Annotated in this window: 57 protein-coding genes and 1 rRNA gene (1 of these 58 cut by a window edge); 30 read left to right on the top strand and 28 right to left on the bottom strand. The window is 61.1% G+C overall.

The genetic code is table 11. The features are described from left to right. The 3 genes from CKW29_RS23320 to CKW29_RS23310 form a co-directional block, all read left to right on the top strand. Positions 1–596 carry the 3' portion of a succinylglutamate desuccinylase/aspartoacylase family protein gene (locus CKW29_RS23320; RefSeq protein ID WP_095146879.1) on the top strand. Its footprint begins 517 nt before the window's first position, so the window shows 596 of its 1113 coding nt (coding positions 518–1113); its start codon lies beyond the left edge, outside the window; the stop codon is at positions 594–596. Between the two features lie 18 nt (positions 597–614). After that, complete coding sequence (locus CKW29_RS23315) at positions 615–1379, top strand: ABC transporter ATP-binding protein (protein ID WP_095146878.1); 765 nt, start codon at positions 615–617, stop codon at positions 1377–1379. 122 nt (positions 1380–1501) lie between these two features. Next, the gene (locus CKW29_RS23310; RefSeq protein ID WP_095149196.1) at positions 1502–2410 is read left to right on the top strand and encodes a MurR/RpiR family transcriptional regulator; all 909 of its coding nucleotides are present in this window, start codon (positions 1502–1504) and stop codon (positions 2408–2410) included. A 9-nt stretch (positions 2411–2419) separates the two neighbouring features. Here CKW29_RS23310 and CKW29_RS23305 read toward each other — a convergent pair whose 3' ends face one another. From CKW29_RS23305 to CKW29_RS23295, 3 genes are all read right to left on the bottom strand, one after another. After that, positions 2420–2731, bottom strand: coding sequence for an AzlD domain-containing protein (locus CKW29_RS23305; RefSeq protein WP_172736630.1), 312 nt, complete (start codon positions 2729–2731; stop codon positions 2420–2422). Further along, positions 2731–3429, bottom strand: coding sequence for an AzlC family ABC transporter permease (locus tag CKW29_RS23300; RefSeq protein WP_095149195.1), 699 nt, complete (start codon positions 3427–3429; stop codon positions 2731–2733). Before CKW29_RS23300 ends, CKW29_RS23305 begins: the two co-directional genes overlap by 1 nt. A gap of 84 nt (positions 3430–3513) precedes the next feature. Further along, complete coding sequence (locus CKW29_RS23295) at positions 3514–5085, bottom strand: murein L,D-transpeptidase (protein WP_095149194.1); 1572 nt, start codon at positions 5083–5085, stop codon at positions 3514–3516. 146 nt (positions 5086–5231) lie between these two features. Here CKW29_RS23295 and CKW29_RS23290 point away from each other — a divergent pair, with 146 nt between their 5' ends. Then, the gene (locus tag CKW29_RS23290) at positions 5232–5945 is read left to right on the top strand and encodes a murein L,D-transpeptidase catalytic domain family protein (protein WP_095149193.1); all 714 of its coding nucleotides are present in this window, start codon (positions 5232–5234) and stop codon (positions 5943–5945) included. A 47-nt stretch (positions 5946–5992) separates the two neighbouring features. Next, positions 5993–6394 (top strand): hypothetical protein, encoded by a 402-nt coding sequence (locus tag CKW29_RS23285; RefSeq protein WP_095149192.1) that lies wholly within the window; start codon positions 5993–5995, stop codon positions 6392–6394. A 45-nt stretch (positions 6395–6439) separates the two neighbouring features. Here CKW29_RS23285 and CKW29_RS23280 read toward each other — a convergent pair whose 3' ends face one another. The 3 genes from CKW29_RS23280 to CKW29_RS23270 all read right to left on the bottom strand — a co-directional run bounded on the left by CKW29_RS23280 (position 6440) and on the right by CKW29_RS23270 (position 9039). Continuing rightward, positions 6440–7540: a polyamine ABC transporter substrate-binding protein gene (locus CKW29_RS23280; protein WP_095149191.1), complete on the bottom strand. Its 1101-nt coding sequence runs from the start codon at positions 7538–7540 to the stop codon at positions 6440–6442. Positions 7541–7645: 105 nt separating this feature from the next. Next, positions 7646–8461, bottom strand: coding sequence for a carbon-nitrogen hydrolase family protein (locus CKW29_RS23275; RefSeq protein WP_095146871.1), 816 nt, complete (start codon positions 8459–8461; stop codon positions 7646–7648). A 128-nt stretch (positions 8462–8589) separates the two neighbouring features. After that, positions 8590–9039, bottom strand: a complete 450-nt coding sequence (locus tag CKW29_RS23270; RefSeq protein WP_095146870.1) for a thioesterase family protein — start codon at positions 9037–9039, stop codon at positions 8590–8592. On the opposite strand from CKW29_RS23270, the gene CKW29_RS25745 reads away from it, so the two are divergent. Continuing rightward, the gene (locus CKW29_RS25745; protein WP_159950338.1) at positions 9038–9184 is read left to right on the top strand and encodes a hypothetical protein; all 147 of its coding nucleotides are present in this window, start codon (positions 9038–9040) and stop codon (positions 9182–9184) included. The two genes, CKW29_RS23270 and CKW29_RS25745, sit on opposite strands and share 2 nt — an antisense overlap. Before the next feature lie 102 nt (positions 9185–9286). After that, a complete protein-coding gene (gene ppnN, locus CKW29_RS23265) occupies positions 9287–10660 on the top strand; it encodes a nucleotide 5'-monophosphate nucleosidase PpnN (RefSeq protein WP_095146869.1) in 1374 nt (457 codons plus the stop codon). 64 nt (positions 10661–10724) lie between these two features. Here ppnN and CKW29_RS23260 read toward each other — a convergent pair whose 3' ends face one another. Further along, positions 10725–11636 (bottom strand): pyridoxal-phosphate dependent enzyme, encoded by a 912-nt coding sequence (locus tag CKW29_RS23260; protein ID WP_095149190.1) that lies wholly within the window; start codon positions 11634–11636, stop codon positions 10725–10727. A gap of 195 nt (positions 11637–11831) precedes the next feature. Here CKW29_RS23260 and CKW29_RS23255 point away from each other — a divergent pair, with 195 nt between their 5' ends. After that, positions 11832–12278 carry a cupin domain-containing protein gene (locus CKW29_RS23255; protein ID WP_095146867.1) on the top strand — a complete coding sequence of 149 codons (447 nt, stop codon included), beginning with the start codon at positions 11832–11834 and terminating at the stop codon, positions 12276–12278. A gap of 33 nt (positions 12279–12311) precedes the next feature. Here CKW29_RS23255 and CKW29_RS23250 read toward each other — a convergent pair whose 3' ends face one another. Further along, entirely contained in the window at positions 12312–13100 is a 789-nt protein-coding gene (locus CKW29_RS23250) for an ABC transporter substrate-binding protein (RefSeq protein WP_095146866.1), read from the bottom strand. A gap of 78 nt (positions 13101–13178) precedes the next feature. Further along, complete coding sequence (locus tag CKW29_RS23245; RefSeq protein WP_095146919.1) at positions 13179–14300, bottom strand: M20 aminoacylase family protein; 1122 nt, start codon at positions 14298–14300, stop codon at positions 13179–13181. A 187-nt stretch (positions 14301–14487) separates the two neighbouring features. Here CKW29_RS23245 and CKW29_RS23240 point away from each other — a divergent pair, with 187 nt between their 5' ends. Beyond that, positions 14488–15441, top strand: a complete 954-nt coding sequence (locus CKW29_RS23240; protein ID WP_095149200.1) for a LysR substrate-binding domain-containing protein — start codon at positions 14488–14490, stop codon at positions 15439–15441. A gap of 22 nt (positions 15442–15463) precedes the next feature. On the opposite strand, the gene thpR is transcribed toward CKW29_RS23240, so the two are convergent. The 3 genes from thpR to CKW29_RS23225 are packed head-to-tail and all read right to left on the bottom strand — an operon-like array spanning position 15464 to position 17181. Continuing rightward, positions 15464–16009 carry an RNA 2',3'-cyclic phosphodiesterase gene (gene thpR, locus CKW29_RS23235; RefSeq protein ID WP_095149189.1) on the bottom strand — a complete coding sequence of 182 codons (546 nt, stop codon included), beginning with the start codon at positions 16007–16009 and terminating at the stop codon, positions 15464–15466. A 28-nt stretch (positions 16010–16037) separates the two neighbouring features. Continuing rightward, positions 16038–16610 (bottom strand): YceI family protein, encoded by a 573-nt coding sequence (locus tag CKW29_RS23230; protein ID WP_095149188.1) that lies wholly within the window; start codon positions 16608–16610, stop codon positions 16038–16040. Positions 16611–16635: 25 nt separating this feature from the next. After that, positions 16636–17181, bottom strand: coding sequence for a cytochrome b (locus tag CKW29_RS23225; protein ID WP_095149187.1), 546 nt, complete (start codon positions 17179–17181; stop codon positions 16636–16638). Positions 17182–17521: 340 nt separating this feature from the next. On the opposite strand from CKW29_RS23225, the gene CKW29_RS23220 reads away from it, so the two are divergent. Continuing rightward, the gene (locus tag CKW29_RS23220; protein ID WP_095149186.1) at positions 17522–18463 is read left to right on the top strand and encodes a class I SAM-dependent methyltransferase; all 942 of its coding nucleotides are present in this window, start codon (positions 17522–17524) and stop codon (positions 18461–18463) included. 262 nt (positions 18464–18725) lie between these two features. After that, complete coding sequence (locus CKW29_RS23215) at positions 18726–19472, top strand: SDR family oxidoreductase (RefSeq protein ID WP_095149185.1); 747 nt, start codon at positions 18726–18728, stop codon at positions 19470–19472. 4 nt (positions 19473–19476) lie between these two features. On the opposite strand, the gene CKW29_RS23210 is transcribed toward CKW29_RS23215, so the two are convergent. The 3 genes from CKW29_RS23210 to CKW29_RS23200 all read right to left on the bottom strand — a co-directional run bounded on the left by CKW29_RS23210 (position 19477) and on the right by CKW29_RS23200 (position 23986). Further along, positions 19477–22101, bottom strand: coding sequence for an EAL domain-containing protein (locus CKW29_RS23210; RefSeq protein ID WP_095149184.1), 2625 nt, complete (start codon positions 22099–22101; stop codon positions 19477–19479). A 589-nt stretch (positions 22102–22690) separates the two neighbouring features. Beyond that, positions 22691–23389 carry a GNAT family N-acetyltransferase gene (locus CKW29_RS23205; protein WP_095146860.1) on the bottom strand — a complete coding sequence of 233 codons (699 nt, stop codon included), beginning with the start codon at positions 23387–23389 and terminating at the stop codon, positions 22691–22693. Between the two features lie 72 nt (positions 23390–23461). After that, a complete protein-coding gene (locus tag CKW29_RS23200) occupies positions 23462–23986 on the bottom strand; it encodes a DUF3087 domain-containing protein (RefSeq protein WP_095146859.1) in 525 nt (174 codons plus the stop codon). Between the two features lie 355 nt (positions 23987–24341). On the opposite strand from CKW29_RS23200, the gene CKW29_RS23195 reads away from it, so the two are divergent. Beyond that, entirely contained in the window at positions 24342–24590 is a 249-nt protein-coding gene (locus CKW29_RS23195; protein WP_095146858.1) for a hypothetical protein, read from the top strand. Positions 24591–24733: 143 nt separating this feature from the next. On the opposite strand, the gene CKW29_RS23190 is transcribed toward CKW29_RS23195, so the two are convergent. Beyond that, positions 24734–25534 (bottom strand): hypothetical protein, encoded by an 801-nt coding sequence (locus tag CKW29_RS23190; RefSeq protein WP_095146857.1) that lies wholly within the window; start codon positions 25532–25534, stop codon positions 24734–24736. A 609-nt stretch (positions 25535–26143) separates the two neighbouring features. On the opposite strand from CKW29_RS23190, the gene CKW29_RS23185 reads away from it, so the two are divergent. Beyond that, positions 26144–27316, top strand: a complete 1173-nt coding sequence (locus tag CKW29_RS23185; protein ID WP_371850805.1) for a DUF2252 domain-containing protein — start codon at positions 26144–26146, stop codon at positions 27314–27316. Positions 27317–27512: 196 nt separating this feature from the next. Here the strand turns inward: CKW29_RS23185 and CKW29_RS23180 are convergent, their stop codons facing one another. Together CKW29_RS23180 and CKW29_RS23175 are read right to left on the bottom strand one after the other, a co-directional pair. Beyond that, positions 27513–27779 (bottom strand): hypothetical protein, encoded by a 267-nt coding sequence (locus CKW29_RS23180; protein ID WP_095146855.1) that lies wholly within the window; start codon positions 27777–27779, stop codon positions 27513–27515. 346 nt (positions 27780–28125) lie between these two features. After that, complete coding sequence (locus CKW29_RS23175; protein ID WP_095146854.1) at positions 28126–28578, bottom strand: Lrp/AsnC family transcriptional regulator; 453 nt, start codon at positions 28576–28578, stop codon at positions 28126–28128. A 263-nt stretch (positions 28579–28841) separates the two neighbouring features. Between CKW29_RS23175 and CKW29_RS23170 the strand changes: the two genes are divergently transcribed. The 3 genes from CKW29_RS23170 (at position 28842) to CKW29_RS23160 (ending at position 30642) form a co-directional block, all read left to right on the top strand. Further along, positions 28842–29459 (top strand): LysE family translocator, encoded by a 618-nt coding sequence (locus CKW29_RS23170; protein ID WP_095146853.1) that lies wholly within the window; start codon positions 28842–28844, stop codon positions 29457–29459. Positions 29460–29602: 143 nt separating this feature from the next. Next, complete coding sequence (locus CKW29_RS23165; protein ID WP_095146852.1) at positions 29603–30085, top strand: MaoC family dehydratase; 483 nt, start codon at positions 29603–29605, stop codon at positions 30083–30085. Between the two features lie 266 nt (positions 30086–30351). Beyond that, positions 30352–30642, top strand: a complete 291-nt coding sequence (locus CKW29_RS23160; RefSeq protein WP_095146851.1) for a hypothetical protein — start codon at positions 30352–30354, stop codon at positions 30640–30642. A 192-nt stretch (positions 30643–30834) separates the two neighbouring features. Here CKW29_RS23160 and CKW29_RS23155 read toward each other — a convergent pair whose 3' ends face one another. Beyond that, positions 30835–31029 carry a DUF1059 domain-containing protein gene (locus CKW29_RS23155; RefSeq protein WP_095146850.1) on the bottom strand — a complete coding sequence of 65 codons (195 nt, stop codon included), beginning with the start codon at positions 31027–31029 and terminating at the stop codon, positions 30835–30837. A gap of 247 nt (positions 31030–31276) precedes the next feature. Here CKW29_RS23155 and CKW29_RS23150 point away from each other — a divergent pair, with 247 nt between their 5' ends. Then, positions 31277–32047 carry a phytanoyl-CoA dioxygenase family protein gene (locus CKW29_RS23150; RefSeq protein ID WP_095146849.1) on the top strand — a complete coding sequence of 257 codons (771 nt, stop codon included), beginning with the start codon at positions 31277–31279 and terminating at the stop codon, positions 32045–32047. A gap of 128 nt (positions 32048–32175) precedes the next feature. On the opposite strand, the gene CKW29_RS23145 is transcribed toward CKW29_RS23150, so the two are convergent. From CKW29_RS23145 to CKW29_RS23130, 4 genes are all read right to left on the bottom strand, one after another. Beyond that, the gene (locus CKW29_RS23145; RefSeq protein ID WP_095146848.1) at positions 32176–32724 is read right to left on the bottom strand and encodes a cupin domain-containing protein; all 549 of its coding nucleotides are present in this window, start codon (positions 32722–32724) and stop codon (positions 32176–32178) included. A 202-nt stretch (positions 32725–32926) separates the two neighbouring features. Beyond that, positions 32927–34210 (bottom strand): FAD-binding oxidoreductase, encoded by a 1284-nt coding sequence (locus tag CKW29_RS23140; RefSeq protein ID WP_095146917.1) that lies wholly within the window; start codon positions 34208–34210, stop codon positions 32927–32929. Positions 34211–34263: 53 nt separating this feature from the next. Further along, the gene (locus CKW29_RS23135; RefSeq protein ID WP_095146847.1) at positions 34264–35754 is read right to left on the bottom strand and encodes an aldehyde dehydrogenase; all 1491 of its coding nucleotides are present in this window, start codon (positions 35752–35754) and stop codon (positions 34264–34266) included. A 112-nt stretch (positions 35755–35866) separates the two neighbouring features. Beyond that, positions 35867–37243 carry a glutamine synthetase family protein gene (locus CKW29_RS23130; RefSeq protein WP_095146846.1) on the bottom strand — a complete coding sequence of 459 codons (1377 nt, stop codon included), beginning with the start codon at positions 37241–37243 and terminating at the stop codon, positions 35867–35869. A 279-nt stretch (positions 37244–37522) separates the two neighbouring features. On the opposite strand from CKW29_RS23130, the gene CKW29_RS23125 reads away from it, so the two are divergent. The 5 genes from CKW29_RS23125 (at position 37523) to CKW29_RS23105 (ending at position 42677) form a co-directional block, all read left to right on the top strand. Continuing rightward, entirely contained in the window at positions 37523–38284 is a 762-nt protein-coding gene (locus CKW29_RS23125) for a gamma-glutamyl-gamma-aminobutyrate hydrolase family protein (protein WP_095149182.1), read from the top strand. Between the two features lie 230 nt (positions 38285–38514). Beyond that, positions 38515–39657, top strand: a complete 1143-nt coding sequence (potA, locus tag CKW29_RS23120; protein WP_095146844.1) for a polyamine ABC transporter ATP-binding protein — start codon at positions 38515–38517, stop codon at positions 39655–39657. 29 nt (positions 39658–39686) lie between these two features. Further along, a complete protein-coding gene (locus tag CKW29_RS23115) occupies positions 39687–40568 on the top strand; it encodes an ABC transporter permease subunit (RefSeq protein ID WP_176465357.1) in 882 nt (293 codons plus the stop codon). Then, positions 40565–41449: an ABC transporter permease subunit gene (locus CKW29_RS23110; protein ID WP_095149181.1), complete on the top strand. Its 885-nt coding sequence runs from the start codon at positions 40565–40567 to the stop codon at positions 41447–41449. The genes CKW29_RS23115 and CKW29_RS23110 overlap by 4 nt, the downstream gene beginning before the upstream one ends. A gap of 130 nt (positions 41450–41579) precedes the next feature. Further along, positions 41580–42677, top strand: coding sequence for a polyamine ABC transporter substrate-binding protein (locus CKW29_RS23105; protein ID WP_095149180.1), 1098 nt, complete (start codon positions 41580–41582; stop codon positions 42675–42677). A gap of 165 nt (positions 42678–42842) precedes the next feature. Here CKW29_RS23105 and CKW29_RS25810 read toward each other — a convergent pair whose 3' ends face one another. Continuing rightward, the gene (locus CKW29_RS25810) at positions 42843–43673 is read right to left on the bottom strand and encodes a hypothetical protein (RefSeq protein ID WP_177452470.1); all 831 of its coding nucleotides are present in this window, start codon (positions 43671–43673) and stop codon (positions 42843–42845) included. A 12-nt stretch (positions 43674–43685) separates the two neighbouring features. Beyond that, a complete protein-coding gene (locus CKW29_RS23095; RefSeq protein WP_095149179.1) occupies positions 43686–44444 on the bottom strand; it encodes a DUF2092 domain-containing protein in 759 nt (252 codons plus the stop codon). 184 nt (positions 44445–44628) lie between these two features. Between CKW29_RS23095 and CKW29_RS23090 the strand changes: the two genes are divergently transcribed. Further along, positions 44629–45450 carry an aldo/keto reductase gene (locus CKW29_RS23090; RefSeq protein WP_095146839.1) on the top strand — a complete coding sequence of 274 codons (822 nt, stop codon included), beginning with the start codon at positions 44629–44631 and terminating at the stop codon, positions 45448–45450. A gap of 3 nt (positions 45451–45453) precedes the next feature. On the opposite strand, the gene CKW29_RS23085 is transcribed toward CKW29_RS23090, so the two are convergent. After that, positions 45454–47817: a DNA polymerase II gene (locus CKW29_RS23085; protein ID WP_177452472.1), complete on the bottom strand. Its 2364-nt coding sequence runs from the start codon at positions 47815–47817 to the stop codon at positions 45454–45456. 602 nt (positions 47818–48419) lie between these two features. Between CKW29_RS23085 and CKW29_RS23080 the strand changes: the two genes are divergently transcribed. From CKW29_RS23080 to CKW29_RS23055, 6 genes are all read left to right on the top strand, one after another. Further along, positions 48420–48749 (top strand): hypothetical protein, encoded by a 330-nt coding sequence (locus CKW29_RS23080; RefSeq protein ID WP_095149178.1) that lies wholly within the window; start codon positions 48420–48422, stop codon positions 48747–48749. A gap of 200 nt (positions 48750–48949) precedes the next feature. Next, on the top strand, positions 48950–49390 hold the full coding sequence (locus tag CKW29_RS23075) for a CBS domain-containing protein (RefSeq protein ID WP_095146837.1): 441 nt from the start codon (positions 48950–48952) through the stop codon (positions 49388–49390). A 195-nt stretch (positions 49391–49585) separates the two neighbouring features. Further along, on the top strand, positions 49586–50182 hold the full coding sequence (locus CKW29_RS23070) for a paraquat-inducible protein A (protein WP_095149177.1): 597 nt from the start codon (positions 49586–49588) through the stop codon (positions 50180–50182). After that, positions 50179–50823: a paraquat-inducible protein A gene (locus CKW29_RS23065; protein WP_095149176.1), complete on the top strand. Its 645-nt coding sequence runs from the start codon at positions 50179–50181 to the stop codon at positions 50821–50823. The genes CKW29_RS23070 and CKW29_RS23065 overlap by 4 nt, the downstream gene beginning before the upstream one ends. After that, a complete protein-coding gene (locus CKW29_RS23060) occupies positions 50804–52459 on the top strand; it encodes an intermembrane transport protein PqiB (RefSeq protein WP_095149175.1) in 1656 nt (551 codons plus the stop codon). The genes CKW29_RS23065 and CKW29_RS23060 overlap by 20 nt, the downstream gene beginning before the upstream one ends. A 16-nt stretch (positions 52460–52475) precedes the next feature. Further along, entirely contained in the window at positions 52476–53030 is a 555-nt protein-coding gene (locus tag CKW29_RS23055) for a membrane integrity-associated transporter subunit PqiC (RefSeq protein ID WP_095146833.1), read from the top strand. A gap of 9 nt (positions 53031–53039) precedes the next feature. On the opposite strand, the gene CKW29_RS23050 is transcribed toward CKW29_RS23055, so the two are convergent. Next, positions 53040–54161: a hypothetical protein gene (locus tag CKW29_RS23050; RefSeq protein ID WP_176465353.1), complete on the bottom strand. Its 1122-nt coding sequence runs from the start codon at positions 54159–54161 to the stop codon at positions 53040–53042. A gap of 163 nt (positions 54162–54324) precedes the next feature. On the opposite strand from CKW29_RS23050, the gene CKW29_RS23045 reads away from it, so the two are divergent. Then, positions 54325–54690: a DUF2784 domain-containing protein gene (locus tag CKW29_RS23045; RefSeq protein WP_095146832.1), complete on the top strand. Its 366-nt coding sequence runs from the start codon at positions 54325–54327 to the stop codon at positions 54688–54690. 84 nt (positions 54691–54774) lie between these two features. Here the strand turns inward: CKW29_RS23045 and rrf are convergent. Next, positions 54775–54877 (bottom strand): 5S ribosomal RNA (gene rrf, locus CKW29_RS23040); the annotation flags it as partial.

Below are 54877 nucleotides of genomic sequence, written 5' to 3'. Positions count from 1 at the left end.
CGATCATGCTGCTGTACGCCCTGCCGCAAAACTGGCCGCGCCTGCGTTCGTTGGCGGCACGCCTGGGAGCCGGTGCCGCGCTGTTGGCCGAAGGCGCCGGGGGCAATGCCTTCGACGAAGCCTGTGCGATGCCCTGGTTACAGCTGGCCGAACGGTTCCCCCAGGCCAACATTCCCCTGGCCTGTGTGGCAACCACCGTCGAACTGCGGGGCATGGCCGACACCGGACGCGAACAGTGCACCGCCAGTGCCGAGCAGATTCTCGGCTATCTGGCCGAACAGGGCCTGATCGACGGTGAATGGCCAGACGCACCGTCGACCGACTGCCAGGCAACCCCCTTTGCCGGTGCGCAATATGCCTGTGCCCCCCATCCCGGGGTGGTCAGCTTCCTGCAACCGCTGGGCGCCCGGGTCAAGGTCGGCGACCCGCTGTTCGAAGTCATCGACCCACTGACCGACCGTCACAGCGTGGTCACCGCCACCACCGACGGCATCCTCTACGCCCGCGAACGCCTGCGCTTTGCCCAACCCGGCTTGTGGCTGGCCAAGGTCGCAGGCGCCACCCCCATTCGCCAAGGTCGCCTGCTCAGCGACTGACTCCAGAGAATCGAGACCATGAACACACTTGAAATCCAGGACCTGCACAAACGCTACGGCACCCACGAAGTGCTCAAGGGCGTATCGCTCCAGGCCAGGGCCGGCGACGTGATCAGCATCATCGGCTCCAGCGGCTCAGGCAAAAGCACTTTCCTGCGCTGCATCAACCTGCTGGAGCAACCCAACGCCGGCAGTATCCTGCTCAATGGCGAACCGCTGAAACTGGTCGCCAACAAACTGGGCGGGCTCAAGGCCGCCGACCCCAGGCAACTGCAACGCATGCGCTCCCGGCTGGCGATGGTGTTCCAGCACTTCAACCTCTGGGCGCACATGAGTGCCCTGGAGAACGTCATGGAAGCGCCCGTCCATGTCTTGGGGATGGACAGGAAGCTGGCCCGGGAAAAGGCCGCGCACTACCTGGACAAGGTCGGTGTGGCGCACCGCGCAGGGGCGTACCCCGCGCACATGTCCGGTGGCGAACAGCAGCGCGTGGCGATTGCCCGTGCACTGGCGATGGAGCCTGAAGTGATGCTATTCGATGAGCCCACTTCGGCACTGGACCCGGAACTGGTCGGCGAAGTGCTGAAGGTCATGCAGGACCTGGCGCAGGAAGGCCGGACCATGGTGGTGGTGACCCATGAAATGGGCTTTGCCCGCGAAGTGTCGAACCAGCTGGTGTTCCTGCACAAAGGCGTTGTCGAAGAACGCGGCAACCCGCGTGACGTGCTGGTCAATCCACAGTCCGAACGCCTCCAGCAGTTTCTGGCCGGCAGCCTGAAGTAAGCCGCTCGCCGACCGTGGGCAGGCGCTGCGCGCCGACGGTCGGCTTCGGATACACTGGCGTCCACTCCAGTCGGGGGATCGGAACAGGTCCCTTGCAACCTCCAGCAGATGTCGAGCCGGTCATGCCTGATTCTTCGAAAAACACCACGGTCTACGCCGCCCCGGTGCTGCGCAAACTGGCGCAGATCCTCGCTGACTTGCCGCCGTCGCTGCGCAAGGTGGCGGACTTTATCCTGCGCCACCCGCTCAAGGCCGCCACCCTGACCATCGACGAGATGGCCCACGCAACGTCCACTTCACCGGCAGCCGTCAACCGCCTGGCCAAGGTGCTGGACGTGGGGGGCTACAGTGGCATGAAGGCCGAGCTGGTGACGACCTTGCAGCAGATGGTGTCCCCGGTGGACAAGTTGCGCAACGAACTGGCGCACCGCCCCGGTGGTGCATTCGGCCTGCACGAGCAAATCCAGAGCGCCACCAGCAACCTGGAAACCGCTGGCACCAACAATCACCCCGACACCTTTGAAGCCGTGGTCACCTGCCTGACCCAGGCCCGCAAGATCTATATCCTGGGTTTCGGCAACAGTGTCTACCTGGCCGGCCTTGCGGCCTCAACCCTGATGCCCTTCTGCGCGGACGCCACCGCCATCAGCATGGAGGGCGGCAACGAAAACGCCGCCTACCGCCTGGCGGCCATCACCGACCAGGATGTACTGCTGGCGATCTCGCTGCCCCGCTACTCCCTCGACACCCTGAAACTGTCGCGCTTTGCCCACGAGCGCGGCGCCACCGTGCTGGCGATCACCGACTCCCCGGCCTCGCCCTTGACCCACATTGCCCGGCACGTGTTGTTTGCACCCGCCGACCACCCGGTGCTGACCAGCTCCAGCATCGCCGTTCTGGCACTGATCGAAGGCTTGGTCGCCGGGGTGATGGCGCGCAACAAGGAAGCGGTGAAGCTGGCCACCGAGCTCACCGAAAGCGTGATGAGTTACCTGCATATGCCCGGCAGCGACAAGACCTCGAAGAGTTGAGGGCCCAGGTCACAACCACCAGCGCAGAAGAAAAAAGAACGCCATGCTCAGCAGCATGCTGATCAAGGTACTGCGGGTGTAGAGCACCAAGCCAATGGCCACCAGCGAACTGAGCAGGTACGGATTGTCCCATTGCAGGTTCAGTTGGTGGTCCGGCATGAACACGATCGGCCCGCAGATCGCCGTGAGCATCCCCGGTACCGCGAACCCGAGGAACTGCCGCGCATTGCTGCTCAGGCGCACCGGCAAGCGTGGCTCCAGGAACACGTAGCGATTGAGAAACACCAGCAGCCCCATGCCGAAAATAACCGCCCAGACCATCATGTGCGTACTCCATAAAACTTGTTGCAGACAAACCCGGCACTCATCCCCAGCAATCCGGCCAGCACCAGCGCCGACCCCACTTGCCAGTAGTTGAACAACACCGAACAAAACAACGAAACCGCTACGCACACCACCGTCGGGATACTGCGCACCACCGGGGTGATCAAGGCGATAAAGGTGGCGGCGATGGAGAAGTCCAACCCCAGGTGTTCCAACCCCGGAATGCTGCTGCCCAGCACAATGCCGGCCAGGGTGAACAGGTTCCAGGCCACGTAAAACGTCAGCCCGACCCCCAGCGCGTACCAGCGGTTGAACTGCTGCTGGTCGAATTGACTGGTCAGGGCGAAGAGTTCGTCGGTGAGCAAGAAGCCCAGCCCGACCCGCCAGCGGCCCGGCAGTGGCGACACCACGGGGCGCATGCTCATGCCGTACAGCAGGTGCTGGGAAGTCAGCAGCAAGGTGGTCAGCAGAATCGAGAAAATCCCGGCCCCGCCCTTGAGCATGCCAATCGCCACCAACTGCGCGGCACCGGCAAAGACGATGCTCGACAAGCCCTGGCCTTGCAATGGCGTGAGATTGGCCTCGATGGCCATGGAACCCGCCAGCAAGCCCCAGGGCGCGGTCGCCAGGGACAAGGGCATGACGGCAACGGCTCCGCGCAGAAAGGCACTGCGCGGCAATAAAGTGTCAGACATAGCGCTCTACAACAAAGAAAGGGTTTGCAAATGTGTCAGCCAAACGGCCGCGCGTCTTGAACAATCTTGCACGGTTGCGCCTGCTTAAAGCGTACTGCTCATCGCGGTCACCAACACGGGGTCGCGACTGTAGATATCCGGGGCATACAGCAATCGGCCATGGTCGTCGGCTTGTACGGTCCAGTAGCTGAGCAGGATCGGCACGGGCACCGACAGCCTGAATTCGTGCGTGCGCCCGGTGGCCAGCAACTCGGTGGTGCGCAGGCGTTCCGCCGGGCTCAACAACAGGTCGCGCAACTGCATGGCATGCTCGACCCGCACACAACCCGAGCTGAAGGCCCGTGGACCTTTCTGGAACAGCGCCTGGCTGGGGGTGTCGTGCAGGTACACGGAAAACGGATTGGGGAAGCGCACGGCCATCTGCCCCAGCGGATTTCTCGGCCCGGCGTCCTGGCGCAGGAGGATGTTACCCGGGTTGTCCCAGTCGATGTCCTCCGCCGCTAGCGGGTTTCCATCACGGTCGAGCACCCGCAGGTCCTGCCGGCTGAGGAATGCCTGGTCCCGTCGGATTTCCGGCAGCTTGTCTTCACGCATGATGGTCGGCGGCACCGTCCAGGTCGGGTTCAGCGTCAGGCGTGTGACGTGGGACTTCAACAATGGGGTCTGGCGCTCGGCACGCCCGACCTGGGTGCGGGTCTGCCAGACCGGGACACCGTCCTGGAACACGGTCAACTGGGCGGCGGCCACGTTCACCAGCAGGCTGTCGGGCTCCATGTCCTGAGCCAGCCAGCGAAAACGCTCGAGGTTGATGCGCAGCTGTTCACGTCGTACCTGCGAGCTGATGTTCAGTTCGGTCAAGGTGCCCGGCCCGATAACGCCATCGGCTTGCAGCGAATGGCTGAGCTGGAAATTTTTTACCGCGCTGGCCAGCTCAGCAGTGTAATCCGTGCCGGCCAGCACCGGCATGTAGGGCAAGTAACCCTCGCTGAACAGCCGCTGGGCCAGTCCGGGAATGCGTACATCCTGCATGCCGGGGCGCAATAAAGGCCCGCTGGCCACTACCGGCCAATGGGGCAGCAATTGCTGACGTTGCAGGGAGTAGACCTCGCGAAGGCTGCGGTATTGCTCAAGGCCCGGGCGGGCGGCGTCAAAGGCCGCCGCCATGTCCTGCAAGCCGGATCCGGCAATGGCCAGCAGTTCGGCATTGCGATCCGTTTGCGATGGCTGGGCATGCCACACCGGTTCGAAACGGCTTTGCTGCAAGCGCCCGTAACGCAGCTCCCGCAACGCTTGCAGGTAACGCAGGCTGATGCCGATATCGGTACACAGCGGGCCGCCCACCGCCTCTTCCTTGGGCAGGCTGTAGCGGTGAGGGTCCAGGCCGTCATCGGCCAACTGCGCCAACTGCGCCTGCAAGGCCGGCAAGCGTGCGTCACCCGACCACACCGGGGCCTGGTTTTGCTGCTGGTAAAAAGCCTGCACCAACGCCAGCGCCGAAGCATCCGGACGCATTTTCAGGCCCGGGCAATCCACCGGTAACTGGGTCAGTGCCAATGGCAGCGGCGCGTCGTGATCAGCGAGCTCATTCTGGGCAGTCGCGACCAATGGCACAGCGAGCAAATAAAGGCTCAAGTAACATGCATGCTTTTTGAACAACTGCTTTACTCCAATCCATGGCCGTCAGGTTTTGACGGTCGACCTCTGCAGCAGGTGCGGCGAGCGTCAGGCGAGCCCGTAAACGGACCTGCCCGGGGAGCGACAGGAAGTCGGGAGCCAACAGAAACAATGAGGACTCTCTACCCATGCTGACTTTTTTGCGCCGGATCTGTCTGGCAGTCACCACCCTTGGCGCCCTCTGCAGTCCGGCGCTCGCCGCCAGCACCACTCATCAGGCGTTGTATAACAGCCTCGCGCACGCCGCGCCGGAACTCAATCCCCAAGCGCTAAAAAGTGCCCTGAGCGCCATGCGATGCGCCGTCAACAATGGCGCCCGGCGGGCCGAGCACCTGGCCGTGATCGATTACTCGCAGCCGTCCACAGAGCGACGTCTGTGGATCTTCGATCTGCGCAAGAAAGCACTGGTGTTGCGCGACCTGGTGGCCCACGGGCAAATGTCCGGCGAAAACTTTGCCACCCGATTCTCCAACCGCGTGGGCAGCTACCAGTCCAGCCTGGGGCTGTTTCGCACCCAGGAAAGTTATCAGGGCGCCCACGGCTACTCCCTGCGCATGGACGGCCTGGAGCCCGGTTTCAATGACCTGGCCCGTGATCGGGCGATCGTGATTCACGCCGCGGACTACGTGAGCCCGCTGTGGAGTGAGCGCCAGGGCCGTATCGGCCGCAGTCAGGGCTGCCCGGCGGTACGGCCACAGGTGGCGCGCCAGGTGATCGACAAACTCAAGGACGGCCAGTTCATGTTTTCCTGGTATCCGGACCAGCGCTGGTTGAAGTCATCGCCCTATCTCAACTGCCAACCGCGCCAGGTGGCCAACATCCTTGCCAACAACAAAGGCTAACCGGTCACCTGAAAGGCTCCGCACAGGCGATTTTCCAAAGGGAGACCATGACAGCCTCTTTGCCGATACGCTCACCCTGCCCACCCGGCGCCTGCGATTGCGGGCGTGACCAGTTGCTGGAATCAGTCGGCACTGATGCGCGCATCCTGCAACTGACCCGGCATGAGGAAAAGCGCCTGCTCGAACGTCTGGAAAACCTGCAGAGCCTGAGCGATCTGCAGCGCCTGCAGCAGCGAATGTACGAGCAACTGGGCATTCGCGTGGAAATCACCCCCAGCTTCCATGAAGTGCGCAGCATGCGCGGTATCGGCATTCGGCTGCTGGAGCTGCCCGGGTTGTGTCGCAAGACCCGCCAGAGCATCCCCGCCGCCATACGGCGCGGCCTGGAGAACCACCCGGAAATAGCCTACGAACTGCTCAACGCACACGACCTGTTGCGCGACGCCTGAGCCGGTGCAACAAGCACCCCACTCTTTCGGGTGGTGCCCTTGGATTCAGCTGCCGGTTTTCACCTTGCTCCACACCCGGGTTCTCACCCGCTCCATCTTCAGCGGCAAAGGCTCCAGCGGGAACAGCGTCGCCATGGTGGTTGCCGAGGGATACACACCCGGGTTGTCGCGCACCTTCTGCTCGACCAGTGCGGTGGCGTCCTTGTTGGCGTTCGGGTAGCCCAGGTAGTTGGACGTCGCGGCAATGACCTCGGGGCGCAGCATGTAGTTGATGAAGCTCAGACCCTGTTGCGGATGCGGTGCGTCATTGAGCAGGACCAGGTTCTCGACCCAGACGGGCGCGCCCTCATGAGGAATGCTGTACACCAGGTTGCGCACATTGCCGGCCTTGGCGGAGGCCAGTTGCGCGTCATACACACCGCCCGACCAACCGAGCACCACGCAGACGTTGCCGTTAGCCAGGTCGGAGATGAACCGCGAAGAATCGAAGTAGCGGATATACGGCCGGACCTTGAGCAGCAAGGCTTCGGCCTTGCGGTAATCCTCGGGGTTCTGGCTGTTGTAGGGCAATCCGAGGTAGTGCAAGGCGATCGGAACGATTTCGCCGGGCGAATCCAGCATGGCCACGCCGCACTGGCTGAGCTTGGCAATGCTCTCTTCCTTGAAGATCAGGTCCCAGGAGTTGACCGGCGCCTGCGCGCCCAGCAATGCCGTGACCTTGTCGGCGTCGTAGCCCATGCCGGTGGTGCCCCACAGGTAGGGCGCGGCGAAACGATTACCCGGGTCGTTGCGCTGCACCTTGGCCAGGATCTCGGGGTCCAGGTGCGGCAGGTTCGGCAGCTGGCTGCGATCCAGCTCCTTGAGCACCCCGGCCTTGATCAGGTTGGGCAGCAGTTCGCTGCTGGCGACCACCACGTCATAACCGCTGCGCCCGGCCATGAGCTTGCTCTGCATCACATCGCCATTATCGAACACGTCATAGACCGTGGCGACGCCGGTTTCCTGCTGGAAGTTTTTCGTGGCATCCGGTGCGATGTAGTCGTACCAGTTGTAAATCGAGACGCTGGGTTCGGCGGCGCTGGCGCAGGCCATTCCCAGGCTGAGCAAAGCGGCCGCGGCCAGTTGCACGCTACACAGAGGTTTCATCGCAAGACTCCAGAACGACGGCACGATCATCGGCCCGTTCGCGGGCGATGTCTGCTGAAAGTGAAGGATAAGGCCAGTGCCACAATCGGCGCTGGCAGGCGCTGCTCAGGGGATCAGCAATTCGCGGCGCCCATCGGCGTGGTTGATCTGCTGGCAGGCCAGCGGCAATCGCCGGTCCTTGAGGTAGTCATAGTCCTGGCGCGAGGTGTGCAACGCCGTAAAATCCAGCTCGACGACGTGCCGGCATTCCTCGCGCCCGGCTTCGAACAACAGCCGCCCCGACGGATCGACCACTGAGCTGGCGCCGGCAAAGATCAGATCGCCATCACCTTTCCCACATCGATTGACCAGCACGGCAAACGCCTGGTTTTCCTGGGCTCTTGCCAGGATCGCGGTACGGTGCACCGGACCGAACGGGTCCATGTTGGCGTTGATCACCAGCATCAGGTCCACTCCCAGTTGTGCCAGCGCACGGGCCGGTTCCGGGAATTCGATGTCGTAGCAGATCAACAGCCCCACCCGCACGCCTTTGTACAGGGTGGTGGCAAATCGATCCCCGGGCTGGACCACCCCGCACTCCGAAGGCCACAGATGGGTCTTGCGATAACTCAAGGCAATACCTTGGGGGGTCAACAGCAACGAGGTGTTGAAGAAGTCCTCGCCCTCACGTTCGGCGAACCCCACCACCACCGCCACATCCCGTTCACGCACCGCCTGCAGCACCGCCTGCACGGTCGGCCCGTCCACGGTTTCGGCTACCTCTCCGAGTCGTTCGGCGCAGGCAAACCCCATCAGGTGGGTTTCCGGAAACACCAGCACATCGGTGTCCGCAGCGCACGTGGCGATAGCGTCCAGGGTTCGTTGCAGGTTATAGGCCGTGTCGCCATCGCGACCGGCCAGCTGTACCAGTTCAATCTTCATGGGTTGTCCTTCGACCTCGTCACAGCGGATTCGATAGCCCTGAACCAGGGCTGCAACCGAGTATGGAGCGCCGGCCAACGGCGGCGTAATTACGTCGAAGGGGTAACCCTACTGGGGTAGAGCCGGCTTCAGTGCGGCGTTTGCATGGCGGCAAACAACACGTTGACCTCGGGGAAGCGGGAAATGAAATCGGCCGGCATGGCGATGACCTTGCGGCTCGGGTAGTCGAAAAACACAAAGCCCGATTTCGCCAGGGCAATCAGTGTCCCGTCGGCCGGGCGGGTGATGCGCAAGATGATGTCGCCGCCATATTTGTTCAGGTCCATCAGCCCCACCTCGAACCGCAACTGATCCCGGGCGCGGGCTTCGGCGCGATAGACCGTCGCCAGGTCAGTCACGATGATGTCGTCGATGCTCACCCCATACTCAAACAACATTCGCGCACGCGCCTCGGAAATCATCGAGATCATCGAGTCGTTGGCCAGGTGATGGGCGGCGTTGACGTCCGTCACCCGGACAGTCAACGAAGTGGCATAAAAAAACGGGTTCTGCGGGAAATCCAGGTGCAGGCGGGCCATGCTGATTCTCGTCACGGGAAAAGAGTTGGCCACTGTTGTTCAGCCGTGGGCAAACAGCCTCAGCGCTATCAGACAATTTGCGATCATGGGGCAGCCGCAAGCGCTGATGGCCCACGCTCCAGGTCAGCGACATTTGCATTCATGACCGCACGCCTAGAAGATGGCGACAGCACGATCGCTTCGGCGCTGACTATCCTGATGTTATCGAGCCTGTCGGCCCGCTCTCATCGTTCTCAGGGAATTTAGAATGACAGCAAGACAAGTAATCAATGCTTCGGTGAGCCCCAAAGGCAGCCTGGAAACACTGTCCCAACGCGAAGTTCAACAATTGAGCGCCGCAGGGTCAGGCAGCATCTACTCTCTCTTTCGCCAATGCGCCCTGGCCATCCTCAATACCGGCGCCCATGTCGACAACGCCAAGACCATTCTGGAAGCCTATCGGGACTTCGAGATTCGCATTCATCAACAAGACCGTGGTGTACGCCTGGAGTTGCTCAACGCACCGGCGGACGCCTTCGTCGACGGCGAAATGATCGCCAGCACCCGTGAAATGCTGTTCAGCGCCCTGCGTGACATCGTGTACACCGAGAACGAACTGGACAGCCAGCGCATCGACCTCGACTCCTCGCAAGGCATCAGCGACTACGTATTCCACCTGCTGCGCAACGCCCGCACCCTGCGCCCCGGCGTGGAGCCCAAGATTGTCGTGTGCTGGGGCGGTCACTCGATCAGCAGCGAGGAATACCAGTACACCAAAAAGGTCGGTCACGAACTCGGCCTGCGCAGCCTGGACGTCTGCACCGGTTGCGGGCCGGGGGTCATGAAGGGCCCGATGAAGGGCGCCACCATTTCCCACGCCAAGCAACGGATCATCAACGGCCGCTACCTGGGCCTGACGGAGCCCGGCATCATTGCCGCCGAGGCGCCGAACCCGATCGTCAACGAACTGGTGATCCTGCCCGACATCGAGAAACGCCTGGAAGCCTTCGTGCGTGTCGGCCACGGCATCATCATTTTCCCGGGCGGCGCCGGCACGGCTGAGGAGTTCCTCTACCTGCTCGGGATCCTGATGCACCCGGACAACCGCGACCTGCCCTTCCCGGTCGTCCTGACCGGCCCGCGCAGCGCAGAACCCTACCTGCAGCAGCTGCACGCGTTCGTTGGTTCCACCCTGGGTGAAGAGGCCCAGAGTCACTACGAGATCATCATCGACGACCCGGCCGAGGTCGCCCGGCAAATGGTCCAGGGGCTCAAGGCGGTCAAGCAGTTCCGCCGCGAGCGTAACGATGCGTTCCATTTCAACTGGCTGCTGAAGATCGACGAAGGCTTCCAGCGCCCGTTCGACCCCACCCACGAAAACATGGCCGGCCTGCAACTGCGCCACGACCTGCCCGCCCATGAACTGGCGGCCAACCTGCGCCGCGCGTTTTCCGGGATCGTCGCCGGCAACGTCAAGGACAAGGGCATTCGCCTGATCGAAGAACATGGCCCCTACGAGATCAACGGCGACGCGGCCGTCATGCAGCCGCTGGACAAACTGCTGCAAGCCTTTGTGGCCCAACACCGCATGAAGCTGCCAGGTGGCGCCGCGTATGTCCCGTGCTACCGGGTCATCCGTTAAGCGCACCCTCGACTGACCGGCCCGGAACCCAGGTTCCGGGTCTGCCCAGGCCCCAGCCCCTGCCTTACGATTGCTCCCACTGCGCCACCTGCCGGGCACTGATACTCACCCCGCCACAGACCACGATCACCACATCGTGGGCATCGGCAATGGCCGGGTGGTCCAGATAGGCCACGGCCAGCGAAACACCACACGCCGGTTCCACCAATTGGCGCAAATCATCGGCATAACGCACGACCCCCATGATGGCGTCGGCATCCGGCAACACCACACTGGTGTGGGGGAACCGGCCGATGTGCTGCACCGGCCACTGCGCCACCTGCAGTGCACCCAATGAGCTGGCAACACTGTTGATCCCGGCGAGCTTGACCGGGTGCCCGGCCTTGAGCGCCGCCGCGAATGAGGCCGTGCCCTCGGTTTCGCAGGCAATGATCCGACAATCCAGCCGGGCGTGGCGGATCAGTCCGGTGAGCACGCCGGCCAGCAAGCCACCGCCCCCAACTGACAGTACTACCGTGTCGACCTGAGGACAGTCTTCAAGAATCTCATCGACCATCGTGCTGTGCCCTTCCCACAGTGTCGGGTGGTCGAACGCCGGCACGTATTCGGTATCCGCGTCCCTGGCCAGTTCCAGCGCCAACTGATTGGCCTCGTCCCAGACCTTGCCGTGTACCCTCACCTGGGCCCCGGTCCTGGCAATGCGCGCCCGGGTCGATTCAGCGGTGGTGTCCGGAACAATGATGATCGCCGCCAGGCCCAATGCCGCAGCCGCGACAGCGGTGGCATAGCCGGCATTGCCACCGGAGGGGCAGACCACTTTCTGCTTGCCCTGCAAGGCCGCCTCGGTACACAGCAGGCCCATGCCGCGCATTTTGAAAGAGCCGCCCGGTTGCAGGTTTTCCAGCTTGAGCCAGATGCGCCGGCTCGCGGTGCTCAGCCCCGGGTGCAGCACCAGGGGTGTTCTGATATGCAGCATTAAGGCCTCCCGACACGACCGGATGGACGGCAACCCGCTAGCGGTGCCGACTGAAAATGCGCTGTACACCTCAGTCTAGCTTCCTGCGCCCTCACCCACGCGAGCCTGCCGATTACCGCACGGCGGGAACTGCCAGGGCCGCGGTCCCCGGGTGCCTATACTCACATGCGTTGATCCTCGCGCCGGAGAGCTGTCATGCGCACCGTTCACATCATCGAAGCCGACCAGACCCCGGCGCCCGTCAAGGTTGTGGGCGAAAACATCACCATCCTTGCCGAAGGCGACCTGAGCAAACCCTTCGAAATGCATATCCAGGAAGGCGTACAGGGCGGCGGCCCACCCCCGCATTTCCACCCCTGGGACGAAGCCTTCTACGTCATCGACGGCCAGGTCGAGATCACCGTGGATGGCTGTTCCACCACCATGACCCGCGGCGGTTATGTGCATATCCCGGCCGGCACGATTCACGCTTACAAAAACCTCAGCGCCCGCGCCAAGATCATCGGGGTGGTCTCCGACCCCAGGGGCGGCAAGCTGTTCACCGCCCTGGATCAACTCAAGGTGCCCGAGGACCTGCCGCAGATCCTGGCGATTGCCGAGCAGTTCGGCGTTACCTTTCTACCGTGGGCTGCACACGAGTAAACATGCAGCGACCGGCCAGTGCGGGAGCAACCGTCATTTAGCGCCGTAGACGTCGAAATCGAAGTACTTGTCGTTGATCCGCGCGTACGTGCCGTTGGCCAGAATCGTCGCCAGCGCCTTGTTCAGGTCTTCGCGCAGTTCGAGGTCGTCCTTGCGCACGCCGATTCCATCACCGACGCCAAAGAACTCGGGGTTATCCAGGGTGCCACCGGCAAAGGTGTAATCCTTGCCCACCGGCTTGTTGAGAAACCCGTAGCTGGCCTGGATCGAGCCCTGCAACGAGGCATCGAGCCGGCCTACCACCAGGTCGGCATAGACCTGGTCCTGGTTCTGATAGGACAGTACCTCCACGCCCTGGGTGCCCCAGACGGCTTTGGCAAAGGCCTCCTGGGTCGAGCCCTGCTCCACGCCGACACGCTTGCCCTTGAGCGACTCGACGGTGGGCTGCAGGTCCGCCCCACGCTTGATGACCAGGCGGGCCGGTGCGTTGGACACCTTGTCGGTAAAGGCAATCCGGGTCTGGCGCTTGGGCGTGACGGTCATCGACGACGCAATGGCGTCGAACTTGTGGGCCAGCAGGCCCGGAATCATCCCGTCCCAGCTGCTTTCAACCCAGACGCATTTTGCCTTCAGCTCTGCACACAGGGCCTGGGCGATATCGACGCCAAAACCGGTCAGCGTGCCATCCTGGTTTTTGTACTCCAGCGGTGGGTACGTCGGGTCAACCGCCAGCCTCAACACTTTGCCGGACCAGTCGGCCGCACCGGCCAGGCCGGATGCCGAGATCAACACCAGTGAAACCGCCGCAATCATCTTGTTCATGGTTATTTTCCTCCAGGGAGCTCGCTGAGCCGGGTTGCCAGCACGTGGGTACAGACGGGTTGCTTGAACCACTGCGCCTCAGCGCAGAAAACCTTCCACCAGCTTCACCCAATAACTCGCGCCTATCGGCAGGCAGGCATCGTTGAAGTCGTAACCGGGGTTATGCAGCAAACAGCCGCTGTCGCCCTGGCCATTGCCGATCACCAAATAACTGCCGGGGCATTGTTGCAGAATGAACGCAAAGTCCTCACTGGCGGTAAAGGGCCGCAGGTCATCGATCAGGTGCCCCGCTCCCAGCCAGTCTTGTGCGACCTGGCGGGCAAACGCGGTCTGCTCGGGATCGTTGATCAACACCGGATGACAATGCTGGTAGTCGATGTCGGCCCGCGCCCCGAAACTGGCAGCCTGCCCCTGCACCAGATCGGTGATCCGCCGCTCAAGCAAGCCGCGCACCTCGGGGGTCAGCGCGCGCACGCTCAGGCTCATCTCGGCGGATTCGGGAATCACGTTCGACGCACTCCCGGCATGGATTGAACCCACGGTGATAATCGCCATCTCCTGCGGACTGACATTGCGCGAGACGATACTTTGCAAGGCGATCACGATCGAGGCGCAGACCACCACCGGATCGACCGCCTTGTGCGGTACCGCACCATGGCCGCCCGTGCCAATGACCTTGATCGTCACCGTATCGGCGCTGGCCATGAACGGGCCACTGTAGAAACCCAGTTGCCCCGCCGGATAGCCCGGCACGTTGTGCATGGCAAACACCGCATCGCAGGGGAAGCGCTCGAGCAGCCCGTCTTCGAGCATTGTTCTTGCGCCACCCAGGCCCTCTTCGGCCGGTTGGAAAATCAGCTGCACGGTGCCATTGAAGTCCCGGGTGCGGGCCAGGTGCCTGGCCGCTGCCAGCAGGGTTGCGGTATGGCCATCGTGGCCGCAGGCATGCATCACACCGTCGACCCGGCTGGCATAGGGCAAGCCGGTGGCTTCCTGAATCGGCAGTGCATCCATGTCGGCTCGCAGCCCGATGGAACGCCCCGCGCCATTACGCAGCGTTGCCACCACGCCGGTCCTGCCCACACCGGTGCTGACGTCATAGCCCCACTGGCGCAGACACTGCGCCACCAGCGCACTGGTGGCGAACTCCTCGAACCCAAGCTCGGGATGGGCGTGTATGCGTTGACGCAGGCTGATCATTTCCTCTTGCTGTGCAGCGATTCCCGGCAAAACATGACCCGCGTCCACGGCGCTACTCCTCGATAGATTCAGTCGGCGGCCAGAGCCTGATCGACATTGCTGGCGTCGATCTTAGGCACTGGAATGCCGGCTGGGGAGCCTCAGTTTGGTTATGATGACAACCAATGGTTGTCATCAGGGTGAGCGCATGAAGCTGCATCAATTACAAGCGCTGGTCGCCAGTGCCGAAACCGGCAGCATCCGCGCCGCCGCCCGCTCGCTGGAGGTGTCCCAGGCAGCCGTCACCAAGGCTTTGCGCGAACTGGAAAGCACACAGCAGCTGCCTCTGTTCGTCAGAACCCCCAGCGGCCTGAGTTTCACGGATTACGGCAAGGTGCTGCTGACCCATGCCCGGCTGGTGCTCAAGCAACTGGAGCATGCGCAAACCGAGCTCGATCACCTGCGCGGCAAGGCCCGGGGCCGGCTCTGCGTCGGGGTCACGCCCTGGGTCGCGCTGACCTTCCTACCGGAAGTGGTATTGGCCTTTCGCGCACGCATGCCGGACATTCAGCTGGAACTGTTCGAAAGCCTGATGGCGGTGGCCCAGCCGTTGCTGCGTGACGGCAGCATGGACTTCGCCATCGGCCAATTGCACCCGACCCAGGCGACCACGGAATTTGCCTGCGAAACGCTGCTGGACTACCAGACCTCGGTGCTGCTGCGCCAGGGCCACCCGCGACAAGGGGCACGGTCGCTGCACGAACTGCTGGATATGGACTGGACCCTGAACTATGCACCCGACGGCCACGACGCCTTGATGCAGGAATTGTTCTGGAAGCACGGCGCGCAGATCGACGAGAAACGCATCGTCCGCGCCCATTCACTGGCGATTTTGCAAATGATGGTGGAGCGGGCGGACATGTGCACCTGGGGGCCGTCGCTGCTGAGCACCGCCCCGCCCTTTCTCGGACGCCTGGTGTCGCTGGAGCTGCAGGAGCAGTTCGAGCCGCGTCAACTGAGCATCGTCACCCGTCGCAATGGCGCTCTCAGCCATCCGGCGCTGTGCTTCACCGATTGCCTGTTGCAGGTCATTCGCCGCCACGCCCGCTCCGCGAAACAGGCAGACCGGGCGCTTTTCCAGACGATGCGCGTGTTGGTCTGAAGCGCGGGCGCCCAGCCGCCGGTCACCCTTCCAGCGGCCATTGGGCCAATGCCCGATAGCGGCCTTTATGGGATTCGAACAGCACGAAGTGCCTGGCGCTGAGCTGAAAATCCGGGGCCGTCGCCGACTCAGGAACCGACGCCCGGTAATCACGCATCAAGGTCAGGTGCGGGCGAAACTCCCGTGGCGCGTCCTCCAGCCCGAGCGGCAGCATCGCTTGCTGCAAGGCATACACCAGCTCAAGCAATGGCCGCGACGCCTGTTCCGGAGCGAGGAGCAGGATACCGGCCCGGCGCCAGACATCCAGGCGGTCGAGGGCCACCCTCAGCGGCTCGCCTGGTGGTCGAACCGCCGCGGCCGCGCTGCAGATCGCCGGAATCTGCCGGACCGGCACAGCTCCCAGAAACATCAGGGTCAGGTGAAAGTTCTCGGCCGGTACCGGCCGCCCAAGAGATTGCCCCAGGGCACTGCGCCATTGGGCAATCGCCCGGCGCTGCGCTAGCGCACAAGGCAAGGCGAAAAACAAACGCTTGAAGGGTTCGCGTTGTTCATCAGGTCCGCTGTTCATGTCCACGACCTCGAGGCTTCCACGCCGGTTACTGTTCGGGTGCAACCACGCGAAAGCGGATGTTGATCTCGTTGGAGACCACCCCGAAATCCGCCCACTCACCCTCGCCGATGTCGAAGTCGGCGCGCTTGAGGATGAAGTTGCCATCAAAAATGCCAATGGCACTGTCCGGCTTCAAGGTGATCTGTGCGCCCACCTTTCGGGTCAGGCCCTTGAGTGTCAGTAACCCTTCGACCTGATAACGGTTATTACCCAGCGCCGTCACCCGGCTCGAGACAAACCGGGCCTGCGGGTAGACGGCCGTGTTGAACCAGCCCGTTTTTTTCAGTTCGCTGTTGGCGTCACGGTTGCCGACATCGATGCTGTCCAGATCAATGGTCAGCGCTGCACGGGCCGCCGCCGGGTTGGCCGAGTCGAAGTCGATGGTCGCCTCGAACCTGCTGAAGGTGCCATACACCCGCGACCCCATCTGGTGGTAGGTGAAGGTGATCTGGCTGGCAGTCGCATTCACCTGCTGGTACCGAGCCGCGTCGACACCGATCGGCACCGCGAAGGCCAGCATGACCAACCAGGCACTTGCGCGCGCAACTCGATCGCTCATGGGAGGCTCCAAAGGGTGAGCGGGCTCATGGGTGAGGTTTTTGCCGTCCGGGCAGCATGCGCTCAAGCACCTCATCACGGTCAACGAAATGATGCTTGAGCGCGGCACCGGTGTGGATGACCACCAGCGCCAGCAGCAGGTAATTCAGCGCCTGGTGCAACACTATGAGGCGCTCCCCCAGCCCGACGTCCCTGGCCAGCAAGTCGGGTAACGGCAGGACGCCGAACCAGGAGGTCTGGAAGCCCAGGGCTGAACTCATCAACCAGCCGCTCAGTGGAATGGCGAGCATCAACCCGTACATCAATCCATGGTTGATGTGGGACGCCAGCCGCAACACCGGGGCCACCGTGGCGGGCAACGGTGGCGCGGGGTGGCTCAGGCGCCAGCCCAACCTGATCAGCACCAGCAGGAACAGGGTCACCCCGGCCCATTTGTGCCACGCGTACAGCTTCAGCTTGGTGGGTGACAGGGCAAGATCGGGCATGTAGAGACCCAGCGCAAAGGTACCGATCAGCCCCAGCGCCACCAGCCAATGCAGATAAATCGCCGTGCGGGTATAACGATCATTCATGAGCGCTCCGTGACGACCGACGCGGTGCCCGATGCAACGACACTGCCTGACGAGGTTCGCTACATTGTTGATCCGTACCGGTGCCTGTGCAAATCCAATAAGCAGGCCTTGCCCTAATACCGATCAGTTAAGGAGATGAGGTCGAATGTGTAGGAGCGAGCGTGCTCGCGATGAACTCAAGAGCAACGCGCTTAATCAGAAAACACGCGCTATCGTTAACGTCCATCGCGAGCACGCTCGCTCCTACAAAGTTCGGCGCTCGCTTAACTGACTGGCATTAGGCCTTGCCCCCGGTATTGTGGTTAAAATGCCGCCCCCTCACATTGCTGGCCCCTGCTCGATGAACCCTGACGCCCTCGCCACCCTGCACCACCACTTGTTGACGGCCCTGGCAGCGATACCCGATGAAACCCGTCGCCTGTTTCACGGCCGGGGTCGCTGCTGGCCAGGGCTGGAGCAACTGACCGTCGACTGGATGCAAGGCATCGTGCTGGTCGCGTTGTTCAAGGAGCCCGAGCCGCAACAGCTGGAGGCGCTCAAAGCGCTGCTGATGCAGATCAGCCAGTCGCCCGAATGGCAGCAGTCCGGCGCCCACTCCTTGCTGCTGCAACACCGCTACCTGCCGCAAAGCACCACCGAATGGCTACTGGGGCAGGAAGTCGAGGAATGGACGCTCACCGAGGGTGGCCTGCGCTACCGGATTGACCTGGGCAAAAAGCAGAACAACGGACTGTTCCTGGACATGCGTTACGGGCGCAATTGGGTCAAGGCCAATGCTCAGGGCAAACGGGTCCTGAACCTGTTCGCCTACACCTGCGGCTTTTCCGTAGCGGCCATCGAAGGCGGCGCCGAGCATGTGGTCAACCTGGACATGTCCCGCGCCGCCCTGAGCCGGGGCCGTGACAACCATCGGCTCAACGGGCATGACCTGGGCAAAGTGAGCTTTCTCGGTCACGACCTGTTCAAGTCCTGGGGCAAGGTCATCAACAACGGGCCTTACGACCTGGTGATCATCGACCCGCCATCCTTTCAGAAAGGCAGCTTCCTGCTGACCAAGGACTACCAACGCGTACTGCGCCGCCTGCCGGAACTGCTCAGCCCCCGGGGCACGGTGCTGGCCTGCATGAACGACCCGGCCTTCGGTCCGGACTTCCTGATTGACGGCGTCACTCGCGAGGCCCCCGCCCTGCACTTTGCACAACGCCTGGAAAACCCGCCGGAGTTTCCCGACACCGACGTGCAAAGCGGCTTGAAGGCCCTGGTGTTTACCCTGGCTGAGTAAGTGCGCAAACCGCCTGCGTCGAAGTGCTAAACAACCCGCTCAGGATAACGATGCGCAGATCATCATGCTGACCGGGATGTCTGATTGAAGGGCACCGCCTGTCGGTCCATGGGAATGGCTGCTGGATAGTGCTTACATTGAGTAGATGCTGTTCACTCGACTGCAGCCCCCGCACCTGCAGGCAGAGCCCTTGCACTTGTCCAGCGGCACGGCGTCGGTGCGGGGCATGAATACCCGGCCGGGCACTGGTTGGAGACAGGACATGAAAATCGTCGTTATCGGCGGTACGGGCCTGATCGGCAAAGCGCTCTGCAACAAACTGCACGAGATGGGCCATGAAGCCCTGGCCGCATCGCCAAGTCGGGGCGTCAACACCCTCACCGGCGAAGGGTTGCAAAGCGCCTTGCACGACGCCGAGGTGGTGGTCGACGTATCGAACTCACCGTCATTCGAGGACGTCGCCGTCCTTGCCTTCTTTGAAACCTCCGGACGCAACCTGCTCAAGGCCGAGGCCGCCGCCGGCATCAAGCACCATGTGGCGCTATCGGTGGTGGGCACCGAGCGGATGCTGGACAGTGGTTATTTCCGGGCCAAGATGGCTCAGGAACAACTGGTCAAGGACTCGGGTATCCCCTACACCCTGCTGCGGGCCACGCAGTTTTTCGAGTTCATCGAGAGCATTGCGCAATCCGGGTGCGAAGGCAGTTGTATCCGGCTGACCACCGCCGACCTGCAACCGGTCGCCTCGAGTGACGTCGCGACGGCACTGGCGAAAATCGCCGTGCAGGCACCCGCCAACCAGACCCTGGAGGTAGCCGGTCCCGATCGCTGGCCGCTGGTGGAATTTGCCCGGGTATGGCTGCACCACAATCACGATCCGCGCCAGGTCGTCGCCGACGATAAGGCCCATTACTTCGGTGCGCAGATCGATGACTTGTCCCTGACACCCGGAAACCAACCGATCATCGGACCGACCCGCTTCGAAACCTGGCTGAAAAGCCAGGCCTGACGGCTCAGCCCCCCGTTGAGGGAGGCCCGATGCCGGTGCTGGCGGTGGCGACGAAAGCGGGTTGATTCAGCGCCTCGCCCGCCAGCACCCATTGCAGGAACGCCTCGCACGATAGCGGCGCAGAGAACAGATTGCCCTGCCCGACCTCATACCCCTGGGCCTGGAGAATGTCACGCTGGACGGCATGCTCGATACCCTCGGCCACCACCAGCAGGCACAGCCCCTTGCCAATGCCGATGACCGATTCGCTCAAGGCACGACAGGAACCATCGCGCTCCAGATCGTCGACAAAACTCTTGTCCAGTTTCAGCTCACTGATCGGCAGATGGCGCAGGTACCCCAGGCTGGAGTAACCCGTGCCAAAGTCATCGATGGCCAGGCGCACACCCAGTGCATGCAGGTCCCGCAGGGTTTGTTCCGGACCCGGGCTGCTGGACAGCAGTACGCCCTCTGTCACTTCCACGCACAAGTCGGCAGGCTGCAACGCCCATCGCTGCAACTGCTGGGCGATCTGCCCCGCCAGGTTCAGATTTTGGAAATTGAGCGGAGACAGGTTGATCGACAGGGAAGGCACCGTCACCCCTTGTCGACGCCACTGCGCCAGGTGCTCGCAAGCCTCCTGCAGGACCCATTGGCTCAGGTCGTTGATCAACCCGCACTCCTCCGCCAAGGGTATGAACCGATCGGGCGAGATACTGCCCAGGGTCGGATGGTTCCAGCGCGCCAGTGCCTCGACACCCACCAGGCGTCCACTCTTCAATGCCACTTGTGGCTGATACACCAGCACCAGCCCATCGTTGGCCAGGGCGTCACGCAGCGCGGTCTCCAGCATCAAGCGCTCCAGGGCAATCTGGTTCATTTCCTCGAGAAAGAAACGGAAGCTGCCAGGTTCCGTGCGCTTGGCCTGGTACATCGCGATATCGGCACACTGCAGCAGGCTCTCCATATCCTGCCCGTCACCGGGGAACATGCTGATGCCGATACTGGCCGACAGCACCACGGGGGTGCCGGCAATGCTGGCCGGTAAACCCAGGACCATTTTCAGCCGCTCAAGAAAGCCGGTGACCCGCATGGCATTGATCCTGGGCAGCACCAGCACGAACTCATCGCCGGACAAGCGCCCGGCGATGTCCGACTCCCGAAGCACACTGCGCAAACGCTGCGCCATGACTTGCAGCAACTCGTCGCCGGCGGCGTGCCCCAGGGCATCGTTGACCTGCTTGAAGCGGTCCAGATCGATAAACAGCACCGCAAGCTCAGCCTGCTCCTGCTCCACCTCGACCAGGCAGCGTTGGGCTTGAGCCAGCAGGAAGTCGCGATTGGGCAGGCCGGTCAAGGCATCGTAGAAGGCCATCCGGCGAATGGATTGCCGGGCCTCTTCACGTTCCAGCGCCAGCATGCACAGGTGCGTCCCGGCCGTGACCAGGTGTGCATGCAGCGGATCCGGTGCGCGGCACTCCCTGAAGTACAGCGCAAAGGTGGCCACCACCCGTCCGGCGCCATTGCGCACGGGAATCGACCAGCACGCGCGCAACCCTGCCTGTTCGGCCAGCGACCGGTATTGCGCCCACAACGGGTCGTGATCGATGTCGGTGACCAGCACCGACTCGCCGCGATAGGCCGCCGTACCGCACGACCCGGCCACGGGCCCTATGGACAGGCCTTCGATTGCCCTGGAGTAGTCCGTCGGCAAACCAGGACCGGCCAGCGGGTGCAGGACCCCATCCGGGTCCACGCTCAGGATCGAGACGATGACTTCAGGCGCAATGCGCTCAATCTCCTGGCACAGCAGGGTCAACACGTCTTCCAGCGGTTCCTCTTTCAACAACGCCCCGATGACCTTTTCCTGTAGCACCTCGTGCAGCTTTGAGCGGGTAATGTCGGTCAGCACGATCACGATGTTGTCGACCTTACCTTGGGCATCGAACACCGGGGTGGACGAAACATGCACCCACAACCGCTGGCCATTGCGCTTGCTGATCAGCGCAATGGCTTCGCTCGACTGCCCCAGCAGCACTCCTTCCAGCGCCGTTTGAGCAGAGGTGTCAGCCAGACCGTCGGCAACAAAGAACATCATGGGCGAATGCCCGATCACCTCCTCGCGCCCATACCCCAGCAATTGCACGAGCCCGTCATTGACATAGATCAGGCGCGTATCGGCGTCGACGATGCAGGTGGCCGAACTGGTGACATTGACCGACATCGACAGCAAGCGGTGCTCGATATCGTTCAACCGTGCCTGGGTAATGTCCTTGAGGAAGGCGGCATACAGGATCCGGCCCGGCAAGGTGATCTTCGAGATGGACATGGCGCCCCAGCGCTCTTCACCATCCTGGCGCGCGATGCGCACATCGCGGCTGACCCCGACGATCTTGTTGACCCCGGTCTCGCGGTTCGCGCTGACATAACCATCGTGGTGGGCGCGTATGGCCTCGGGCACCAGCGAACTGACATTGCTACCCAGCACGTCCAGGCGAGGACAGCCCCAAAAGCGCTCGGCCGCGGCATTGAAAAACACTACGTTGTTCAGGTCATCAATGACCACCACTGCATCCACTGCCTGTTCCAGGGTCTGCACGAAAAAGTCTTGCGCATCCCGGGCACTTGCCAGCCTGACTCTGGTGTCCATTGCTGTCACTTGTTCAAGCCACCACTGACCCGCATCCCTGACTGCAGGTGGGGCGCCATAAGAACCCTCAGCACTGGAAGGAGTCCTTGATCGGAGTAACGCTAAATGCTGTTTCCTACTAATGAATAGCGGGGTTATTCACTTTGGTACGACAACAACGGCACCGTTCTGCCGGTGCAAAATCACAGAATAGTCGCGAAATGATGGCCCTATCGGAAATAGTCAGGCAGCTCGTCAGCCCGCGCAAATACCTGCGCTGCATGCGACTAGCGGTACTTGAGCCCGCCCCCCCATCTTTCTACGATAACTTTACGCAAGGGCTTGAGTGCTCCAGCCGTTGCGTGAGTGGCGAGTGTTCTGAACCCCAATCAAGCTCGCCACTGGTTCCACGTGCATCTTGAGCCTCTGGGCTCTACTTCCTCCCCATCAAAGAGCTTTGAGGCTCTTTTTTAGTTGCACGAAACCCGAAAAGCATAAAGCCCGGCACAGGCCTGGGCTTTTTTTCACCTGTGTCACGCCCTGAACACGGTTTACACCTGTCTGAGGACGAGACACCTTGTGACGCGGAACATCAGCGTATGTCCCGCCTTCAAGCGTCGTGGGATGCGCCGTGCAAGCGGGCCTGCACGAACGCCCTGGCCTTGGTCGCCAGTTGATCCAGATGCCGGTCGCGCTGTTTCTCGGCATCGAGCATCGCCCGTTTGCCGTTCTTTTGTAGCAGATAGGTATGAATCTGCCGCACCTCGGTGGAGCTGTAGATCGGCGTCACATCCAGCACCCCCATCAAGCCGTCCGTGACGTGGTCCCGGGTGTTCATCAGCACCTGGTGACCGCGGGTGCCCAGCACCTGAAAGCCCAGCGCTTCGAAATACGGCACCTTGCCCACGGCACAGGTCAGTTCGGCATGGGGGTAGCGGCCAAGCATGTCCTGCACCATCGCGCGGGCAATGCCTCGGCGCCGATGACTGGCGTGCACGGCCAAGAAGGCCACGCCGCAGGCCTGGGGATCATCCTTGACCGGCAGGTACAGCAAGAAGCCGAGCACCTTTGACGGATCCTCCTCATCCATCGCCGCGATCAATTCGACCGCAATGCCTTTGGAGCCATCGAGGGCCTGCAGGTAGAGATGAACCTCATACCCCACCGCATATTGATAGACGGCAAACAACGGGTTGCTTGGCGGTAAAGCGACGGCGCTGATATCGGTCAGATTGTCGACGACCATCTGCAGAATCTGATCATTGACGTGCTCGGAGCACGGCGCAGCAAAGTGGTTGATCGTGAACATCGGCGGTCTGGCTCCGAGGGTTAAGACGTTGAAAGTGGGCAGTGTCATGAGGGGGCATCTCGTCGGCACCGGTTACGCCTTGGCCTTCACCACGGCTATCCACTCAGGGTTCAACCGGGTCTGCTCGGTCTCGAGCCCCTGCGCCTCCATGTTGGCCTTGTGCTGGTCCATCTCGTGCACCATCTGGCTGAGGCTGCTGGTGTTGCCGTCCAGTTGATGCATCTGCGCCAGCCCCAGGTGATAAAAACGCAACAGCTTCATCGCGCTCGGGTTGCCGGCCTGCACCGCATCGGTGACCTGGTGCATGACGTTGGTGACGCTCATCAGGCTGCGCTTGAGCTGCCAGCCGTACACCGCCGCCGCCATCCAGGGCTGGGACCAGAATTTGAGCTTCATCAGCGCGGCGCTGATGACCACGGCTGCAATGACGCCGCCCAGGTTGTAGCGGAAATTGTCGCCACCGGGCTCACCGAACACCATCACCGCCAGCGTGGACAGCGCCATCGCCAGCGCAATGAAGGTCGCGGCAATGATCAGGGTGCTGCGACGCGTCTGCTGGCGAAAGGTCTCGGGGTTCCACGGTTTGATCTCGAACATCACGGCAGCGCTCTTTGGCTAGGTTGAAAACAGGATTGCGCGGCATTATCGCCCGTAGCGCCCGATACAGACACGTTTAATGCACGGCAAGGCTCACACTGCGGAATCGGTCGAGGACGCTCGGTCGACGACTGGACCGGGAATTGAACAGCGAGGGCCTGAGACACCCCCGGTTGATACGTCGCGGATACATGACCCGAGCCGGCTGTATCCAGATTGTTACCTTACCGGCCCGGTTGTCACTTCTGCGCCGCGCGACAGGCCAATAGAGTAGTGCCGTCGGTATGTTTGCAGGGAAGTGAACACTTGTCGGCCCTGCTACCCGCCGATCCCCCATCACGGAAGAGGTGACATCATGAGTTTCGTAACCGTTGAGAAAAACCAGAGCAGTGCCCCTTCAGAGGCCGATCTGAAAAAAGCCATGGTCGAGTCGGGCGGCAAACCGGGCGAGGTCACCGGGAACAACGCCGCCCGGACCCTGACCTACACCGGCACGGTCAATCACACCGTGTATGAAAACAAGCTGATCGAGGTCGCCAAAGGCAAACGAAACAGCTGGAACTTCGTCTGGGCCGATGCGCGGGTCAGTAGCCCAGCGCACTGAAGCCACGGTGGGGCGGTTGCACGACCGCCCCGCTGTTTTTCACCACACAGGTCCCGGCGAGGCCCTCCCGGTACACATTCCCGTTGGTGCAACACCGATATGCAGCATACCGCCGGGACAATCTTGCGCTTTCCCCCCACCACTCAGCACGCGTCTCCCCTGGCGAAATAGCCCGTCAGCGACTGACAGATAGACTCCGCCAGGTCTTCCTGGGCGGCGATGCCGCAGGGCTGATTGCGATCGAACTGCGCTGACCAGCGAATCCGGCCTTGAGCCACATCAATCAGGCGCAATGACGCCCGGACCCGGGTCGGCTCCACCCGCACGCTGCCTTCCAGGCAATAGCTGCCACGCCCGGCCCGCACCGTGTCCGGTACTTTCACACTGTTGCGCGGCACCTTCATCAGCACCTGACTGGTACCGCTCTGCGACTGCTCGAACGACTCGAACAGCCGGCAGCTCAACTCTTCGCACAGGCCCCGGGTAAAGTCGTCGCCATCGTGGGTGATGCAGGTAAACGGTTGGACGTGTAGAACAGGATGACGAGGGCTGACCCCCTTGGGACGCAGCCGCTGGTAAGCCAGCCGATAACAACCGGCCGGAATGCTCAGGCGTACGGTTTCCTGTTGGCCGACGGTGGCGTAATGAGTGGCGAGCTTGCGTCGCAACCGGCCCACCTGCACCCGCACCACCGGATCGTCGCCCGTGCAGTAGACCGCCGGATCACGACGAAATACCGCGATACCGATGGCGTGCTCGGTCAGGGGAATGTTCAAGCATTGCGGGTCATGCTCCACCAGAAAACGCAGCAGGCTGCCCATCCGCCTGGACCTGGCGAACGAAGGACTGGCCAGCAGTGACACCAGCACCTGCTCAAGCTCTTCATGACCGAGCGGCTCAAGAATACCGTCCGCACTCGAATCGACCCTGCACTTGATCACCATCGACTGCCTCCTTGCAGGTTGCCGACAGTCGCTCCCACCTCAATGGAAGCGGAGGTTGAAACCGAGGACACGCCCTCAACGTCTGGCCATGGACTGGCACGGATGCAGCCAACTCGAAGCTTAGCAGCCGTAGCGCAAGGGGGAAGATATTGTGGCGATTGCCACCCCCCTCATTGGCATAGGCACTCCCCGGCACCCGGGACCAGAACTGCTAAGCTTGTGACGAGGGTCTGCGGCGCTTGCCAGGATGCTGGTGCACGCACACGCAATGGTTTTCCTGGCAATGACACGGTGGGCTGACGAAACCGACGCATGACCCGGTCCTGTGCCCAAGCGAGTCAGACTTCGTTGAGCAAAGGAGTGGATATGGCTCCCGGCACCAAGCGCTCTGGCAAAAACTCCCCCCGCAAAGTAAAGGACACCGGGGACGAGCCGGTCTTTCGCTCACGCAAGGAGCGCCTGAGCGCAGGCGAGCAATTACGCGAGGGCGTGCCACATTCGGCGCACGCCGTATGGAACCCGCCGCGCAAACATCGAAACCCTCTCGAGTTGCTCGAGCAGTCCAACCGCTATCGACTGCCCGATCTGGTGCCTGTGCGCTACGGGCGCATGTTGCGCAGTCCATTCACCTTTTTACGGGGCTCTGCGGGGCTGATGGCCCATGACCTGGCCACGACCCCTCTCACCGGCATTCGGGTGCAAGCCTGCGGGGATTGCCACCTGTTGAACTTCGGATTGTTCGCGACACCCGAGCGCAATCTGATTTTTGACATCAACGATTTCGACGAAACCCTGCCCGCCCCCTGGGAATGGGATATAAAACGCTTGGCGATCAGCTTTGCCGTGGCCGCACGCGACAACCGACTCAGCGATAAAGAGGCACGCAGCGCCGCCGTCGAATGCGTTCGTGCTTACCGTGAGCACCTGCGCAAACTGTCGAAGCTGAACCCGCTGGAGGTCTGGTACGACTGCCTGGACGCGCAAGCGATCATTGATCTGGCACCCAACGCGGAAGTTAAAAAATTTCGCGAGCAAATGATCGCAAAGGCCAAAATCCGGATAGGCGATTACCTCTATCCCAAGATCAGTGGCGAAGTAGGCGGACGGCGACGACTGATCGATCAGCCGCCCATTCTGTTTCATGTCTATGAAAAGGGCTTTCTGCAGCGAGTGCAGATGGCGCTGCAAGATTATCGATTGTCCCTGCCCCATGAACGGCGCGTGCTCTTCGATCGTTACCGCCTCGAAGACATTGCCGTCAAGGCGGTCGGGATCGGCAGCGTCGGTACCTATTGTTTCGTCGGTCTGTTCTTTTCCGCGGAAAACCACCCTTTGCTCCTGCAATTCAAGGAAGCCTGCCCCTCGGTGCTGGCGCCCTATGCCGGCAAGAGCGACTACGAGAACCAGGGCCAGCGCGTTGTCACCGGACAACGACTGATGCAGTCCTCCAGCGACATCTTTCTGGGCTGGACACGAGGCCGCAATGGCCGGCATTTTTTTGTCCGCCAGTTACGGGACATGAAAATGTCAGCGCCGATTGAAGGGGGCACGGCCTCCCGAATGAAGCTGTACGCCGACCTGTGTGGTCGTACCCTGGCCCGCGCCCACGCCAAATCGGGAGACTCCGCACTCATCAGTGGGTATTTGGGCAAGACGGACACCTTCGACCAGGCCATCGGCAAATTTGCCATAAGTTATGCGGATCAAAACGCGAAAGACCATGCCGCACTGCTGGCTGCGGAAAAGTCCGGACGGATCCAGGCGCTGAGAGAAGAAGAGTGAGCCCAGATCAGCCTGGCAGGCAACGGGGTTTCTGGATGGGCGCAATGGGCCGCACCCCTTGATCTCCCAGAGAGTTGAAGTGCGCGGTACAGGTGCCGACATTCGTCTCCAGCCGCACCGCGCAGCGACAACCGCTTCCCGAAAAGATCGACCACGTTCAGGCCCCGACAGCATCGTGGGGCGCTATCCACGTCAACTACTGATACTTGACATCCCGCGCGGTATCGCGCGTGTCCTGCTTGGTGTCGCGCTTGTCCTGGCGACATTCGGCACGGTTCTTTTCATCACCCTCTTTGCACGCTTCCTTGGTTTCCCTTGCTGCGTCGCGTCCTTCCTGCTTCGTATCCCGCGACTCCTGCCGTTGATCAGCCTGGTCGGTCGCGTAGGCCGTCAGTGGCATCCACTGCGCGCCTGCGGCGATGGCCAGTGTCGCCAGGGCAATCAAGTAGTGCTTGCCCATCATGATTTTCCTCCTGTTCAAGAGTACTCAATCACTGTGCTCCCCGAGCATCGGCCGTACACGGCTGGGCGGGGATATTCTTTGCCTCACAAACCGAAACTGCCTCGTTGTCAGTGCCTGGAATTTAACGATAGGTCGACATCGGCAGACCCGCAAGGGAGTTGATGTCGCACGCCGTAGCGGGCTGTTCTTCAATGTCCGGGGACGATCCTGCTGCCTTCTACCAAAGGGGTTTAGGGCGTCTTTGCCAGGAGCAGGAGGGGCTTGATTGCTGTCCACTCGGCCCCTCGATACTCCCGATTGCGGTTTGGTCACAGGCCCGGATTTCTACAGAGGCAACCCTGGCCATTCATAGGGGAAGCGAACGGTCTTGAATGACACGCTTCATCACAAGGGTGGAGGTCAATCGCTGGACGTTGGGTAACGTGGAAAGGCGCTCATCATAGAGCTGTTGAAAGGCTGGCAGGTCGCGGGTGATGACGTGAAGCAGATAATCGGGCTCGCCAAAAAGCCTTTGAGCCTCGACGATCTGGGGTATCTGCTCAAGCGCCCCTTCGAATGCTGCAACCGCCTGGTGATCACCCTCGCGCAGCGTCGCAAACACCATTGCCGAAAAGTTCAGGCCTAGCGCGCTGGGCGAGAGCTGCGCGCGATAGCCCTGAATCACGCCCGCCTCCTCCAGCGCACGCACTCTTCGGTGGCAGGGAGACAGGCTCAGACCGACCCGTTCTGCCAACTCGGTAACCGACAATCGTCCATCAACCTGAAGTTCGGCAAGAATCTTCTGATCAATCCTGTCCATATAAAATTATCTACCTTTATTAAGTATTTACATTGGAATAATAGAGAAAATATTTTAAGCATATTCAATTATTCTTTCCGTGAACTTTATAACCACTGGTCGTCCGCCTTTGCCTGGATGAGGTCGGACGCTGCCTTGATTTCTACGAGAAAGAACAATGCGAACCCCCGCTGAGAACACCCGAGATGACTCGATAAAAGCCACTTCCGGCTGTCGATCAGGCCAGAACAAGAACTCGTACAGCAGCAGAAGGTAAGACAGGCATGAGTCTTGGTATTTTCGCCGCGTTCTGGGCGGTGTCGTTCTTGTTCGTGATTACACCCGGGGCGGATTGGGCCTACGCGATACCGGCCGGCCTGGTGGGTCGTGTCGTGATGCCCGCCGTGGCCGGATTGTTGATTGGACATCTATTGGCAACGCTGATCGTGGCGGCCGGTGTCGGCGGCCTGGTTGCAAGCAACCCCATTGCCCTTTCGATACTGACCGTTGCCGGTGCTGCGTACCTGCTTTGGCTGGGAATCAACATGCTCTTGCATCCCTCGACACCTCGCGCCGGGGAGAACCAGGCATCCGGCTCCTGGGCACGCTGGACCTTTAAAGGTGCCTGCGTGAGCGGTCTGAACCCCAAGGTTTTCCTGCTGTTTCTCGCCTTGTTGCCGCAGTTCACCGACCCGACGGCTTCCTGGCCGGTGCCGATGCAGATCATCGCGCTAGGACTGCTTCACGCCTTGAGTTGCGGCGTGATCTACCTGTTGGTGGGTTTCGGCTCTCGAGCCGTATTGCAGGCGCGCCCCGTGGCCGCTCAAGCAGTCAGTCGGCTCTCGGGAGCAATCATGATCATGATCGCCGTACTGTTGTTAATCGATCAGATCCTGCGCTGACCGTCATCTCCAGAATCTGCCGAGCTGCGTCGACATGCGCGGCGTGCTACTTGGCGCTGCCCGCATCTTCACCTCCAAGGTAAAAACAGGCTACTTTCCATGGGCCGGGCATTCTTTGCAGATCGATAAGACAAGGGACTTCAATGAAAAGCTTTAGACAGCGTGCAGCCGAAGGGCTTCAAACGGGCGATAGCTTCACCCTCTCCCGCCGCTTCTCGCAGGATGACATCCAGCGCTTTGCGCAGATTTCCCGCGACTACAATCCGGTGCATTTCGATGCGCATTTCGCCGAAGCCCGTCACTTCAGAGCACCGGTATCCCACGGTCTGTTGACCGCCAGCCTGGTGACCGAAATCGGCGGCCAGATCGGCTGGCTGGCGTCGGCAATGACATTCAACTTCAAGCGCCCCGTCTATGCTGGCGATACCGTGACATGCCATTGGGTCATTGTGAGCACGGATGAAAAAGGCCGTGCAACGGCGGTGATCACCCTCACCAACGAGGACGGCATCATCGTGCTGGAGGGAGAAACCCGCGGGGTTTTACCAGGCGCGAAGGAGCAGGAACTCCTGGTGCAGATGCTTGCCAAGGGCGATCCCACAAACGGGGTAACGCACGCCAACTAATGAGCGTTATGGATTGGAAGCTGCCCCTCATGACTGGCGGCTAATCGCCCTTGGTTTTCTAGACGCTGTGACGGGCTGCAATGGGTTGTGGATTGCAGCCCTTGGCAACAGGCCACTTTCGACCAAAAGTAGCCGGTGGTCGTTGCATTTCGCTTGTCTCCGGCGTTTGGCTAAGCTTTATAAATCGGGGCGAATTGAACCTGAGTGATAGCGGCCATCAGCAGATCTGGATTGGCATCAAGACGGTACTCCCAAAGGAGACGACTATGTATGCGGTTATAAGAACCTACTTGGGTACTGGAGCAAAGCAGCTTTTCGAGCTTTTAGAAAAGCGCCAAGCCGACGTCGAAGCTACCCTGCGGACAGTGCCTGGCCTCGTAAGCTACACACTGCTCAATACGGGTGATGGCGGTACGTCGGTGACTGTTTGCACGGACAAGGCCGGCAGCGATGCGAGCTTGAAAGTCGCGCGTGAGTGGATTCAGAAAAATGCCTCGAGTATCCACGCGGATCCGCCGATCGTAACGGAAGGTCCAGTCATTGTGCAGATCAAATAGCGCGCCCTTGCGATTGATCTCACGACACTATCGCTGTCGCAAGTTTTGAAGGAAGCCAGACGAGGACGGCCGGTAACAAAGTATTCCGTTCGGTGATGACGTTCAGTGCTCGTTAAACCTGCGGGGCTCATCAAGATGAGTCCCGCAGACTGTTCTGAATCCCCCGACAAGCCTTCTGCATTAAGCCGCTGCTTAAAGCGGCGGTGTGCCATCGTGAAACATGGTCTTCAGTTGTGCGCGTAACTCTGGCGAATCGATGTGTTTGTGAACCAAAACCGCATGCTGCGCGGCGGCATCCAGCAATTCTTGTTCAGAGTCGGCACACAGTGCGACAGAACACTTGGTGTCACTTGGAAATTCGCGGCAATCGATGTATTTGCGCGCCATGATGTTCTCCTCCATACGAAGGCAGGCCAGCGCCTGCGTGAACGACCGCTCGACACGCCACGGGGTACATCGAACACAATTGCGCGTCGCATCAAGTGTGATTATCCCTGAAGTATAGGTCGGTCAAAGGATCGCTGAAGGCGTTCCGCCATGAGGCGCCAGACCTGCCGAAAGAGACAAGCCTGGCGAAGCCCTACGCGCAGTGCCAGTATGCGTTGGAGTTATCTGCATTTTCCGGGTGCGCACCATGGCCACCACCGAACGCTTGCCATCACTGACCGCCAGCCGTCTGCGGGCCTTGCACCGAGAGGGTTTCGTACTGCTGCGCGGCGTGCTGGATAGCGCCCAGATCATCACGCTGCGCACTGCAATTGATTGCCTTGATCCGCAGCACTGGGACTACAGCGGCCTGCTCGATCATTACAAGTGCGTGTTCAACCGCGACCCGTTGTGGCTACCGTTTCTCGATCTGGGCGGGATCATCGAATTGGCCGAGGCTGCCCTGGGAGAAGACTGTCACATCATCGGCCAGACTGCCTGGCGCTGCCATCCGGGCTTTGTCGGCGCCGAATTGCATGTGGATTACCTGGCGATGAAGCTGCCGCAAAGCCTGCTGGCCGACCCCGCCTTCGAGTTGCCGATGCAGATCTGCACCGCGCACCTCTACCTGGACGATATCGATACCGAGCTCTGCCCCACCCGGGTGATCCCGGGTAGTCACCGAGCCGGCCGGCCGCCTGCTCGTGGCGAAAGCCAGTGGCAGGGCCATACGGCGCAACCGGTGCTGTGTTCGGCCGGGGATGTTCTGATGTTACGCAGCGAGCTGTGGCACGCCGGTAGCAACAACCGAACCCTCGACCGCACGCGCTACCTGTTGCAGGTGCATTACGGCCGACGCATGGTGGCGCAGAAGTTCTCCCCCTATCTGCACTGGCGCTTCAACCCGACGGTGCTGGCTGCCGCCACGCCACGTCAGCGGCGCTTGTTAGGAGAGCATCAGGAAGCGGAATACGACTGACCCGATCGCACACTGTACGCAGAACCGCCTGCGCGCTTGACCCGTCAAGGGGTTTGGGCTCTTTCGGTCGTCGCTCCAGCGATTATGATGAGAGGGCACACCACTGCAGCCCCCCACCGCTTTGAATATCAGAAGTTAGCCGGCGTATTCGCGCTGATAATCTCCGCCTCGTCCGCCCCGATATTGCGGAACCGATGCGGCAAGGTCGTCGGAAAGTAATAGCCATCCCCGGCATTCAACACACTCACCTGGCCGTCCACCGTGAGTTCGACGGTACCGCGCGTTACCAACCCGCACTCCTCGCCTTCGGTGTGCACGATCGGTTCTTCGCCCGAGCTGGCGCCCGGTGCATATTGTTCGCGCAGCAAGCGCATCTGCCGGCTGGGTACGGAGGCGCCGATCAGCAGCAGGCGCAGGCCGTGGCGGCCGAGGTCGGGTTGCTCGTTGGCGCGGAAGATGTACTGGTGCTCGCGGGGCGGCTGGTCGAAGGTAAAGAAGTCGGCCAGGGACATGGGAATGCCCTCCAGCAGCTTCTTGAGTGAGCTGACAGATGGACTGACGCGATTCTGTTCGATCAGGGAGATGGTGGCATTGGTGACGCCGCTACGCCGGGCCAGCTCGCGCTGGGACAGTTTGTAGCTTTCGCGTACTAATTTGAGTCGAGAGCCCGTGTCCATGACAGCCTTATGTGAGAACAACTTAAGGGTAATGTGGGGTGGATGGCGGGCGACTTCTGTCGCGAAATGCGCCGTTCCTCTGTCCCGAAGACGTGAAGGCGGCTATTAAATCACGTTTGCCCCCCACCGCTCAGCAGGTTCGGTAAAGGGTCCGTAAAAAATCCGACGGCCTCAATCAGCAAGGCCGTCGGTGAGGTTGAAACTAGATGCCGAAACGGTCACGCATGGCGTAATACACCGCGCCCATGGCGGTCAGCGGTGCCTGGAAGGTGCGGCCGCCGAACATCGGCATGTGCGGCAGGGACGCAAACGCATCGAAGCGTTCGGCATCGCCGCGGATCATTTCCGAGATCAACTTGCCAGCCAGGTGCGAGCAGGTCACGCCGTGGCCGCTGTAGCCCTGCATGTAGTAGGCATTTTTCTCGATACGGCCGAACTGCGGCATGCGCGACATGGTCAGCAGGAAGTTGCCGGTCCAGCGGTAGTCGATCTTCACGTCCTTGAGTTGCGGGAAGGTCTTGAGGATTTTTGGCCGGATCAGTTGCTCGATGTCGTCGGGCTCGCGGGCACCGTAGACCACGCCGCCGCCGTACAGCAGGCGGTTGTCGGCGGTCAGGCGGTAGTAATCGAGCAGGTAGTTGCAGTCTTCGACGCAGTAGTTGTTGCTGATCAGGCTCCTGGCCACTTTCTCGGACAACGGCTCGGTGACCACGATCTGCGAACCGCAGGGCATGCTTTTACGGGTCACACGGTTGTCGAGGTCCTGTGGCAGGTAGGCGTTACCGGCGATCAGCAGGTACTTGGCGCGCACCACGCCCTTGGCGGTCCGGACCACAATCGGCTCACCGTAGGTAATTTCCACGGCCGCCGACTGTTCGAAGATTTTTCCGCCCAGGCCGATGATGGCGGCGGCCTCGCCCAAGGCCAGGTTCAGCGGGTGTACGTGACCGCCCTGCAAGTCCAGCAGGCCGCCGACGTAGTTTTTCGAACCGACTTCCCTGGCGATTTCGGCGGCATCGAGCATGCGCAGGTTGTGGTTGCCGTAACGCTCCCAGCTGCTTTTCTGCTCAGCCAGGCCTTTGAGCTGCTTCTTGTTCAGCGCGGCAAAAATGCCGCCGGGCTTGTAGTCGCACTTGATGTCGTACTGTTTGATGCGCGAACGAATGATGTCGGCACCTTCGAAGATCATGCTGCCGAGCACTTCGGCGGTTTTGTCGCCATAGCGCTGCTCGATGACATCGACGTCGCGGCTGTAGGAGTTGACCAGTTGCCCGCCATTGCGACCGCTGGCGCCGTAACCGACCTTGGCGGCTTCCAGCACGGTGACGCTGTAGCCCGCTTCGCTGAGAAACAGGGCCGACGACAGACCGGTGTAGCCCGCGCCGATAACACAGACATCGCACTCGACCAGCTCTTCGAGCACCGGAAAATCGAGGGTCTCGTTGCGGGTCGCGGCGTAGTAGCTGTTTACGTGTTTTTGCATGATTGAATTCCCGAGCGGTCGCACGCCGATGCCTGCAACCGCTGCTGTGTAAAAGGTTAGAGCTTGATCCAGGTCGCCTTGAGCTCGGTGTACTTGTCGAAGGCATGCAACGACTTGTCGCGACCGTTACCCGATTGCTTGAACCCGCCAAACGGCGCCGTCATGTCGCCACCGTCGTACTGGTTAACCCAGACGCTGCCGGCCCGCAGGCCACGGGCGAAGGTATGGGCCTTGCTCAGGTTGCAGGTCCAGACCCCGGCTGCCAGTCCGAAGAGGCTGTCGTTGGCAATGTGCAGGGCTTCTTCAACGGTGTCGAAGGTGATCAGCGACAGCACCGGGCCGAAAATCTCTTCCCGGGCGATGGTCATGGCGTTGGTCACGCCATCGAAAATCGCCGGCTCCACGTACAGGCCACCGGTGTCTTCGAGGGTGCGACGTCCCCCTGCGATCAACTGCCCGCCCTGCTGCTTGCCGACTTCGATGTAACGCAGCACCGACTCCAGCTGACGCTGATCGACCACCGCGCCCACGTTGGTGTCCGGGTCCAGCGAATGCCCGGGCTTCCAGGCTTGCAAGGCTTCCACCAGCAGCGGGATGAACTGCTCGCGAATCGAGCGTTCCACCAACAGGCGCGACCCCGCAGTGCAGACTTCACCCTGGTTGAAGGCAATGGCACTGGCCGCAGCCTGTGCTGCCGCGCGCAAATCCGGCGCGTCGGCGAACACCACATTTGGACTCTTCCCACCCGCCTCAAGCCAAACGCGTTTCATGTTGCTTTGCCCGGCGTAGATCAGCAGTTGCTTGGCAATTGCCGTCGAGCCGGTGAAGGCCAGTACGTCGACGTCCATGTGCAGGGCCAGGGCCTTGCCGACGGTGTGGCCGAAGCCCGGCAGGACGTTGAACACCCCTTTGGGGATGCCCGCGTCCAGCGCCAGCTGAGCGATGCGAATCGCGGTCAGCGGTGACTTTTCCGAAGGCTTGAGGATGAACGAGTTACCCGCCGCCAGCGCCGGGGCGAACTTCCAGCTGGCCATGATCAGCGGGAAGTTCCACGGCACGATGGCTGCTACTACGCCGGACGGTTCCCGGGTAACCAGGCCCAACTGGTCGTGCGGCGTGGCCGCGACTTCATCGTAGAGTTTGTCGATCGCCTCGGCGCTCCAGCGGATCGCATTGGCGGTCGCAGGAATGTCGATGGCCATGGAATCGCTGATGGGCTTGCCCATGTCCAGGGTTTCCAGGAGCGCCAACTCTTGCTGGTTCTCCAGAATCAGATCGGCGAAACGAATCAGGATGCGCTTGCGCTCGGCCGGGGCGAGTTTGGCCCAGACACCGGACTCGAAGGCCTGGCGAGCGACCTGCACGGCGGCATTGGCATCGGCTTCGTCGGTGCTGGCGACGTTCGCCAGAAAGCGCCCGTCCACGGGGCTGATGCATTCAAACGTATCGCCGCTGATTGCCGGGCGGTATTGGCCGTCAATGAATGCCCGACCTTCTATGGATAAGGACTGAAAGCGTTGCTCCCAGTCGCTGCGAGTGTTTGTCATGGTTGTGACTCGACGCAGAGAAATAGGTGATCGTGTTTACACATGAAACGAGCGCTGAGTAACGTGTGGCGAGGGAGCTTGCTCCCTCGCCACACGCGGGGTGTCAGCCTCATCAAACCGTGTGCAGGTACCAGTTGTACTCAAGGTCCGAGATGGAGTTCTCGAACTCGGCCAGTTCACTTTCCTTGCACGCCACAAACACGTCGATGTAGGTCGGGTCGATGTAGCGGGCCATAACCTCGCTGTCGTCCAGCTCGCGCAGCGCATCGCGCAGGTTGTTCGGCAGGCTCTGTTCGTTCTGCTCGTAACTGTTGCCTTCGACCGGAGCGCCCGGCTCGATCTCGTTGGTCAGCCCGTGGTGAATACCGGCCAGGACCGAGGCCATCAGCAGGTACGGGTTGGCGTCAGCACCGGCAACCCGGTGTTCGATGCGCACCGAATCCGGCGCACCGGTCGGCACGCGGACCGCCACGGTACGGTTGTCGATGCCCCAGCTCGGCGAGTTCGGCACATAGAACTGCGCACCGAAACGACGGTACGAGTTGACGTTCGGGCAGAGGAACGCCATCTGCGCCGGCAGGGTCTCGAGCACACCGCCGATCGCGTGACGCAGTGCGGCGTTCTGCTCGGGATCCTCGCTGGCGAAGATGTTGTTGCCGTCTTTATCAAGGATCGAGATGTGCACGTGCAGACCGTTACCCGCCTGGCCCGGGTACGGCTTGGCCATGAAGGTGGTGTCCATTTCATGGTCGTAGGCGATGTTCTTCACCACGCGCTTGAGCAGGACCGCGTAGTCACAGGCCTTGATCGGGTCGGCCACGTGGTGCAGGTTCACTTCGAACTGTGCCGGGGCGCTTTCCTTGACGATGGCGTCGGCCGGGATGCCCTGCTCTTTCGCGCCTTCGAGGATGTCTTGCAGGCAGTCGACGTACTCGTCGAGGTCGTCGATCAGGTACACCTGGGTCGAATGCGGACGCTTGCCGGAAACCGGCGAGCGTGGCGACTGCGGACGACCGTTCACGTTGTCCTGGTCGATCAGGTAGAACTCCAGCTCGAACGCGGCGCAGATGGTCAGGCCCATGGCGTCGAACTTGCTCACGACCTGGCGCAGGACTTCACGTGGGTCGGCGAAGAAGGGCTCGCCTTCCAGTTCGTGCATGGTCATTAACAGTTGCGCGGTAGGACGCTTCTGCCAGGGCTCGATGCTCAGGGTATTGGGGATGGGATAGCAGATTCGGTCAGAGTCGCCGATGTCCAGACCCAGGCCGGTGCTTTCCACCGTAGAACCGTTGATGTCCAGGGCAAACAGCGAGGCCGGGAGATTGATGCCTTTTTCGTAGACCTTGTGGAGACTGGTGCGCTCGATGCGCTTGCCGCGCACCACGCCGTTCATATCCGCAATCAGAAGGTCGACGTACAAAACCTCAGGATGTTTCTTAAGGAATGCGTTCGCTTCGTTGAGCTGAACGGCACGCAGGGGTACCGACATGATGCACCTATTATGTTAATTATTATGTTCACCGCCCTTTCACGAGCCCAGTCAATCCGAAAGGCAAAGTGAAGTCAATAGCGAGAAAAGCGCCTTTTTTGTTGATTTTATTGGCCGCCACAACCATCAAACCAGCAAAAAACCGCCCAAGAGCTGCAGTTGGCCTACGCCTCCACTCACCAGCCGTTTAGAATCTTTTACATTGGAGTTGTTAAAAAAAATCAACGAGGCTAAGCTCTGGAAAAGCTCGTTCAAGTGTGAAACTTCGAGGTGATAAAAATGGCATTCAAGCCATTGATCGGCGTTACTGCGTGCGTCAAACAGATTGGCCTGCACCCCTACCACATCAGCGGCGACAAGTACGTACGTGCTGTCAGCGTCGGCGCCCTGGGGTTGCCCGTCGTCATTCCTTCCCTGGGCGAGCTGACCGAAATCGACGATCTGCTCGCGCAGCTCGACGGTCTGCTGCTGACCGGCTCGCCGTCGAATGTGGAACCTTTCCACTATCAGGGCTCCGCCAGCGCACCCGGTACGGATCACGATCCGGCGCGAGACGCCACCACCCTTCCCTTGCTACGTGCGGCCATTGCGGCCGGCATTCCGGTGCTCGGCATCTGCCGCGGCTTCCAGGAGATGAACGTGGCCTTCGGTGGCAGCCTGCACCAGAAAGTCCATGAGCTGCCCGGCATGCTCGATCACCGCGAAGCCGATCACCCGGACCTGGCCGTGCAGTACGCACCGGCTCACGCGGTCAAGGTGCAGCCGGGTGGCGTGTTCGAAGCCCTGGACCTGCCTGCGGTGTTCCAGGTCAACTCGATTCACAGCCAGGGCATCGACCGCCTGGCCCCCGGCCTGCGCGCCGAAGCCATCGCTCCCGATGGCCTGATCGAGGCGGTCTCCCTCGAGCACAGCAAGGCCTTCGCCGTCGGCGTGCAATGGCACCCGGAATGGCAGGTGCTGAGCAACCCTCCCTACTTGAGTATTTTCCAGGCGTTTGGCGACGCATGCCGGCAACGGGCAGCGCTGCGCAACCAGCGCTGACGACAGCACACTGCATTCAACGATTGAACGGTCCCCCGCGAGTCAGGCGGGCGCGTCTTTGCGCGCCCTCCCCTCACGAAAACCACCAAACGCAATAACAACAAGTACGACCAGGCAGCCAGGACGGCGGCGCCGAGTAAGCCCGACCGGCATCTCCCGGCACGGGCTTGCAATCACCTATTAAGTCAGGCCGCGTTGGCCCGGCGACTGAAACCTGTTGGGAGTTTCACATGGCAAACGCCTCCAGCATTTACAGGAAGACGCTTGAAGGTCATCAGCAACCGAAAAAGGTGTTGGTGAAAGTCGATCGCGTCACCAAGAAATTCGACGAAACCACTGCGGTGGACGATGTGTCCCTGGAGATCCATCAGGGTGAGATATTCGCCCTGCTCGGCGGCTCCGGGTCCGGCAAGTCGACCCTGCTGCGCATGCTGGCCGGTTTCGAACGCCCCACCGAAGGGCGGATCCTGCTCGACGGCGTGGACATCACCGACATGCCGCCCTACGAGCGGCCGATCAACATGATGTTCCAGTCCTACGCCCTGTTCCCGCACATGACGGTGGCGCAGAACATTGCCTTCGGCCTCAAGCAGGACCGTTTGCCCGCCAGCGAAATCGACGCCCGGGTCGAAGAAATGCTGCGCCTGGTGCACATGACCCAGTACGCCAAGCGCAAGCCGCACCAGCTCTCCGGTGGCCAGCGCCAGCGTGTGGCCCTGGCCCGCTCCCTGGCCAAGCGTCCGAAGCTATTACTGCTCGACGAACCGATGGGCGCCCTGGATAAAAAGCTGCGCTCGCAGATGCAGCTGGAACTGGTGGAGATCATCGAGCGCGTGGGCGTGACCTGCGTGATGGTGACCCACGACCAGGAAGAGGCCATGACCATGGCCGAGCGTATCGCGATCATGCACCTGGGCTGGATCGCCCAGATCGGCAGCCCGGTGGACATCTATGAAGCACCCGTCAGTCGCATGGTCTGCGAGTTCATCGGCAACGTGAACGCCTTCGACGGCACCGTGGTCGAGGACCTGGAGGGCCACGCGATCATTCACAGCCCTGATCTGGAACAGAAGATCTACGTCGGCCACGGCGTCAGCACCTCGGTGCAGGACAAATCGATCACCTACGCCATCCGCCCGGAAAAAATGCTGGTCAGCACCCTCAAGCCCGAGACCCGCTACAACTGGTCCCAGGGCAAGGTGCACGACATCGCCTACCTGGGCGGGCACTCGGTGTTCTACGTGGAGCTGCCCGGCGGCAAGATCGTCCAGTCGTTCATGGCCAACGCCGAACGCCGTGGCGCGCGCCCGACCTGGGACGATCAGGTCTATGTCTGGTGGGAAGACGACAGCGGCGTGGTACTGCGCGCATGAATACCCTCACTCAGCAGTTCCAGCGGTTTTTGCCGAGCGGTCGCAAGGTCGTCATCGGTATTCCATTCCTGTGGCTGTTTCTGTTCTTCATGCTGCCGTTCTTTCTGGTGATGAAGATCAGCTTTTCCGAAGCCGCCCTGGCCATTCCACCCTACTCCGAGATTTACAGCTTCGCCGAACAGAAGTTTCAACTGCTGCTGAACCTGAGCAACTACTCGCTGCTGGCCGCCGACGAGCTGTACCTCTCGGCTTACCTGGGCTCGTTGAAAGTGGCGCTGCTCAGTACCGCCATGTGCCTGGTGATCGGTTTCCCGATGGCCTACGCCATTACCAAGGCCAGCAAGGAAACGCAGAACGTCTTGCTGTTGCTGATCATGATGCCGACCTGGACCGCGATCCTTATCCGCGTGTATGCGTGGATGGGCATCCTCAGCAACAACGGCCTGCTCAATGGGTTTTTGATGTGGACCGGCCTGACGTCGCACCCGATCGAGATCCTCAACACCAACACGGCCGTCTATATCGGGGTGGTTTACGCTTACCTGCCGTTCATGGTGCTGCCGCTGTACGCCAACCTGGTCAAGCACGACGCCAGCCTGCTGGAAGCCGCCTCGGACCTGGGCTCGAGCAACTTCAACAACTTCTGGAAAATCACCGTGCCGCTGGCCCGCAACGGCATCATCGCAGGCTGCATGCTGGTGTTCATCCCGGTGGTGGGTGAGTTCGTGATTCCGGAACTGCTGGGCGGCCCGGAAACCCTGATGATCGGCCGCGTGCTGTGGCAGGAGTTCTTCAACAACCGTGACTGGCCGGTAGCCTCGGCGCTGGCGGTGATCATGCTGGTGATCCTGATTGTGCCGATCCTGCTGTTCAACCGCAGCCAAGCCAAAGAGATGGAGGGACGGGCATGAACCGTTTCGGATTTTCAAGAATGATGCTGGTGTTCGGCCTGACGTTCATCTATCTGCCGATGCTGATTCTGGTGATCTACTCGTTCAACGCCTCGAAGCTGGTGACGGTCTGGGGCGGCTGGTCGGTGAAGTGGTACGCCGGCCTGCTGGACAACAGCCAGTTGATGGGCTCGGTGGTGCGCTCCCTGGAAATCGCCTGCTACACCGCGATTGCCGCCGTGGCGCTGGGCACCCTGGCCGCCTTTGTGCTGACCCGGGTGACCCGCTTCAAGGGCCGCACGCTGTTCGGTGGCCTGGTGACCGCGCCCCTGGTGATGCCGGAAGTGATCACCGGCCTGTCGCTGTTGCTGCTGTTCGTGGCCATGGCGCAAATGATCGGCTGGCCGCAGGAGCGTGGCATCGTCACCATCTGGATTGCCCACACCACGTTTTGTGCCGCTTATGTCGCGGTGGTAGTCTCGGCGCGCTTACGTGAGCTGGACCTGTCCATCGAAGAAGCGGCCATGGACCTGGGGGCACGCCCGTTGAAGGTGTTCTTCCTGATCACCATCCCGATGATCGCGCCGTCGCTGGCGGCGGGCGGCATGATGTCGTTCGCCCTGTCGCTGGACGACCTGGTACTGGCCAGCTTCGTGTCCGGCCCGGGTTCCACCACCTTGCCGATGGAAGTCTTCTCGGCGGTGCGCCTGGGCGTGAAGCCCGAGATCAACGCCGTGGCCAGCCTGATTTTGCTGGCGGTATCGATCGTGACCTTCATGGTCTGGTACTTCAGCCGCAAGGCCGAAGCCAATCGCAAACGGGCGATCCAGGATGCGATGGACCAGACCGCCAGCGAATCCTGGCAGCAACCCGCCCGGCCACTGGCAGGAGCGACGGCCTAGTGCCTTGTGGCGAGGGGGCTTGCCCCCTCGCCCCAGGCTTTGTGTTCACTGCACTTTTACATTGAGCCTGAGACCGTCTCGCCTCAAACGCTTTACGTCATTTGTATAAAAAGAAAATGGAGTTGTACCGATGAAAATGTTTGGCAGGACTCTGCTGACACTGTCCTTATTGGGCGCAATCACCACGGGCGCCCAGGCCAATGACAAGGTTCTGCGCGTCTACAACTGGTCCGACTACATCGCCCCGGACACCGTCAAGAAGTTCGAAGACGAGACCGGGATCAACGTGACCTACGATGTATTCGACAGCAATGAAACCCTGGAAGCCCGCCTGCTGGCTGGTAAATCGGGTTACGACATCGTGGTGCCGTCCAACAGTTTCCTGGCCAAGCAGATCAAGGCCGGCGTCTACCAGACGCTGGACAAGTCCAAGCTGCCCAACTGGAAAAACCTCAACCCGGTGCTGCTCAAGAACGCCTCGGCCAGCGATCCGGACAACGGCCACGCGTTCCCCTACATGTGGGGTTCGATTGGCATTGGCTTTAACCCGGACAAGGTCAAGGAAGTGCTCGGCAGCAATGCCCCTACCAACTCCTGGGACCTGCTGTTCAAACCGGAAAACGCGGCCAAGCTGAAAGCCTGCGGCATCAGCTTCCTCGATTCGCCCACCGAAATGCTGCCGGCCGCCCTGCACTACCTGGGCTACCCGGTAAACACCCGGGACAGGCAGCAGATTGCCGAGGCCGAAGCGTTGTTCATGAAAATTCGCCCGTCAGTGGCCTACTTCCACTCGTCCAAGTACATTTCGGACCTGGCCAACGGCAACATCTGCGTCGCAGTCGGTTACTCCGGCGACGTGCTGCAAGCCAAGGCCCGGGCCAGGGAAGCCGGCAACAAGGTGAAGGTCGACTACAGCATCCCCAAGGAAGGCGCCGGCAGTTTCTATGACATGGTCGCCATCCCGCACGATGCGGCCAACGTCGACAACGCCTACCTGTTCATGAACTTCCTGATGCGCCCGGACATCATGGCCGAGATCACCAACAACGTCGGCTACAGCAACGCCAACGCTGCGGCGACGCCACTGGTGGATGAAGCGATCCGCGACGACCCGGGTTCGTACCCGCCCCAGGCCGTGATGGCCACGTTGTACGCCATCCCGGACATGCCCATCGCGACCCAACGAGTGGTGACCCGCGGCTGGACCCGGGTCAAGCTCGGCAAGTAACCCACTGCGCCCGTCGGGGGCGCAGTCTGCAACACCGTTCACAGGGCGCCTTACCACCGCCGCGGCATCACGAACGGCCTCACCAGGCTCCCTCGGTCATGGTGATTCAGGCGTCCAGGGGTGAGTGCCCGCATTCCCCCCTAGACGCCTTTTTTCCAGCATCGCTCATGGCGCGTTGACCACCACGTAGCTCACATTACTGCCCTGGTACTGTGGCTGGAACCAGGTCGATCCGCATTGCATGTACGCCGTGTTGTTGCGCATCACCTGCACACAGTCGCTGGGCATTTCCGACGGGCGCATGACCGAACCCACCACCGCCGCGGTGACCACAACCGTAGCCGTGATGGCTGCGGCCATGGCGAGCGGATGGTCGTAATCATCGTCATCGTCATAATCGTGATCATAATCGTCGTCATCGTAATCGCCGTGCCCCTCGCTATCGATATTCACATCGCGAGTCTTGTTGACGTTGCGTTCACTGTTGTCGACCCGCACCCGGTTACCGACGTTGTTGCCGGCATTCACACGGTTGCCCGAGTTGACCTGATTCCCCACATTGGCCTGATCAATGCGTTGCTTGGCCTCATCGCGCTGGGCGGTGCTGAGCCGCTGGTCAGTGCCGGCTCTCTGGCCGGTGTTGGCTCTCTGGCCGGTACTGGCCCGCTGGTTGGTGTTGGTGCGCTGGGCGGTCTTGGCCCTCGGGGTGCTGACCCTCTGGCCGCTGCTGAGCTGCGGGTTGGGGTTGATCCGCTGTTTGGCGCGAACACCCTGATTGGTATTGATCCGTTGACTGGTATTGAGCCGTTGGCTGGTATTGGCCCGCTGACTGGTGTGGGCTCGCGGGGCGTGCGCCGGCGGTGCCCGATTGACCGACGACCGGGCACCGCCCTGGGCGCGCAGCTGACGGGCGTCGACCAGTTCAGCGACACCGACGGTCAGCATTGCGGTCGCCAGCAGAGACACCAGAACCGCGTATGGAGGAATTCTGAACATGATCCTGCCCCCCTATTGGCTGGCTTTCTTCAAGGGGATGGCGACATCGCCCTTGCGCGGCGTAAAGGTGAACGCCGAGGAGGTGATCTTCGGGGCAAGGTTCCAGCTGTAGACCGCGCTGTACTCCGGAAAGCTCGCCACGTCGGTGGTGGTGATCACCAGCTTGCAGGGCAAGGGTTTGTCGGCACGGGTGATCCACAGCTGCCAGTCGACACCCGCCTGGCGGAACGCCAGATGATCGCACAACGTGCCCTTGATGTAGGAGGGCCCGACATAGATCGCACTCTTGAGTGCGTCGATTTGCGCCTGGTCGCGGCCCAGGAGGAACAGGTCTTCCGTCGGCACCTGGATACCGTAGTGCTGCTCGATCTTGTGCAGGGTTTCGCTGACAGTGGCCGGTGCATCCACGGTGGTGTAGTACTTCAGATAGGGCGAGTACTGTGTCAGGTGCTTGCCGTCGTAGAAGAACTCCCGGGTTTGCGTGTCGCCATCGGCCTTGGCGTACAGGCGGTCATGCCCCGCCACCTTCAGCGTGGTTCGCGAGCCAGTCTGGATTTTCTGCCCGGAGTCCAGCACGGTATCGCGCGTGACCTCGGCGTTGACCTCGAATTTGGGCAGGCTGCGCAGGTAGTCCCCTACATCAATGAGTTTGTCGATTACGTGGGGGTTCAGGGGAGGCGCGGAATCGTCCGCCGGGGGCGCGTCCTCGGCCTGCGCGCCAAGGGTCATGGTTGCGATCAACAGGCAGAAGGCTCGTGCTTGACGCTTCATCATCACACTCCCGAGTGGCGCGCTGCATGCGCGGCCGCCGTTCCGGTGAACGGCAGGACAGTTCAATGAAAGGACGCTTTCGCAGGTTCGTCAATTTTGTGCCTGAACTGGGCTATCGTTAGCGTCCATCGCGAGCACTCGGACCCGGATCGGCCGCTCGCGCCCATACAACCTGGAGATGGTCATGCGAACACTTGAACTGGCCGGCGTATCGGTCCCCGTCATCGGCCAGGGCACCTGGCGCATGGGCGAAGACCGGCACCAGCGCAGGCGCGAAATCGATGCCTTGCGTACCGGCATCGACCTGGGCATGACCCTGATCGACACCGCCGAAATGTATGCCGAAGGCGGTGCCGAGGAGGTGGTGGGCCAAGCCATTGCCGGTGTACGTGACCAGGTATTCCTGGTGAGCAAGGTCTACCCGCATAACGCCAGCCGCAGGGGTATTCCCCAAGCCTGTGAGCGCAGCCTGAGGCGCTTGGGCACCGACTACATCGACTTGTATCTGCTGCACTGGCGGGGTCAGTATCCCCTTGAGGAAACCGTCGAGGCCTTCGAGCGCTTGCGTGAAGATGGCAAGATCGGCCGCTGGGGCGTGTCCAATTTCGATGTCGCGGACATGGGCGAGCTGCCCTCCACCGACTGCGCGACCAATCAGGTGCTCTACAACCTTGAAGAGCGCGGTATCGAGTTTGATCTGCTGCCCTGGTGCCAGCAGCAGCGCATGCCGTTGATGGCGTATTGCCCGATTGCCCAGGCCGGCAACCTGTTGGCCGAGCCGACACTCAAGGCGATCGCCACACGTCATCGCGTCACCCCGGCGCAAGTCTCGCTGGCCTGGTTGCTGTCTCAGGAGGGCGTGATCGCCATCCCCAAAGCGGTCCGCCCCGAACACGTGCGGTTGAATGCCGCCGCTGGCGCGTTGCAACTCGACCCAGCGGACTTCCAGGCACTGGACCTGGCCTTCGCGGCGCCCACCCGCAAGCAGCGGCTGGCGATGGTCTGAGGCTTAGAACAAGCCCAGTTGGCCACCGATCAGGGTACTGAAGTCGTCGTCGACAAACGGCAGGATCGCGTCAGCCACCGGTTGCAGCTGACGGCTGATGTAGTGGTCGTAGTCAATCGGTGCGCTGCGGGTCTCCAGGGGTTCGGGCCCCGCGACCGTGATCACGTAACTGATCCAGCCGCCGCGCTGGTACTGGCGCGGCCGGTGTTGCCGGTCGTTGTACTCGTCGGCGATGCGCGCGGCACGGACATGGGGCGGCACGTTGCGCTGATAGTCGTCCAGCGGCCGGCGCAGGCGCTTGCAATAGATCAGTAACTCATCGTGCTCACCCGCCAGCGTCGCCCGCACAAACTCGCGCACATAGTCCTGATACGGCCGCCGATGGAAAATCCGCAGGTAGAGCTCTTGCTGAAACTGTCGGGCCAGCGGCGACCAGTCGGTGCGCACGCTTTCAAGGCCCTTGTAGACCATCTCGTCGGTGCCATCGGCGCGGGTCACCAGGCCTGCATAGCGCTTCTTGCTGCCCTCCTCCGCGCCACGGATGGTCGGCATCAGAAAGCGTCGGAAATGGGTTTCGTATTGTAGTTCCAGCACGCTGTGCAAGCCGAACTCGCTCAACAGATGCTCACGCCACCACTGGTTGACGCAGGCCACCAGCGAGCGGCCAATCTGCGCCGCTTCTTCCTGGCCATGGGCGCGCCGTAGCCAGACGAAGGTGGAGTCGGTGTCGCCATAGATCACCGTATGGCCCTGGGCTTCGATCAATTGCCGGGTGCGCTGCATGATTTCATGCCCGCGCAGGGTGATCGAAGACGCCAGGCGCGTATCGAAGAACCGGCAACCACTGGAGCCCAGCACGCCATAGAAGGCATTCATGATGATTTTCAAGGCCTGGGACAAGGGCGCGTTGTGTTCGCGCTTGGCCGCCTCCCGACCCTCGGCGACCCGGGCGACAATCGCCGGCAGGCAGTTCCGGGTACGCGAGAAGCGCGCCCCCCGAAAGCCCGGCACCGACTCACTGTCGTCGGGGTGACGCAAGCCTTCGACCAACCCCACCGGGTCAATCAGAAAGGTGCGGATGATCGACGGGTACAGGCTCTTGTAATCGAGCACCAGCACCGACTCGTACAAACCGGGTTGCGAATCCATGACAAAGCCGCCGGGACTGGCCTGGGGCGGCCGCTCGCCCTGGTTCGGCGCGACAAAACCCTGGCGATGCATCAACGGCATATAGAGGTGGGTGAACGCGGCCACCGAGCCGCCGCTACGGTCGGCCGGCAACCCGGTGACGCTGGCGCGCTCCAGCAGGAAGGTCAGCAGCTCGGTCTTGTCGAAGATCCGCGTCACCAACTCGCAGTCCTTGAGGTTGTAGCGCGCCAGGGCCGGCTTGTCCTCGGCGAACATGCGGTTGATTTCATCCATGCGCTGGTACGGGTTGTCGATCGACTTGCCCTCTCCCAGCAGCGTCTGCGCGACGTTTTCCAGGCTGAACGAAGGAAAGCTCCAGGTCGCCGAACGCAAGGACTCGATGCCATCGATGATCAGACGTCCCGCTGCCGCGGCAAAGAAGTGGTTATTGCCCGAACCGTGTTCGCGCCACTGCATTTCCTCGCCACCGCGTCCCAGGCGCAACGGCACCGCCAGGCGCCGGGCATGCTCGTGCAAGACGCGCAGGTCGAACTGCACGAGGTTCCAGCCGATGATGGCGTCGGGATCGTGCCGGGCAAACCAGGCGTTGAGCTGTTTCAGCAGCAGGGTTCGGGAGTCGCAATACTCCAGGGCAAAGTCCACCTGGGTGGCGTCACCGTTTGGCGCTCCGAGCATGTACACCTGGCGCTGACCGCAACCCTCCAGGGCGATCGAATACAACTCGCCCTGTTCGGTGGTTTCGATATCCAGCGAGACCAACTTCAAGCGCGGCCGATAATCCGGGGCCGGCTTGAGCTGGGCATCGAGCAACAGGCCGCTGGCGTCAGGCGTTCCAGTGAATGACACGGGGGCGGTGATGAAGCGCTCCATCAGGTAACGCTCGGGTGGACGAATGTCCGCCTCGAAGACCTCCACGCCGGCCCTGCGCAGTACCGATTCCAGGTGCATGAGCTGGCGATGTTGCTGGCAATACAGGCCGAACACTGGCCGGTGCTGGAAATCCTGCAACCCGAGCGGCCGCAACTCGACACCCTGCTCGCCGCGCGCCAGCTCCAGGGTCCGCTCGCGGTACTGCTCGGGAATGAACGCCACCGACGGCTGCGCGGGCAAGCGCACCAGCCGTGGACCGGCATCGGTCGCCAACCAGAACTCGACTTGCGTGCCGGCCGGGGTATCGCGCCAATGCCGAGTCAAGACGAAGCCCTGCTGTAAGTCCACCACTGCAACCTCGAAGATGATCTGAACCTTCGATTCTACCCGCCATCGATGTTCAGGGCTGCCTTTACCTGAGTCACGCAAGCGATTGTAGGACAAGGTTAAACCGCTCCGGTTCGGTGCCGGGATTATTTTTGTAGTGAATGAAATTTTTCACTACAAACCCGTTGACGAGTTGTTTTTCCCCTTGCATGATGCGGACGTCTCCCCGATCGGGAGCGTAGGCAAAAGTGTTGTGAAAAGGCTCGACTGACCGCCGAGCTGCTCCCGGATGTGTACTGCCCACAAGGCAGATTGATGAAACTGACCCGGCATGAACGTCCCTGCAGGACCGGAAGCGCTGGCGAATACTCTTCAAGATGGCTTGTGACCGAGCAGGTTTGTATCGGGCAACAACATCCAGGTAATCGCTGCTTCTCCCCGTTGTGACGCCAGTACGTAGCAGTTTCTCGGCAAGACTACATGCATCCTGCTCAAGGCCCTGCCGATATTCGGCAGACAACCACTGTCGCCCTGGTTTCGGTACCAGATATCAACTTACCGAAGTAGAGAAGTGAATTAGCGAATCAACTAGACAGATCAAACATTGGTCAAGGGGCTTTAACATGAATCTGAACAATCAACCGACTATTGATGAACTGGCTCGTATGTTCGCCGCGCACAAAGACAGCCATGACAGCCATATCCTGTGGATTGCCGAATCTGGCCAGGTGCATATCGACTGCCTGTCGCCCCATGCCCATGAAGCCGAGTTCGAACAGAACAAGCGTGACTTGCGTGCCCGACTGAAGATGTACCGTCGCGGCCAGGGTTATGTTGGCAAGAAAGCCGCCGCGGACAAAGATTTCGTCGGCCGCGTACTGGCCACCCTGACTCAGGAATGGCAGAACCTGCAGTCCCGGCCAGACGTCAGCGTGATCGACCGCTACTGCTAAGTTGCCTTGCACAGCCGCTGATAGCCTGAACCGGTTATCAGCGGCTTTTTTGTCTGCGCATTCCAGCCGCAGGCGCCCCGAACGCCGCCGATGACGCATTTAGATTGTGTAAATGCCGCTTTACCCCCTTGCTCCATTAGCCTGCGTCTACGATTCTGTATAGGCCGTCCTCTAACACAGACAACAGCGGAGAGACCTCCATGAAGACCGTCGCGCAACTGCTCAAGTTAAAAGCCAGTCACAATCAGGAGGTCCACACCATCAAGTCTCATCAAATGGTGCTGGAAGCGTTGATGGTGATGGCCGCGAAAAACGTAGGCGCGCTGCCGGTAATGGACGACGGCAAGATCGTCGGCGTGATCAGCGAACGTGACTATGCGCGCAAGCTGGTGCTCAAGGGCCGCTCCTCGGTGGGCACCCCGGTCAGCGAAATCATGAACTCACCGGTGATCACCGTGGATTCCCATCAGACCGTCGAAACCTGCATGAGCATCATGACCGACAAACACCTGCGTCACTTGCCCGTGGTTGAAAACGGCCAATTGCTGGGGTTGCTGTCCATTGGCGATCTGGTCAAGGAAGCCATTGCCGAGCAGGCCGAACTGATCCGCCAGCTGGAACAGTACATTCGCGGCGAGTAGCTTTCGCCCCTGCGCCCAATCGCGTCGCTGCGTGCCGCCGGTTTCGGTCGTGCGCAGTATTTCGTTTCAGTGTACCGAAACGGTAAACACACGCCTCTATTGTTGTGCACTGAACTTTATATTTGCTCTATCTCAAGGCGCTTCTATATTCAGTTAACCCCCTGACACGTCCGGCTTTTTTCTTGAGTGTGAACCATGGCCAGCAACGACCACCTGATCATTTGCGAGCATTGCGATGCCGTGTATGAAAAAGCCGTGCTCGCCAAACACCAGACCGCCCTGTGCCAACGCTGCGGCGGGGTGCTCCAGCGCTACAACGGGATGACCCTGCAACAACGCCTGGCATTGACCCTGACCGCGTCCGTGCTGTGGATCTTCGCCAACTTCTACCCGGTGATGAGCATCAGCCTCAAAGGTCTGAAAAACAGTGCCACCCTCTGGGATTCGGTGGTGGCCCTGAGTGACGGCCCGATTACCTTCATCGCCCTGGTCGCGGCCATTTCCATCATCATCGCGCCCGTGTTCCAACTGCTGTTGCTGATCTGGGTGCTGAGTTTCGCGCTGACATCCAGGCGCGCACCGGCGTTCAAGCTGTGCATGCGCTGGCTGGAGAGCTTGCGGCCCTGGAGCATGCTGGAAGTCTGCCTGCTGGGGGCCATGGTGGCCGTATTCAAACTGGCCGGGTTACTGGACGTGATTCCCGGCATCGGCCTGTTTGCCCTCGCGGTGTTGAGCCTGTTGCTGATCCGCATCGCCGGACGTGACGTTCGTGAACTGTGGGACTGCCTATGAATAGCCCGTCCGAAGCCCGCGATCTCAACCTTTGCCTGTGCCACAGCTGCGGCCTGGCCTGTGACATGACCGACCAGCCCCCTGTGTGCGAGCGCTGCGGTGCTCCCCTGCATAGGCGCAAGAGCAACTCCCTGCCCCGCACTTGGGCGTTCCTGGTCGCGGCGCTGGTGTTTTACATCCCGGCCAACCTGCTGCCCGTGATGAACACCAGCATGTTCGGCAGTGGATCCGACAGCACCATCATCGGTGGCGTGCTGGAATTCTGGGAGCATGGCGCCTGGGATATCGCCCTGATCATATTCATTGCCAGTATCGCCGTGCCTGGCATCAAGTTTGTCGCCCTGACGCTGCTGCTGGTAACCGCCCAGCGGGGCAGTCTCTGGGCCCGCAAGGAACGTTCGCAGCTGTATCGTTTCGTCGAGCTGATCGGCTACTGGTCGATGCTCGACGTCATTGTCGTTGCGCTGGTCGCCGCCCTGGTGAAGTTCCAGGCACTGGGTGATATCGAGCCACGACCCGGGATTCTGTTTTTTGGCATGGTGGTGGTCTTCACCATGCTCTCGGCGATGAGTTTCGACCCACGCCTGATCTGGGACAACCCACAATCCGAGGAGGTCATGGATGGAATCGAAAGCCACTGAGGGGCAGCCGCAACCCGGCAAAGCCGACGTCAAGACCCGCCGCTGGAGCGTTTCGCTGGTATGGATCGTACCCATCGTTGCGGTGCTGGTCGGGCTGTCCCTGGTGGTGCACAACCTGATGCAACAAGGGCCGGTGATCACCCTCAACTTCAAGACCGGCCAAGGCCTGACGGCAAACAAGACCGAGGTCAAATACCGCAACGTGGTGATCGGCCATGTCTCCGATGTGGCGTTGAGCGATGACCAGAAGAGCGTCAACGCCACGGTAAAACTGTCGAAACAGGCCGAATCCTTCACCCGCGAGGACTCCAAGTTCTGGGTCGTACGACCGCGCATTGGCGCGGGCGGGGTGTCCGGGATCGACACCTTGCTTTCAGGTGATTTCATTGGTGCCGACGCGGGGCAATCCGATGCCCGCGCCCGGGTCTTCACCGGGCTCGAAGCCCCTCCGCCCATTACCTATGGCGAACCCGGCAAGCGCTTCATGCTGCACGCCCAGGACCTGGGGTCGCTGGACATCGGGTCGGCCGTCTACTACCGCAAGATCCCGGTGGGTCAGGTGGTTGCCTATGCACTGGACACCGACGGCAATGGCGTGAACATCGAAATCTTCGTCAATTCACCGAACGACGTGCATGTCACCGAAAACACCCGATTCTGGAATGCCAGCGGCATCGACATCAATGTCGGGGCCGACGGCTTTGCGGTCAAGACCGAGTCGCTGTCAGCCATGTTGCTCGGCGGCATTGCCTTCCGCGCCCCGAACTACAGCCCTGGTGACAAGAGCGCCGAGGAAAATCGGAACTATGAGCTGTTCGAGGACCAGGCGACCGCCCTCGCCCCGCCCAATGGCAAGCCGCAGTTCCTCGTCCTGCGTTTCGATCAGGCCTTGCGCGGTTTGAAGGTGGATGCGCCCGTCGAGTTCCAGGGGCTGGAAATTGGCAAAGTGGTGGCGATAAACCTGGATTTCGACGAAAAATCCCGCACGTTCCCGATTAATGTCGGCATCGTGATCTATCCCAAACGTTTGGGGCAAGCCCATCTGAAGATGCTCAAGGCGCTGGAGCATAACCCTGACGACGAAGCCGCATCGGTACGACTCATGGGCACCTTTGTCGACAATGGCCTGCGCGCCCAGGCCCGTAGCGGCAACTTGTTGACCGGGCAGTTGTACATCGCCCTGGAATTCTTCCCCAAGGCGCCAAAAGTTGCCTTCGACCTCAATGCTCGTCCCGTGATGATTCCAACCGTGCCGGCCAGCCTGGAACTGCTGCAGGAGCAATTGCAGGCGATGGTCGACAAGATCAACAAGCTGCCGATCGAGCGCATCGCCAACAACCTGGATGGCAACCTCACGGAAATGCGTAAAGGCATCAAACAGTTCAGCACCCAGACTTTGCCGGGAGTGGAGAACACCTTGCAGGAGGTGAGCAAGACGCTGCAATCGGCCAACTCGACCCTCGCCGAAGACTCTCCGCAGCGCGAACAGTTGACCCAGACCCTGGAAGAACTCGGACGCATGTCACGCTCTCTACGCGAATTGTCGGACTACCTGGGCCGGCATCCGGAATCCTTGCTGCGCGGACGTCAAAAAGACGCCACGCCGCCAAACCTGCAACCGTCTTCGAACCGCTGACCACAGGAGTGCGTCCATGTCTTTGTCGTTGAGAGTTGGGTTGGTCGGTGCGCTGCTGATGTTGGCAGCCTGCAGCAGCGACCCGGTGCATTACCACACTTTGATTCCGGCCCAGCCGGCATCGGCAACCCGCAGTGCGGCCAGCATCCAGTTCGAGCAGGTCAGCGTGCCGGCGCAGGTCGACCGCACACAGATCGTCATCCGCCAGGGCAACAGTGGCCTGGCCGTCCTGGAAACCGAATGGTGGGGAGCAAGTCTGGCGGAAGAGCTGCAAAGCGCCCTCGCCGATCAACTGTCTGGCACAAGCAATGTCAGCAGAATGTCCTTGCGTGTCGATGTGCAACGCTTCGACTCGATTCCCGGGCACTATGCCCTGGTCGACGCGCAGTGGCGTTTGCGAAACCTCGACTCAGACGATACCAGTACGTTCCTCAACTGCCGGACCACGGTTCAGACCCCATCAGGCGCAACTATCGACGATCTGGTGTTGGCACATCAGAAGAACGTGAAAGGCCTGGCCGCCGCGATCAGCCAGGCCGCGGCCGGCGGACGCTGCCCCGGGGCACGGTAAGCGTCGCGATTATTGAGCGAAACCTGAGGCCGGCTGGGCCTGATCAGTCGGCACTGGCTGGTAAACGTCGCTGCGTTGTTCACGCTGAAGGGCCGGTTCGTTAGGCCGGGTGCGCACAGGCTGCGGCATGACCGACAGGTTGGCGACAAGACCTTGCTGGATTTGCCCGGAAATGTAGTTGACCCCGGCCATCACACCGTTCGCCTCGTTCTCCATCAAGCCCAGCCATGCCTTGTCGAATGCCGCGCTCAGGCTTTGGCGCATTTGCGCTTGTGCGATCGGCCGATCACTTTCATTCGACATGGCACCGATGCCCAGGGAGACCACGGAAATTACCGCCCCGGCAACCCGGCCGACGGCTGCCGCCACCGCGCTGGCGACGCTGCGAGTAGCAATCTGGGCTTCGAGCCGTTCGCTTGCACGCTTGGCCACCGAAGAAATCCCGGCATCCGACAGCCCTGCCCCGGCACCGCTGTTGGAACTGCGGACCTGTTCGACAAGCGCCGTGTAAGCGGGCAATCGAGTGACCGGTTCAGTATGAATGATCTGATAGAGCGAAGCATTGCGTGCGGGAGGAGGCGCCAGGGTGATGGCCGGGACTTGGCTGAGCCTACGGTCGAATTGATCCTGGGGGACTGCATACTGCTCCTGTATCTCGGCCATATGAGCGCTGAGCATCTGCAGGTACAACCTCACGGCATCGCCCATGATCACGTTCGGATCGGTCACCCTGGAGACGGGATCCAGCACACGCTCGTGGTACTGTTCCTGCAGGTAGACCGTCAGTCGATTGACCGGCGAATCCGTCTCGCCCTTGGCGCTCATCCTGTACCAGCCCACCTTCACGCCCAGCCACTGTTGGGTCCAGTAGCCGGTAAACCAGGGAATGAAGTCGGTTTCGGTACGGCGGAACACTTGCTCACGCCAGCGCCCCATGGCTTTGCGGGTGTAATCCCTGACCGCCTCCCTGGAGGACAATGAAGCGCTGTCTATATCCCGGTCAATCTGTAACCAGGTCGCTTCCGTGATCACGATGGGCGCCGTCGGCTCAGAGCGACGCACCGTGGAGCATCCCGCCAGCAACAGCAGCAGGATCAGTAACAAGGCCAGGCACAGGAAACGCAGACTCAAGATCGCAGTCCCCGGTAATAACAGGACAGCCGTCGTCACGCCTCGATCGGTTTGGGGCCGCTGAGACTTGTGATGGCGGTATTTTGAGTATAGGTGGTGCAAGACCGGCTCAGGCGGGATGCCGAGCGAGGTGCTCCCCCCCCGTTCAAAGGAGGCAGGCCCCATGTTTTACCGAATAGCGGCCGATGGGCTGATGCTGATGCATTTACTATTCATTGCGTTCGTGCTGTTGGGCGCACTGCTGGCCTTCAAATGGCGCCAAGTGATCTGGTGCCATTTGCCCGCGGCCGTCTGGGGCACCCTGGTCGAAATCTTCCACTGGAACTGCCCGTTGACCCATTGGGAGAACCTCATGCGCCACAACGCCGGGCAGGCCGGCTACAGCGATAGCTTCATCGAGCATTACGTCTGGCCGCTGATATACCCCGCCGGGCTGACGCTGGAAATCCAACTGGGGTTGGGGGCCTTTGTGCTGTTGGTCAACCTGATTGTCTATGGACTCCTGATCAGGCAGTGGAAGCAGACGTAAGCAGCCGGCTAGAGAATCGCCACTCTTTCGCGCACAAAAACAAAACCCCTATCTGCAGATGCAGATAGGGGTTTCGGAATTTAATCTTGACGATGACCTACTCTCACATGGGGAAACCCCACACTACCATCGGCGATGCATCGTTTCACTGCTGAGTTCGGGATGGGATCAGGTGGTTCCAATGCTC

The sequence above is a fragment of the Pseudomonas sp. Irchel s3a18 genome (assembly GCF_900187535.1).
In the GTDB taxonomy this organism is placed as follows: Bacteria; Pseudomonadota; Gammaproteobacteria; order Pseudomonadales; family Pseudomonadaceae; genus Aquipseudomonas.
Note: the sequence above shows the minus strand (reverse complement) of the source record. Positions and strands in the feature narration are given on the sequence as shown.

What these genes read in the sequence shown, in the direction of transcription:
- CKW29_RS23315 (WP_095146878.1), top strand. Translation starts at nt 615, where the DNA reads ATGAACACACTTGAAATCCAGGACCTGCACAAACGCTACGGCACCCAC.
- CKW29_RS23310 (WP_095149196.1), top strand. Translation starts at nt 1,502, where the DNA reads ATGCCTGATTCTTCGAAAAACACCACGGTCTACGCCGCCCCGGTGCTG.
- CKW29_RS23305 (WP_172736630.1), bottom strand. Translation starts at nt 2,731, where the DNA reads ATGGTCTGGGCGGTTATTTTCGGCATGGGGCTGCTGGTGTTTCTCAAT.
- CKW29_RS23300 (WP_095149195.1), bottom strand. Translation starts at nt 3,429, where the DNA reads ATGTCTGACACTTTATTGCCGCGCAGTGCCTTTCTGCGCGGAGCCGTT.
- CKW29_RS23290 (WP_095149193.1), top strand. Translation starts at nt 5,232, where the DNA reads ATGCTGACTTTTTTGCGCCGGATCTGTCTGGCAGTCACCACCCTTGGC.
- CKW29_RS23285 (WP_095149192.1), top strand. Translation starts at nt 5,993, where the DNA reads ATGACAGCCTCTTTGCCGATACGCTCACCCTGCCCACCCGGCGCCTGC.
- CKW29_RS23280 (WP_095149191.1), bottom strand. Translation starts at nt 7,540, where the DNA reads ATGAAACCTCTGTGTAGCGTGCAACTGGCCGCGGCCGCTTTGCTCAGC.
- CKW29_RS23275 (WP_095146871.1), bottom strand. Translation starts at nt 8,461, where the DNA reads ATGAAGATTGAACTGGTACAGCTGGCCGGTCGCGATGGCGACACGGCC.
- CKW29_RS25745 (WP_159950338.1), top strand. Translation starts at nt 9,038, where the DNA reads ATGCTGATTCTCGTCACGGGAAAAGAGTTGGCCACTGTTGTTCAGCCG.
- CKW29_RS23270 (WP_095146870.1), bottom strand. Translation starts at nt 9,039, where the DNA reads ATGGCCCGCCTGCACCTGGATTTCCCGCAGAACCCGTTTTTTTATGCC.
- ppnN (WP_095146869.1), top strand. Translation starts at nt 9,287, where the DNA reads ATGACAGCAAGACAAGTAATCAATGCTTCGGTGAGCCCCAAAGGCAGC.
- CKW29_RS23260 (WP_095149190.1), bottom strand. Translation starts at nt 11,636, where the DNA reads ATGCTGCATATCAGAACACCCCTGGTGCTGCACCCGGGGCTGAGCACC.
- CKW29_RS23255 (WP_095146867.1), top strand. Translation starts at nt 11,832, where the DNA reads ATGCGCACCGTTCACATCATCGAAGCCGACCAGACCCCGGCGCCCGTC.
- CKW29_RS23250 (WP_095146866.1), bottom strand. Translation starts at nt 13,100, where the DNA reads ATGAACAAGATGATTGCGGCGGTTTCACTGGTGTTGATCTCGGCATCC.
- CKW29_RS23245 (WP_095146919.1), bottom strand. Translation starts at nt 14,300, where the DNA reads ATGATCAGCCTGCGTCAACGCATACACGCCCATCCCGAGCTTGGGTTC.
- CKW29_RS23240 (WP_095149200.1), top strand. Translation starts at nt 14,488, where the DNA reads ATGAAGCTGCATCAATTACAAGCGCTGGTCGCCAGTGCCGAAACCGGC.
- thpR (WP_095149189.1), bottom strand. Translation starts at nt 16,009, where the DNA reads ATGAACAGCGGACCTGATGAACAACGCGAACCCTTCAAGCGTTTGTTT.
- CKW29_RS23230 (WP_095149188.1), bottom strand. Translation starts at nt 16,610, where the DNA reads ATGAGCGATCGAGTTGCGCGCGCAAGTGCCTGGTTGGTCATGCTGGCC.
- CKW29_RS23225 (WP_095149187.1), bottom strand. Translation starts at nt 17,181, where the DNA reads ATGAATGATCGTTATACCCGCACGGCGATTTATCTGCATTGGCTGGTG.
- CKW29_RS23220 (WP_095149186.1), top strand. Translation starts at nt 17,522, where the DNA reads ATGAACCCTGACGCCCTCGCCACCCTGCACCACCACTTGTTGACGGCC.
- CKW29_RS23215 (WP_095149185.1), top strand. Translation starts at nt 18,726, where the DNA reads ATGAAAATCGTCGTTATCGGCGGTACGGGCCTGATCGGCAAAGCGCTC.
- CKW29_RS23210 (WP_095149184.1), bottom strand. Translation starts at nt 22,101, where the DNA reads ATGGACACCAGAGTCAGGCTGGCAAGTGCCCGGGATGCGCAAGACTTT.
- CKW29_RS23205 (WP_095146860.1), bottom strand. Translation starts at nt 23,389, where the DNA reads ATGTTCACGATCAACCACTTTGCTGCGCCGTGCTCCGAGCACGTCAAT.
- CKW29_RS23200 (WP_095146859.1), bottom strand. Translation starts at nt 23,986, where the DNA reads ATGTTCGAGATCAAACCGTGGAACCCCGAGACCTTTCGCCAGCAGACG.
- CKW29_RS23195 (WP_095146858.1), top strand. Translation starts at nt 24,342, where the DNA reads ATGAGTTTCGTAACCGTTGAGAAAAACCAGAGCAGTGCCCCTTCAGAG.
- CKW29_RS23190 (WP_095146857.1), bottom strand. Translation starts at nt 25,534, where the DNA reads ATGGTGATCAAGTGCAGGGTCGATTCGAGTGCGGACGGTATTCTTGAG.
- CKW29_RS23185 (WP_371850805.1), top strand. Translation starts at nt 26,144, where the DNA reads ATGTTGCGCAGTCCATTCACCTTTTTACGGGGCTCTGCGGGGCTGATG.
- CKW29_RS23180 (WP_095146855.1), bottom strand. Translation starts at nt 27,779, where the DNA reads ATGATGGGCAAGCACTACTTGATTGCCCTGGCGACACTGGCCATCGCC.
- CKW29_RS23175 (WP_095146854.1), bottom strand. Translation starts at nt 28,578, where the DNA reads ATGGACAGGATTGATCAGAAGATTCTTGCCGAACTTCAGGTTGATGGA.
- CKW29_RS23170 (WP_095146853.1), top strand. Translation starts at nt 28,842, where the DNA reads ATGAGTCTTGGTATTTTCGCCGCGTTCTGGGCGGTGTCGTTCTTGTTC.
- CKW29_RS23165 (WP_095146852.1), top strand. Translation starts at nt 29,603, where the DNA reads ATGAAAAGCTTTAGACAGCGTGCAGCCGAAGGGCTTCAAACGGGCGAT.
- CKW29_RS23160 (WP_095146851.1), top strand. Translation starts at nt 30,352, where the DNA reads ATGTATGCGGTTATAAGAACCTACTTGGGTACTGGAGCAAAGCAGCTT.
- CKW29_RS23155 (WP_095146850.1), bottom strand. Translation starts at nt 31,029, where the DNA reads ATGGCGCGCAAATACATCGATTGCCGCGAATTTCCAAGTGACACCAAG.
- CKW29_RS23150 (WP_095146849.1), top strand. Translation starts at nt 31,277, where the DNA reads ATGGCCACCACCGAACGCTTGCCATCACTGACCGCCAGCCGTCTGCGG.
- CKW29_RS23145 (WP_095146848.1), bottom strand. Translation starts at nt 32,724, where the DNA reads ATGGACACGGGCTCTCGACTCAAATTAGTACGCGAAAGCTACAAACTG.
- CKW29_RS23135 (WP_095146847.1), bottom strand. Translation starts at nt 35,754, where the DNA reads ATGACAAACACTCGCAGCGACTGGGAGCAACGCTTTCAGTCCTTATCC.
- CKW29_RS23130 (WP_095146846.1), bottom strand. Translation starts at nt 37,243, where the DNA reads ATGTCGGTACCCCTGCGTGCCGTTCAGCTCAACGAAGCGAACGCATTC.
- CKW29_RS23125 (WP_095149182.1), top strand. Translation starts at nt 37,523, where the DNA reads ATGGCATTCAAGCCATTGATCGGCGTTACTGCGTGCGTCAAACAGATT.
- potA (WP_095146844.1), top strand. Translation starts at nt 38,515, where the DNA reads ATGGCAAACGCCTCCAGCATTTACAGGAAGACGCTTGAAGGTCATCAG.
- CKW29_RS23110 (WP_095149181.1), top strand. Translation starts at nt 40,565, where the DNA reads ATGAACCGTTTCGGATTTTCAAGAATGATGCTGGTGTTCGGCCTGACG.
- CKW29_RS23105 (WP_095149180.1), top strand. Translation starts at nt 41,580, where the DNA reads ATGAAAATGTTTGGCAGGACTCTGCTGACACTGTCCTTATTGGGCGCA.
- CKW29_RS25810 (WP_177452470.1), bottom strand. Translation starts at nt 43,673, where the DNA reads ATGTTCAGAATTCCTCCATACGCGGTTCTGGTGTCTCTGCTGGCGACC.
- CKW29_RS23095 (WP_095149179.1), bottom strand. Translation starts at nt 44,444, where the DNA reads ATGAAGCGTCAAGCACGAGCCTTCTGCCTGTTGATCGCAACCATGACC.
- CKW29_RS23090 (WP_095146839.1), top strand. Translation starts at nt 44,629, where the DNA reads ATGCGAACACTTGAACTGGCCGGCGTATCGGTCCCCGTCATCGGCCAG.
- CKW29_RS23080 (WP_095149178.1), top strand. Translation starts at nt 48,420, where the DNA reads ATGAATCTGAACAATCAACCGACTATTGATGAACTGGCTCGTATGTTC.
- CKW29_RS23075 (WP_095146837.1), top strand. Translation starts at nt 48,950, where the DNA reads ATGAAGACCGTCGCGCAACTGCTCAAGTTAAAAGCCAGTCACAATCAG.
- CKW29_RS23070 (WP_095149177.1), top strand. Translation starts at nt 49,586, where the DNA reads ATGGCCAGCAACGACCACCTGATCATTTGCGAGCATTGCGATGCCGTG.
- CKW29_RS23065 (WP_095149176.1), top strand. Translation starts at nt 50,179, where the DNA reads ATGAATAGCCCGTCCGAAGCCCGCGATCTCAACCTTTGCCTGTGCCAC.
- CKW29_RS23060 (WP_095149175.1), top strand. Translation starts at nt 50,804, where the DNA reads ATGGAATCGAAAGCCACTGAGGGGCAGCCGCAACCCGGCAAAGCCGAC.
- CKW29_RS23055 (WP_095146833.1), top strand. Translation starts at nt 52,476, where the DNA reads ATGTCTTTGTCGTTGAGAGTTGGGTTGGTCGGTGCGCTGCTGATGTTG.
- CKW29_RS23045 (WP_095146832.1), top strand. Translation starts at nt 54,325, where the DNA reads ATGTTTTACCGAATAGCGGCCGATGGGCTGATGCTGATGCATTTACTA.